This window comes from bacterium (genome assembly GCA_020444065.1).
Taxonomy (GTDB): Bacteria; Sumerlaeota; Sumerlaeia; order SLMS01; family JAHLLQ01; genus JAHLLQ01.
In genome coordinates this window covers 749730-807400 of the sequence record JAHLLQ010000001.1, presented here as the reverse complement: position 1 = coordinate 807400, position 57671 = coordinate 749730, and the positions used below count along the sequence as shown (strand labels likewise).

The 57671-nt window shown below is 57.7% G+C and carries 29 protein-coding genes and 1 tRNA gene (2 of these 30 cut by a window edge); 15 read left to right on the top strand and 15 right to left on the bottom strand.

The window, feature by feature from the left end:
- Positions 1-7092 carry the 5' portion of a hypothetical protein gene (locus KQI84_02900; GenBank protein MCB2153810.1) on the bottom strand. It extends 645 nt beyond the left edge of the window, so 7092 of the gene's 7737 nt are visible here — the first part of the coding sequence; its start codon is at positions 7090-7092; the stop codon falls past the left edge of the window.
- Between the two features lie 177 nt (positions 7093-7269).
- Between KQI84_02900 and KQI84_02895 the strand changes: the two genes are divergently transcribed.
- Positions 7270-7746, top strand: a complete 477-nt coding sequence (locus KQI84_02895) for a hypothetical protein (GenBank protein MCB2153809.1) — start codon at positions 7270-7272, stop codon at positions 7744-7746.
- Between the two features lie 5 nt (positions 7747-7751).
- Positions 7752-9788 (top strand): hypothetical protein, encoded by a 2037-nt coding sequence (locus KQI84_02890; protein MCB2153808.1) that lies wholly within the window; start codon positions 7752-7754, stop codon positions 9786-9788.
- Between the two features lie 29 nt (positions 9789-9817).
- Here the strand turns inward: KQI84_02890 and KQI84_02885 are convergent, their stop codons facing one another.
- Genes KQI84_02885 through KQI84_02875 form a run of 3 tightly spaced genes read right to left on the bottom strand, consistent with a single transcriptional unit; the run spans position 9818 to position 21675 of the window.
- Positions 9818-20260, bottom strand: a complete 10443-nt coding sequence (locus tag KQI84_02885; protein ID MCB2153807.1) for a VCBS repeat-containing protein — start codon at positions 20258-20260, stop codon at positions 9818-9820.
- Positions 20261-20293: 33 nt separating this feature from the next.
- Positions 20294-21046 carry a hypothetical protein gene (locus KQI84_02880; GenBank protein MCB2153806.1) on the bottom strand — a complete coding sequence of 251 codons (753 nt, stop codon included), beginning with the start codon at positions 21044-21046 and terminating at the stop codon, positions 20294-20296.
- Positions 21043-21675 carry a hypothetical protein gene (locus KQI84_02875; GenBank protein MCB2153805.1) on the bottom strand — a complete coding sequence of 211 codons (633 nt, stop codon included), beginning with the start codon at positions 21673-21675 and terminating at the stop codon, positions 21043-21045. Before KQI84_02875 ends, KQI84_02880 begins: the two co-directional genes overlap by 4 nt.
- Positions 21676-22874: 1199 nt before the next feature.
- Here KQI84_02875 and KQI84_02870 point away from each other — a divergent pair.
- The 10 genes from KQI84_02870 to KQI84_02825 all read left to right on the top strand — a co-directional run bounded on the left by KQI84_02870 (position 22875) and on the right by KQI84_02825 (position 36014).
- Complete coding sequence (locus tag KQI84_02870) at positions 22875-23483, top strand: prepilin-type N-terminal cleavage/methylation domain-containing protein (protein MCB2153804.1); 609 nt, start codon at positions 22875-22877, stop codon at positions 23481-23483.
- A gap of 94 nt (positions 23484-23577) precedes the next feature.
- On the top strand, positions 23578-25380 hold the full coding sequence (locus KQI84_02865) for a right-handed parallel beta-helix repeat-containing protein (GenBank protein MCB2153803.1): 1803 nt from the start codon (positions 23578-23580) through the stop codon (positions 25378-25380).
- A 116-nt stretch (positions 25381-25496) separates the two neighbouring features.
- A complete protein-coding gene (locus tag KQI84_02860; protein ID MCB2153802.1) occupies positions 25497-26396 on the top strand; it encodes a carbohydrate kinase in 900 nt (299 codons plus the stop codon).
- A gap of 13 nt (positions 26397-26409) precedes the next feature.
- A complete protein-coding gene (locus tag KQI84_02855) occupies positions 26410-27405 on the top strand; it encodes an ABC transporter ATP-binding protein (GenBank protein MCB2153801.1) in 996 nt (331 codons plus the stop codon).
- On the top strand, positions 27402-28427 hold the full coding sequence (locus tag KQI84_02850) for an ABC transporter ATP-binding protein (protein MCB2153800.1): 1026 nt from the start codon (positions 27402-27404) through the stop codon (positions 28425-28427). Before KQI84_02855 ends, KQI84_02850 begins: the two co-directional genes overlap by 4 nt.
- Entirely contained in the window at positions 28427-30394 is a 1968-nt protein-coding gene (locus tag KQI84_02845; protein ID MCB2153799.1) for an ABC transporter substrate-binding protein, read from the top strand. The genes KQI84_02850 and KQI84_02845 overlap by 1 nt, the downstream gene beginning before the upstream one ends.
- On the top strand, positions 30391-31380 hold the full coding sequence (locus KQI84_02840) for an ABC transporter permease (protein MCB2153798.1): 990 nt from the start codon (positions 30391-30393) through the stop codon (positions 31378-31380). Before KQI84_02845 ends, KQI84_02840 begins: the two co-directional genes overlap by 4 nt.
- The gene (locus tag KQI84_02835; GenBank protein MCB2153797.1) at positions 31373-32491 is read left to right on the top strand and encodes an ABC transporter permease; all 1119 of its coding nucleotides are present in this window, start codon (positions 31373-31375) and stop codon (positions 32489-32491) included. Before KQI84_02840 ends, KQI84_02835 begins: the two co-directional genes overlap by 8 nt.
- A 12-nt stretch (positions 32492-32503) precedes the next feature.
- Entirely contained in the window at positions 32504-33958 is a 1455-nt protein-coding gene (locus KQI84_02830; GenBank protein ID MCB2153796.1) for a glycoside hydrolase family 32 protein, read from the top strand.
- A gap of 58 nt (positions 33959-34016) precedes the next feature.
- Entirely contained in the window at positions 34017-36014 is a 1998-nt protein-coding gene (locus KQI84_02825) for a GH32 C-terminal domain-containing protein (GenBank protein MCB2153795.1), read from the top strand.
- Here KQI84_02825 and KQI84_02820 read toward each other — a convergent pair whose 3' ends face one another.
- The 11 genes from KQI84_02820 to KQI84_02770 all read right to left on the bottom strand — a co-directional run bounded on the left by KQI84_02820 (position 36015) and on the right by KQI84_02770 (position 46332).
- Entirely contained in the window at positions 36015-37031 is a 1017-nt protein-coding gene (locus KQI84_02820) for a LacI family transcriptional regulator (protein ID MCB2153794.1), read from the bottom strand.
- Between the two features lie 720 nt (positions 37032-37751).
- Entirely contained in the window at positions 37752-38285 is a 534-nt protein-coding gene (locus KQI84_02815; GenBank protein MCB2153793.1) for an NYN domain-containing protein, read from the bottom strand.
- Positions 38286-38287: 2 nt separating this feature from the next.
- A complete protein-coding gene (locus tag KQI84_02810; GenBank protein MCB2153792.1) occupies positions 38288-38857 on the bottom strand; it encodes an NYN domain-containing protein in 570 nt (189 codons plus the stop codon).
- Positions 38858-38890: 33 nt separating this feature from the next.
- Complete coding sequence (locus KQI84_02805; protein MCB2153791.1) at positions 38891-39739, bottom strand: nucleotide-binding protein; 849 nt, start codon at positions 39737-39739, stop codon at positions 38891-38893.
- A gap of 392 nt (positions 39740-40131) precedes the next feature.
- Positions 40132-40224: transfer RNA gene (locus KQI84_02800), tRNA-Ser, on the bottom strand.
- A gap of 49 nt (positions 40225-40273) precedes the next feature.
- Positions 40274-42127: an excinuclease ABC subunit UvrC gene (gene uvrC / locus KQI84_02795; GenBank protein MCB2153790.1), complete on the bottom strand. Its 1854-nt coding sequence runs from the start codon at positions 42125-42127 to the stop codon at positions 40274-40276.
- A gap of 1 nt (position 42128) precedes the next feature.
- A complete protein-coding gene (locus tag KQI84_02790) occupies positions 42129-43910 on the bottom strand; it encodes a hypothetical protein (protein ID MCB2153789.1) in 1782 nt (593 codons plus the stop codon).
- A gap of 9 nt (positions 43911-43919) precedes the next feature.
- Positions 43920-44393, bottom strand: coding sequence for a DUF111 family protein (locus KQI84_02785; GenBank protein MCB2153788.1), 474 nt, complete (start codon positions 44391-44393; stop codon positions 43920-43922).
- Positions 44390-45400: a thiamine-phosphate kinase gene (gene thiL, locus KQI84_02780; protein ID MCB2153787.1), complete on the bottom strand. Its 1011-nt coding sequence runs from the start codon at positions 45398-45400 to the stop codon at positions 44390-44392. Before thiL ends, KQI84_02785 begins: the two co-directional genes overlap by 4 nt.
- On the bottom strand, positions 45400-45717 hold the full coding sequence (locus KQI84_02775; protein ID MCB2153786.1) for a B-box zinc finger protein: 318 nt from the start codon (positions 45715-45717) through the stop codon (positions 45400-45402). Before KQI84_02775 ends, thiL begins: the two co-directional genes overlap by 1 nt.
- Positions 45718-45891: 174 nt before the next feature.
- The gene (locus tag KQI84_02770; protein ID MCB2153785.1) at positions 45892-46332 is read right to left on the bottom strand and encodes a four helix bundle protein; all 441 of its coding nucleotides are present in this window, start codon (positions 46330-46332) and stop codon (positions 45892-45894) included.
- A gap of 276 nt (positions 46333-46608) precedes the next feature.
- On the opposite strand from KQI84_02770, the gene KQI84_02765 reads away from it, so the two are divergent.
- From KQI84_02765 to KQI84_02755, 3 genes are all read left to right on the top strand, one after another.
- On the top strand, positions 46609-48357 hold the full coding sequence (locus KQI84_02765; protein MCB2153784.1) for an ABC transporter ATP-binding protein/permease: 1749 nt from the start codon (positions 46609-46611) through the stop codon (positions 48355-48357).
- An 88-nt stretch (positions 48358-48445) separates the two neighbouring features.
- Positions 48446-57088: a hypothetical protein gene (locus KQI84_02760; GenBank protein MCB2153783.1), complete on the top strand. Its 8643-nt coding sequence runs from the start codon at positions 48446-48448 to the stop codon at positions 57086-57088.
- A gap of 124 nt (positions 57089-57212) precedes the next feature.
- Positions 57213-57671, top strand: the start of a protein-coding gene (locus KQI84_02755) for an acyl-CoA thioesterase (protein MCB2153782.1). Its footprint extends 1455 nt past the window's final position; the window shows 459 of its 1914 coding nt (coding positions 1-459); its start codon is at positions 57213-57215; its stop codon lies beyond the right edge, outside the window.

The following is a 57671-nucleotide window of genomic DNA, read 5'->3' as shown; positions in this document are numbered from 1 at the left end:
GCTGGTCGGAATATCGACGGCGTATGGCTCGGGCCAGATCCAGGTTGGTTGCGAGGGATGACTGTTCTGGGTGCTGACGGAGAATTCATTGGAGCTCTCCGCCTCTTCATCGCCGAACACGCTGCGGAGCCGATACTCATAGATCGTATTGGGGTTGAGACCGGTGTCTTCAAATTGTTCATCGAGCGAATCGAGCGAGGCGATGTTCTGATAATTGGCCGCGCCTGCTAGTCGACGATCGAGGAAGGCCGTCGGACTGGATTCATTGTCGTCTTCCCATACCAATTGAATTGAGCCGGTACCTGCCGCCTCGCCATTCAACCAGCGAGGCGGAATCAACGATTGCGACACCGCGAAAGTCCATTCCGGACCGGTTGTCGTCGTGACTCCGTCGAATGCGGCGACTTGCCACGTGTAGGTTTCATTCCGGGGCAGGGGATCAAGCGCGAGGGTCTGTGTCGTGAGCCCCGAAGCAATAGTCGTCGGCGCTGGCGCTCCCAGGAAAACGGTGTAGGACAGGGTATCTAAGTCTGGGTCGGACGACCGCCATTGCAGCGTCGGGGCCGCGTTGTCGACCTTGGAGCCATCTGCTGGAATGGGTTCAAAGGGAGCGATCGGTGGTTGATTCTGGATGCGGACCGTGAAGGTCGTGTCACAACGATCCTCAGAGATGTTCGAAGAGGAATCCACCGCACGAAGACGGACAAGGCACGCCGAAGAGTTGGCCGTAGGAATCGTCCAGTCAAAGAAGCCTTTACCGGGGATGGGCGCCGCGATTTGCGCCCATGTCGAGCCATTGTTGAGGGAGTATTCAAGACTCTGACTTGTCACTGCCACGTTATCCGTAGCACTCCATTCAATGCGGGTGACATCGCCGGAAACAAAGGTCTCGCCACCAGAGGGACTGGAGAGAAGTACCTCGGGCGATGTGAAATCTCCGATTGTGAACCGCGAGGAACTGGCACTGCCGCGATTCAGCGAGTAGTCCTCGGCGGTCACGCGAATGATGCACTGATCGGACGCGAGCAACGGGATCGTCCAAGAGTAAGTGCCTGTGTTCTCAAGATCGAGAGCAATATCAGACCAACTCTGTCCGTCATCGATCGAGAGCTCCAGATCAAGCGAAGACACAGCCGTGTCGTCGTTCGCCACCCAGAGAATGTCGACCGTTTCCCCGATCGACAGGCCTCCCACTCCATCACCGACAGTGACACCGCTGACCAGTGGATCGACGACATCCATTGTATAGGACGCGCCGTTGTACGCGATCAGTTGATTGCTTGTTTCCCAGGCGACGTGCACATCAGTTCCCGAAAGCGCAAAGGAGAAGCTGGGAGTGCTGGCAGCCACGCTTTCCCCCCGATCAGAGATCAAGACACTTGGGGTCAGAACGCCCTCGATGGCGCGGCGGTGGCCGATGTATTGAACTTCACTGGTTTCGATGTACTCCCGCCTTGGGAAGATGAAATGGGGAATGTCGTCTCCATCCACTTGAACCATCTTGTCACCCAGCCACATCGAAAGGTCCCAACCCGTCTCGACGACACGGACATCGCTCAAAGCCGTTCCATCCATCGACCGATAATTGGCCTGGGACAGATCGAGATTCGACATATTCGGCACGGTCCACAGGAAGTGGGGATCATCGTTTGAATCGAGTGCCAGGGAGACGTTGGATGAGCAGCCCGTGCCATCGGGATCGTACGTCATCACTGCGACTGGCGGTCCCCAAGTACCCGCAGATTGGCTGTAGTAGTGCAACTCGCAGTTTCCGGAGACGTCAGTGCCCATGATGAGGGCATGCAACTCGCCCGCCGAATCGATTGCGAAATCCGCCCTTCTGACCTCCTCCGGATGCGGAATCAACGATCCCCAACTGCCCCCGGAGAAACGCTTCTCGTACAGGACCTCCGAAGCGTATAGAGTGCTGTAATCGTAGCGCCAGCATTGCCCTTCGATGGGAATGTATTCTCTGACTTCTTCCTCCCAAAGGACACAAACCTCCCCATTCGAGGAGACTAACAGCTTTGCCCCATTAGTTCGTGACGTGTTTGTGCCCGCGTCGGATTCGTAGGAGATATTGACAGGAGAGGTCCACGTTCCATTTGTCCGCTTCATGTAGTAGACATCGTCATGATATTGCGCACTGCAATAGATCTGTCCCGCGCAAGGACCACCCGGGACCATATAACTGTCGCGATACCCCCAAATGTAGATCACATGCAGGTTCCCATCGGAATCGATTTGGATCTGCGCATCGGAGAGCGAATACTTCCTGTCGTCGTGGGTTGGGCAGTCGTTCCTGTCTGTCCACTCGGCGAAGTTTGTGATCTGCTCTGCCGGTTGCCATCCTGTGGAAGTCTTCTCCTGAACGAACAGTTGGGTTTCATAGTGCAGTGTACTGTCTCCGGATTGGGAATCACGGATGTCCTGGTGCTCGTATTCGTACAGGAGGAAGAGGTTTCCAGCCTGGTCGGTTGCTGTGGAGGGATTCTTTAGCGAATTGCTTGTCGCATAGTAATCCGGACGACTCGGCGGTGCCGTGACGACTACCGGCGTACCCCAAGGCGCGGGCGGAGGATTGTCCGGATTGTAGATGCTGAAGAAGCCATCGGATTCGTCGGCCGCCTCGTTGCCTTCTGAATCGGTGGCCGTAATTACGATCTTGAGTTCGTCGGAAGCGCCGGAATTGGGGACCTGGATCTCGATGGAGCCTTGCGTCGGTGCATCGTAGACATTCTCCCAGACGAATCCTGCACCACTATCCCGAATATCGAGATCGACTGGTGGATTGCCCGACTCGAATTCCCAGCTGATCGTCTGAGTCGATCCCAACGGCCATCTCTCGCCCCCATTTGGAGTCAGGACGTGAACGATTGGCAACGAGCCATCACGGACATCCTTGATTTGCACAAATGACGAGATGTTGCCATCCGTATCCTCGACGCGGATACGGAGCTGCAACGCGCCGTCGCCGGTGGGTGCATTGGAAGGAACGGTCCAGATGTAATCAATCGTGTCGAACCAACCGCTCAACTGTCGATCCATCTCCCCCGGCAGCCAGGTGAAGCCATCATAGGAGTATTCGAAGTCGGCGCTTGCCAGTCCAATGTCATCCTCAACTGCCGCTTGCATAGCATATGAAATGCCCGTTTTGACCGGAGCGGAGCTGCATCCCCTGATGCAGAAATAGTGAATGTCAGGTGCTTGTGTATTCGCGTAATCGATTGGATAGAAGTGGAGGTTGTTCTCAAGGCTGCTTTCCGGTGTCGACCCATTCATTCGGACGTCGGCGAGAATGTAGGAGCGCCCCGATTGGAGACTGGAAAGAGTGACGTCGCGGTTTACCCAGACGTGCTCGTTAGGCCCTAACGCGGGTGCGCCAACGAGAGTACCGAGGAGCAGTTGTTTCTCGGATGGACTCGTCGAGTAGTAGAAGTCCACAATGTAAGAAGAGGACTCGAGAATGCCGAGGTTATACACCTCGACGGAAACGGTCACGGGATTGGTGAGAGAGATCTCTCCGGTGACGTTGATGTGGAGGGGGGCCAGGTCGGGATAGACTTCCTCTGTGCGGAACGAAACAAGCGGCCCCTCCGTGATGAGGCCTCTCGGATCACGGGAATCCACCCACCAGTAGTACGTCGTTCCAGGTTGCAGATCATAATCTGAAAGGCTCCAGGCCGGCTGGTCCATCCATCCCGTACGCCATGGGCGATACCCATTTTCAAGGCGCAGTGGATCAGCGTCTATGCCAAATCCAAGGATGTATTCGAGGTTGTCCCCGTCCGGATCGCCTCCTCTCCAGGACAGCCATTCCAAATCGAGAGAGACTCGACTCGTCTCATCGGCTGGTGCAAAATTGGAGGCGGCAAACGGCGCACGGTTCTTGCGGACTTCAACGGCGATCGTATTCGACCATGCGCTTTCTCCGCAGTCGCTGTGGGCCTTTGCCCGATAGTAGTAGATGTCATTAGCGCGACCAGCGATTCGGTATTGCGCAACATCGGATGTGAGCACGCGCACACTATTGAAATCAGAGGAAGCGCTCTCCTGAATCGAATAGGAGGATGCCCCTTGCACACTCTGCCAGTACAGGAAGAAGGAATCGCCATCGATCGGGCGGCCGAAATCTCTCAGGACAGGGCGCTCCAGACCATCGCAGTCGGGGAGGATCTCAAACCACTCGCCACGAATCGTCGTTGTATTTCCCGCTGCATCGCTCGCCGTCACAACCAGTCGAGCATCGCCGGACGGCAATGAGACCAGCCAGTTATAGTACAGCGGATTTCGATCGGAGAATCCTGTAGTATCGACGAGTTCCTCCAGGCTGTTGTCGGATCGCTCCAGTTGCACGACGACGTGGTCGATCCCGGCGGAGGCGACAAGCGAACCGCTCAGGCGTGATTCGTCATAGGCGGCCCAGCGAATCTGTTTGATCTGCCCCGCGGGGAGTTGCTCGCCGCCGGCGGGTCGCAGATACCCGACGAAGGGCGGCGTGTTGTCCAGCGTCGGTGCGGACACCTGGCCCGCTGGAACATCGATCGTGTACTTCACGATTCCGCCAACGGGGTAGGATGCGTCGCGATTCTCCGTCACGTAGAGCCGGAAGTAGCAGTCATGTCGACCGGGGGAAAGAGTGCTCGGAATCTGGACTTCGAACTCAAATGTTCCGATGTTTCCCGGAGCCGTTCCCTCGCCGGGAAGCGACACGACGCGATTCCGGTTGATCCACAGCGGGGCATCGCCGTCACCGGGATAGAGAGGGCTTTCGAAGGGCGACGTGTCCGGGCCGACAACTCCGTTCGCATCGCACGCTCTCAACTCGCAATGTCCCTCCGAAGCGACCCCGGCGATACCTTCCATCCACAAACTGTATCCGGTGTTCTCGAATTCGGCTCGGAACGTGGCGCGCTGGCCGGGCAGCAGTGTCTTGGGTCCAGCCGGGTACTGGCCAGCCAATCGTGCCTCGTTTGCGTCGCCCGAAAGAATCGTCACCCAGATCGGGTCGCCGAAGAGGCGCCCCTGAGGGTCCTGCATTCTCCAGCGGCTTGTATACACGCCGCGCGTTGATGGGACGCGCATGGGGACAGTGATGTCCACCTCCTGGCCGGGGCCACACATCGGTACTGAGACCGACGTAGGTGTGCCCAGCAAGTCCCCACCGATGTGCGTCAGGTGGTATGAACTGTTCCACGTGGACGTGCCACTGTTCTGAAGGCGCCAGGTCTTGTTGAAGGTGGCGCCGGGGGAGTTACGGGCAGACTTGACAAACGCACTGAGATCGTCTTTGAAGTGAGCATCGCTATCGGGATGAACGTTATCAAATTCGACAGGGATGATGAGGGGAGTTGCATCGGATGTGTAGACCAGGATGCGATCCGAGGAGTGCCCTTCGGGCATCGTATTTCGATCGATTCGGAGTTCGACATCCAGCCTTCCATTGCCTTCTTTGGCCGACGGGATCATCCAATGTGGATAGCTCTTGATAGAAATGAACTCATCGAGGTCATTCGGGTCCATGTCTATCCCGATGATCGGAGGTGTGGAATCGGCATTCATGTAGATGGTTTGGCCGGTCAACGGATACGTCCTCGGCGTTGGCACTATGAGTTCCGAGAGCTGGATGCTTCGATCAGAAGGCTCGACAGCAAAATCTCTATGGACCTTTGTTCCACTTGTAGATTCTGCCTCAAGGCGCATCAGGATCGGCTGAGACGGAGTCGATGAGACGCTGATGTAATAGGAACCTACATCGTGGGAGGTGTTCTCGTAGAGCACAGTTCCTCGATCGGACATGTTGATGAGTCGGTATCTTGCCCCTCCAAGCGGCTCTCCCGATGCCTCGTCAATCAGGATACCGCTCACCGAGAATCCTGTTTCCGAGATGTACTTCCAGACGGCCAATTGGACCAGTTCACTGTTCGACTCCTGAATATGAAGGACGCTAAAGTCCAACGGAAGGAATGTGTGCCCCGGAATCCATTCCACGGCAAACTTTGTTATATCTTCTTTGAGCGCGTTTCTTAGGATCTGGCTGCTGACCGGGACCACGTCATCAGACCCATAGCGGAAGAACTCCCTACCTGTTTGAGAGAGAGACCCAAAAAGCGACCAGCCTCCGAGCCCATGATCGGAGTTCCCGGCCTTCTCGTAGACATCGTCCACGACGAGATTAACATACTCCACATCAGTGTTCGCTGAACATTCCCTGAGGGCTCTCATTGCGTCTGAGTCGAACGCGAATTGGTTGTAGTTCTCCATGGGCAGTTTGCCGCCGGGCCATAACCAGAAACTTCGCCAGATTTCATTGAGAAGTCTGCGGAAGAGCCCGGAAGGATCGATTTGCCGGATCGGCCCGAGGAATGGGGCTCCGAAAGTAATGACTTCCTTGACATCATTCTGATAGAGGATCTCGCCAGGGAAGTCCTCCACATATACGGGATCGCCAGACTTCCTTCTCAGTGTATAATACGTAGTGACCAACCCTCCCTTGCTGTGTCCTACAAGGATGACCTTCGAAGCTCCCGTCAGTTCTCTCACGCACTGGATATATGCCCTTAGCTCAGTCGCTTCATCGCGGTAGTCCTTGCCCCATGTGCGCGATTCCTCACTGGTTGTGACCGTGAAGACATGCCGAGTTGACTGGTCTCGGAGGTACATCGGGTAGTACGTTCTGAATTGCTGAAATGTCCCTTTCTTCTTCCGACCGTTCCAATCGTACGGAAGCAGGACACCGACATCCGAGGGCGTCGGGATCCTCGAGTTGTAATCTCCATCGATGTACAAACTTCCGCCGAATGTAACGCCTCGACCTCCCAGAAAGTCCAAGAAAGACCCTGATTCCCAAGCCCCGTTGCTCTTATCCCACTCTCCCCACATCCTGTAGTCGCTGTACACACCATGCACCAGGATAATCGGCGTTTCCTCTGCTCTTCCCAATGTCGGGACGAGCACGAAAACGAGTGCCAGAATGCCGATGAGGGAGGCGCGGAGTGACCGACTTGCGTGCCCCGACCTTCTGGATGACTTGCATTCGATCAGGCTCGGGATGCGGGCCTCGCTGGTCCAGGGAGCACTTCTCCGACGCATGGCAACTGCCTCCTGCAAGATATGTCTGCAATCAGGATGGTGCATCCATTGCAAATCTCTTCTTGCGCGTCAAGCCTCAAATTGAGGTGAATGCCAAAATGGAAGGCTTTGCTTGACTTCTGTGGCCACCGGGGCACACTTGCCTCAACAATTCACCAGGGAAACCCTCCACCGCCGATGCCCAAGTCCTCAAAATCACTGAATGATCCTATACCCCCGCGTGCACCGAGGCTCCAGCCGAGTTTCACGGGCGAGGATTACGATCGTCTCCTACGCATTTGGCAGGGATATCTCCCAACGCGCTATTTGAAGCGTGAGGCCGACGTTCTCAATGTCGCAATCCTCGAGTGGATGCAGATCCATCGGGAGTTGGGGGCGATCATGATCACGGATGTTCTGCGGATCCTGGGCGAGGAGCCGAAGACGGTCCGCCCGGGCACGACGGAGAAGCGCATTCAGGTAACGCTTTCCGAGGAGAACTACGAGGAGTTGATCTTTCTTGCGAACCAGTACACGTTCCGCGGTGTGCCCGATGCGATGCTGGCGCGGCTGATTATTAACGAGTGGTTGGACATTCGCGAGCTCTCGTTGGAGCCTGTTGAGGACTTGATTGAGAAAATCGGCGACGGTCTTCGGAAGCGGCGCAAGAGCTAGTCGACATGGAAACGCGAAAGCTTGTCCAGGCCACTCACGTTGCATTGCGACGGTGCTTCGCGATCAAGACCGTCTCCAAGACCAGAGCGTCTGCAAAACAGGAAGCCCTGATCCAGGCCGGCTTGGCGCATCCGTGCGTGTTGCCGGTTTATGATCTCGTGCCGCGAAGTGGGCGAGATGGATTGCTTCTGACGCAGTGGCTGGATGATAATGGCAAGTGGTGGAGCGAGTTGCTTGCCGAACGATCAAGCGATCTCTGCGCCGGCGACAGCCTTGCCCCGCACATCGCGACACTCCTGACCATCGCGCAGACGGTCGAGTACGCTCATACTCGCGGAATCGTTCACGCGGACCTCAAGCCTGAGAACATCTACGTTGGCCCCCACGGCCGCGTATACTTGTGCGATTGGGGACACGCCGTCTTCAATGGCTCGCGAGATGAGCTGATCCGCGCGAGTTGGGGGCCGGCGCTGCTTGTGCTGGGGGACGATGCACTCTTCGCGCGGCAGATCCCCATTGGGTCGACCCTCTGCTACGGCACGCCGTACTACGTCGCGCCGGAAGCAATGCCGAGCAATGAAGCTGAACTTGCAGATTCTCACGTGGTGATTTCAACGGCAACCGATGTCTGGTTGTTGGGTGGGATCCTCTTCGAAATCCTGACCGGATATCCACCGCATCATCCGGGGGAAGATCGGGAAGTCCATTCCTACGAAGCCATCGCCATTGCTTGCCGCGGTGATCTGAATTCGCAGGCTCTTGAGCAAGCGCCGGAAGAGTTGCGTCAACTCGCGATCGCAAGTCTTTCCGCGGCGCAGCAGTTGCGTCCGACGACAGGAGAGTTCATTGCGGCTCTCGAGGCATACCTGTCCGGCGCCTATCTGGCTCTCGGGAGGGGTGACTTCAAGACCGCAAAACAACTTGCCGAGAGAATTCCTGAACCCGAGAAGCGGGCGGACCTGTTTCGAGCAGTTCACCGCGGCCGGCAGCGCCAGCGGATTCGGAATGCCATCATCCTCATTCTGCTATTCGCGGCGATCGGAGGGATCGGATATACGATTCACGTGAAATCCAGGAACGCACGTATGGTTGGTGTCATCGAGGAGACCTCCGATCTCTTGAGCACATACTCCGGGCTGTATCGTGACATCGACCGATCGGAAATGACACCGGAAACGCGCGAGGAGTTCATGCAGGCCCTTCGCAAGACAAAGCACCGATACGATGAAGCCGTTGCCGTCGTGCCCCAGGTGGTCCTTGTAACGACCGAGCGAGCAGGCGCGCATTACCTGCACCTGACGAAACTCTCCTACGATTTGGGCGAGTTGGACTTTGCAAGAGAATGCATCGAAGCCGAGGTGGAGTTGCGCACGAATGTTCTGGAAAAGCACCCGAACGATCTCTGTGCGCTGAGTGACTATGCCTTTGCGCTTCGCTGGAAGATCAGAACACTGGATGACGAGACGCCAGTTGTGTACTACCTGCACCTGGCGGAGGAACAAGTCGATGTGTGCGAGCGCCTGGAGGAACTTGATCCGACAAACCCAGGACGGAAATACGACACGGCCCAAGCCTATAACCTTCTCGGCTCTGCATGTCGCAGCAACGACGATCCGGAGCAAGCGCTGGACCACTTCAGGAAGGCCGCTGACATTCAACAGGGCCTTGTCGATCAGTATCCTCGGCGGACATACACCGGCGGACTGTTCAATCAGTGGAACAAGATCGCCGGGCTGCTGCTCTCACTCGACAGGAGGGAGGAGGCGCGCGAGCTACTGGAGCGAAGTCTTCTTGCGCAAGAAGAGTATCTGTCTACCGCGGACGATCCTCATGTATCGCACTACCACTACCTGGCTCTCACGCACTACTACCTCTACGAGTACTGGCGTTCTGTTGATTCCGAAAAGGCACAATCGTACCTGACCGCCGCCGCCGAGCAGATCGCGAAACCCCTCGCGGCCTACCCGGAGAATCCGGACTACAACGCGCTGGCAGAGAGCATCGCAGCAGCCAAGAACCTGGCGATTCATTCAGCTCAATGAGTTCGACCCAGCACCTCAATTAGACGGCGTCAGTCACGATCATATTCTCTCCAATCGATGATTGTGGAAAGCTCTCCTCCGTTATCGATGACTGTGATTTCGATCCCCTCGGACTGCAGGGTCCCGAGCGAGGCGCTTGCGGTTGTCGTCCCGGCTGCTAGTGCAGTCACCGTTCCATCCGCCGCAATGGAGGCCACGAACGGATCAGATAGCGTCCATTGCACATTTGCGGTCACGTTCTCATCTGGGGTGGCGTCGGCATAGTGACGATAGGCTTCCACTTGGCCTGTGACCGGATTGATCGTGATGTCGAGTTCCTGCCATGTCGGCTCGGCAAGCAGAGAAACGTCGGCCGCGTTCAGAATGTTGAGAGAGACTTCGTCGAAGACGCCCTGATATGTGGCCCGGACTGCGACGCTGCCGGGCTGAGCGGCAACTGCTCGGCCGCCCGGGAGCATTCGCGCGACTTCTTCGTCACTCGTAGACCATTCGCACAGCCAGGAAACATCTCCGCTGCTGCCGTCAGTGTAGGTTGCGGTTGCCATGAATAGCTTCTGCTCGCCGGCGGCGATCCGATCGGGCGCTGCTGGGGTGATGTCGATCTGTTGCGCAACGAGTGATGCCACGATGACGGTGGCGGAGTTGCTGGCGATGCCCTGGTGATTGGCAGAGACTTGCGTCTCGCCTTCTCGAAGGGCATACATCGTCCCCACTGCATCGAAGGCTGCGACACTCGGCAGAGCGGCTTCCCAGTAGAGCGCCTCGCTTTCGAGACTCTCCGTCGTGCCATCAGCATAGTGAGCGACGGTGGCGAAGCTGAACGTCTCGCCGGGGAAGAGAATCGCGAGGTCGGGAGAGATCACGATCGTGTCGATCGTATTCTCCTCCACGATCTCGATGCGTTGGTTTGGTGCGATTCCGTGACGTCGCGTCACTACGCCAGAGGGCCACGTCACTCGCAACTCGTCGAGGTACTGCTCTTCGCCAAGGCCGAAGTGAATAGTGGGGGACTGCTGGCTGCGCCACCCAATCCCGGCACTCACGTCTCGGGACTGGAGCAGCGCATCTGCCTGCCACAATTCTACTCGCGCACCGATTCCTTCCGCGTTCGATAAAGTGCCCGCCAAATCGACTTGCAACCAATTGCATCCGTCGATTCCGTGCGGGTCGTCTTGCGGCACGATTAGATTGTTGCGAAAGAGTGTGGCTGCGGGAAGAGTGGCCTGCGCCTGAACGAGGTCAAGATCTCCGTCTTCATCCAGATCGGCCACAGCGGCGGCCGTTCCGGGTCCGTTCAGGGTGCCATCCACGCCACCTGCGTCCGTCGAATCGCTGAATCCCAGACCGGCATCGTTGTGGAGAAGAATGTTCTCGGTCCCGTCAATCGATACGAACGCGTCAACGAATCCATCGTGGTCGTAATCGAATGCCACGACGCCGCGGGAGGCGGCGATCGTCGCCGGGAGCATTGCACTTGTCGAGTCGTTGAAAGTCCCATCGCCTCGGTTAATGAAGAGCGAATCACGACCATCGTTGGCCGCGAAGATGTCAGGCCAGCCATCGTTGTCGAAATCGGCCACGGCCACGCCATAGCTGTCGCGCGGATCCTCCGTGCCGGTCGCGCCAAGCAGGGTGAAGTGCCCCGCACCGTCGTTTGCGTAGAGCGCATTGGCCGCATCACGCACCGCGAGATACAGATCCGCATCGCCGTCTCGATCGAAGTCGGCGAAGCGCGCCATCTCCGTCGCATCGGTCAGGCCCAGGCCGGCCGTTGAGGTATCATCGACGAAAGACACCACTCCTGATTCGGTCAGCATGTTTCGGAGGAACGCATCGGCGCCGTCGCCAGCAATGTAGAGATCCAGATCGCCATCGGTATCGGTATCCGCCCAAGCCATCTGGTTCGCGTTCGAGCAGGGGATTGTCGCTGTGGTGACGACATCGAATTGCCCGCTCGCACCGCGGCGATAAGCGCGGACGAGATTCGGATAGAGAAGGAAGAGCAATGGATCGCCCGAATTCTCCACGTCGATCATCGCTGCGTGTTGAGTTCCGCTTGCCGCGACAACGCCTGGAGAGACATCGGCAAACATCAGATTGCCGTCGCCCTCCATCAGGTGGGGGCGCAGCCCGGCGGGCAACAACATCAGGTCTACTGCGCCATTGTCCGTAACATCCGTCAGAATAACACACGTGGAGGGGGCATCTGCTGATGTGACGCCGGAGTCCCCTGTGATGTCTGTGAATAGCGTCTCCGGCGGTGGCACAACGTTGACGACCACTGTGCCGGTGTCCTTCATCCCGCCACCGTCGCTCACTTCCACGGACAGCGTCTCAGTTCCCTCGAACCCAAGTGGCGCGGAGGCGACCAGGCGGTGAGATGAGTCGACACGGGCGCTGACCATGGAGCCCTGCGAAGTCCAGAATGCGAGTTCCGAATCTTCCGTGTGATCATCATCTGCATAGTCGTCCAAATCGAGCGAGGCATCGCTGGAGCCGGCGAGAACGGTCACGTCCGGCAGGGGGGCCAGTGTGGGCGAGTGATTCGGAACGGTGAGAGCGGCAGAGAAGAAGTTGGCGGAATCCCCACTGGAATAGTCCGATACGGTGACCGAGAAGCTCCCTGAATTGTCGGACCAGTTGCTGCCATCGTGATTGCCGAGATAGAGTCTCGTGGCTCCATCCGGCACAACCAACGTGCCTGAGGAACCAATAAAGAACGGCTCGGTCTGGTTGTCGAACAGTCCGACAAGGGAACCTGTGGGAGCTGTGATCGCGCTGATTCCGTACAACTCATAGGCAGCGTTGCTTTGGACATCCCAAAGCCCGTCCGGGTCTGAGGTCTGTCCAACGTTGTTATCAACTGTTCCCGTTGCAGTGATCTCCAACGGTTCGCCAGCGGTCACGCTGATGAAGGATGGGATATGATCGCCGACGCGATCCGAACCATAGGCGATCGTGTCGTCCGACGTGGATTGCCCCGCGAAGTAGATGCAATCTCCGCCGTTGACTGTCGCCGTGTCTCTCACTTGAAGAGACGGCATGTTTCCCAGTCCTGCCGTGATGCTCCCCGTCGAGAAACTATCCGTCCAATTTGCCAATTCTACGCCATCCTGCATAAGTTTGAATTCCTCGCCGCCGGAGTGGCGCAGTGTGAGTGAGGTGATGGAGTCGTTGCTCAGGGTTACACTCGCTCTGTTCGAACCAGAGCCACTGGAGATGCGATCGACTGTGGCTTCGCTCCCATCCACATTCAATCGCATGTAGTCGTCCGGAGCGAATGCCACGTAGCTTGTGTGATTTGCTGGGGCAATTCCTGAGACTGCGAGTTTGATGCCGTCGCCATCCGTGAATGCGATGTAGTGGCGGCCGGATGGAGAGATTCGGTAGTACTGGCGATTTGCCCAGGCCCAGGTCATTGTGGCCGTTGCGCCAAAGTCAATCTCTTCCCAGGTGTAGGGTGCAGCTGGTCCGACTCGGCGGTAGAGCTTGTTTCGCACTGCGGCATAGGGCGTGCCGTCAGGTGCGATCTCAATGTTGCTGTAGCGTCCTTCAGCGGGGTAGATATCGCTGCTCTCCCATCCAGAGGATGTCTTGTGCAAATACCCTTCAACCACTCGAGTTGAATCGTGATAGACAATGTGCGGGTCACCTTCGGAATCCAAAGCCAGGCCAGCGTGTCTGTGCGATGCTGAATTCACTGCAGGCAAGGGCCACGAGGCATCCCACGACGACCCATTCCAGGTGGCGAAGTATGTTCCCACGGTCGACCACTTGGTATAGGCGATCTGCGGAGCCGACCCATCGAATCGAATCGTTGAGTAGCGGCCTGGCGTATCCGTTCCATCCACAAGTCCCACGGCTGCACTGAGGTCCGGTCGATCAGTCCAGTAGTATAGTCCACTGTTGCGGTAGCTGATGTGACGGTATCCCTGAGCATCGGTGTCCAAAGAGAGATTGTACTCGGAAAGACCCACTCCGAAACTGTTGAATGTCTCCCAACCGGCCATGCTGACCTTTGCCAGTCCTTCCGCACAGGCGACATCGAGTTTTCCATCCACAGGATTCCAGTCAATCATCCGCGCGCCTGCTGCGATAATTGGGGAATCCACAGGTTCAGAAAGCGAACCATCCCACTTGCGAAGGCGCAGTTGGTTCGCCTCAGGCTCCTTGTAGGACAGAATATAAACAGCTCCTGAGTTTTCGTCGACGGCAAGGGCAGGATTGCTCCACGCCGCATTTTCCACCTCAAGAACCAACCAATCCGTCAGCGACGTCGAGGCGCGAGCCATCCCTCGCTTCGTGCTGCTGGCTCCCAGAACCCCCAGACTCCACGTATCGCCGAAGATAGTGCTCGTTTCGGGAGATGAGCCGCCGAAGAGGATGAGATTCCCATCGCTATCGGGGCAGAGAGAAAGATTGACCCGGGCATCGGGAGAGAGGTTGAGCGACAACTGCTGCCAGTCGGCCCCATCCCAAAGCCACGTGTCGTCGAAGCTATTGCCAACGCCCCAGTCGATACTCTGATATCCTCCGAACAACACAACGCCGCCAAAGGTTGCAGAGAAGGCTAGTCCCGAACCGGTTCGTTTAGAAGGAGATACGGTCGGTGTTGATTGCGACCAATCTGACCCGTTCCATTCCCACGTCTGGTCGACATCCTGCAAGTCTGCTTCATTTCCACCGAACAGCACCGTGACGCCTCGGGATGTATCATAGGCAATCGAAGTTCCCTTAAGCACCGGAGGGCTCGTGGCGAGGCCAGTTTTCTGGATCCAATCCACTCCATCGTACACCCATGTTTCGTTGCGGCGGTACTCAGTTGCACCCACTTTCTCGATGCCGCCGAAGAAGACACACTCGCTTCGCAACTGGTCATACACCATCGCCCCGCTGTGCGCTGCATTCGGATGATCGGCAAGGCTCCGCATTGTCCAGTTGGAACCATTCCATTCCCACGTCTCGAAGGATGGAGTGTTGGACCCCTTCTCTGTGGCACCTCCGTAAAGCACGACGACGCCGCGTGAGCTGTCGAATGCCATGGCGTGTGCGGCTCGAGGGGAGGGACTCGTAGCGGGGAACTTCTGTGTCCATTCGCCGTTCTTGAAGATCCAAGTGTCGTCGAAAATCTGGCTATCATCCCATCCGCCGAAGAGGACTACTTCTCCGCGGGCGGAATCGTAGCACATCGCCGTGCCTTGACGCACAGCCGGGGATGCGGACGGCGCGAGAAGAGTCCAGTCGTGCTCGCTCACCATTGGCACCTGATACGTCAGATCCCAGGCCCCATCGTACAGGTCGAAAGTCTTGGAAAGGGCGATCGCTTTGCCGGCCGTAGCCGTACTGAGAGATAGGCCGGAGGCGCCGGCGGCCATAGTGAAGTCGCTCGCCACGGGCTCCTCGATCTCGGAAGCCGTCGCCTTGTGCCAACCCGGCCACGTGCCATTCGAGCGCGGCCAGGTGATCGTTTCGAGCGCCCCTTCAGGAGGTTGCAGGGTGATGCGTCGCGTCACGGTCGTTGAGCCGCTCGGGCCGATGGCCGTTTGCGTGACGTTGAAGCTCTCGCCGAACTGGTCGGTCGTTGAGAATGTATGCTGGGGATTTGCCAGCGTCGTTGTGGTTGAACCGTCGCCAAAGTCGTACACGACGGTGGTCGTCCACTGAGACGCGTCGGTGAACTGCACGGTGAGGGGGCTCTGGCCGACAACCACATCGGCGGTGAATCCTGCGACCGGCCTCGGAGGCTCGACTGTGACGGGCTCTGTGACGCTGTCCTGTTGCGTGCCTGTGCGGCTTGGTCCGGTCAGGGTGAGCGTTACATTGAACGTCTTGTTGTTAGGAAAGTCGCCGGTGGAATAGTCTCGGAACGTGTGTGAGACCGTGGGCTTGTCGGGGCCACTGATTGTGACGCCGTCGCCAAAGTCCCACTCGTAGTTCGTGACGTACTCGGAGTTCGGCAATGCGCGGAAACGGCGTTCGGTGGGCGAAGGCTCGGCAGCATCCGGCGCGATCGAGAAGTCCGCAACCAGTGCCGGATAATCGACTTCAAGTGTAAACGTCTGCGTCGTTACCCCGCCGCGCCCATCATACGCGACAAGGTCCACGGGATAATCGCCGACGTCGCTCTCTGTCACGAGCCACTGCAATCGGCCCTCGGCGCGATCGAGCGCCATTCCCGCCGGTGCGCGACCCAGAGCAAACAACACGGCATCCTCATCTGGGTCCGTAGCATCTGCATCGTACACATACTCCTCATTGATCACAGCAGTTGTATCGGCCGCTGTGTCGAAGAGGGGTGCGCCATTCCGCGCCATCCAGTTGTCGACCAGCAGGTAGAAGGTCTGCACGTCGCTGCCGCCGTTGCCATCGGTCACCAGAATGCCGACCCGATTTGCGCCCAAATGTCCATCGACCGGCGTGAACGCAATTCGCCCCGTACCTGCATCGATGAATACCCCGGGGGGCGACTCGGTCAGTTCGTAATTGAGCGCATCGCCATCGTCGTCGACAGCTTGCACGATATACTCGTATGGGAGACCAACGCGGCCTCGTTCCAGCGGAACAGACACAATTCGCGGCGCATTGTTCCCGGTCGTAGAGTGCAGCCGCACCTCGACAGGATCTGTAGGCAGACTGCGTGCCAGGGTCTCCACATCCATCGCGCAGACGGCTACCCGATACGTGCGGCCGTTCGTCAGGTTACTGATCTCCCACTCGGTCAGATCTTCCGCGTTAATCTGATTTTGGAATCGCTCAGTTGAACCGATGGGCAGCGTATCGTACATCAACACGTACTGCACGCTAGTCGTCGGAACCGTGTCGCTGGCCGTCCAAGCGCACGCAATTGCGGACTCGCGAGCTGTTGCTGCAAAATCCGCTGGCGGGCTCGGCGCACTGGGGTGTGTAATACTGATGCTTGCACTGGAGTAATTCGAGTAGACTGGCATATTCCTGCCGTCATTTATCATGCCGTAGATGTAGTAAGTGCCGGATGCCACATCAACAATGTTCCAAGTGTAGCTGCCACTGCTCGAATCTTCCTTGATTGGATTGGTTCCAAGACCAACAGTAAGCGTGCCGGTGGTGAGGTAGTCACGCGTGATTTCCTGGCCATCATATCCTTCAGAGTCGTCGTCGTAAAAGAGGCGAATATCCGCGTTGTCATCCGGATCGTCGGCCGAGAAGGTGATGTTAACCTGTGCCGGATTGGACAGATCGCTTTGTGGCTCGATGATCTCTAGGGACGGCGCGACGTTGGGGACAAGCAACTGCACATCGTAATCGCCCAGGCCCGAGACCTCCGCGACACTCAGTGTGTAATCGCCTTCCTTCACCGCGTCCCATCCTTCCGGTGGCGAAATCAGGAAGGCGACTTCACGCTTGTCCGTACCCGGAGAGTCGATGCGCCAAGGCGCGGTGTTGTCTTCATGATAGACGACTGGCCCCATGTGATCTGGTGCAAAGACATCGGAGGAGTCAGTGACCATGCCATCGGGGTCGGTTAAGGTGACCCCTGCATTGCCGGAGGAGTAGACAAACCGGATCACGGCATAGGGCGTGTCCGAAGCAATATGAACGGTCTCGTTCAATGGACCGGCACGACGACTGGAGAAGGACCCGTCGGTGCCGCGCAAGTCGCGCCACAGCGAGACGGGCATCTCTAATTCAATGCCCGGCGGCTCCAATGTTCCATCGCTGTTGAAGCGACAGTGAACGTGGATCCCACCAAAGTTTGCACGACAGAAGATATAGCCCTCTTCTGGATTCTGTACGACTTCGCCGTAGGTGTAGCCAAGTACCTCGCCTCCCACCAACCACCAATCGTCCGGAGCAACCAGCCGGCCCTCGGACGTCATCTTGAAGGAGTTCGCCTTCGTGTCGTAGTGCAGTTTGCCCTCGGCGATGTAGATATCCAGCAGGTTCAACTCGCTCTGCCCGTCAAGAACACGGCACGTATTGTCGTACTGTATGGCTGCCTTGAAGAGATCGAATCCTTCGAACAACACTTCAGTCTCTCCTCCGAAGGAGACTTCAGAGTAGAATAGCCGCAGCGCGCCGTGAAGCTCGAAATTGCCTGTTCCAAGCCAGATCGTGCCACCTGTATCCGGGTACTTAGCCTCCAGGATATTCGTATGCCCGATCGGGGCCTGTATGAAGCCGATCGTCATCCCGATATCACCGCTGACGGCGATGTTATCAGGATTGCTGGCGAGGCCTTGAACGCCAAGTCCGAGGCCCTTGAAAGCAACCACATAAACTCCTGGAATGCTGGTCGGAAGAACTGGAATCGGGTGTTCCACTTCGCCCGAAATCTTTACGCCATCCAGGGTCGTGTAGTGGATGAGGAACACATCCGCTGTGATGGTAACGCCATGCAGTTTCGGGAACTTCGCGCTGCCGCCAAAGTGGACCTTCTGGTCGTCGAAGGTGCTTAGTCCTCCGTAGAGACTTCTCATCTCGAGCAGGTTGGGGATTTCAGGCAGGTTGTTATCAACTGCAAACGTACCCTCGAATCCATCTCCGTTGAAGTACGACTCGAGTTCCAGGTAGGTCCAATGACCTAATCTGGGATCGAAGAGGTCGCTTTGTCCGCTGATAGCCTTATTCAATTCGGAACTGGCCTCCAATGCTGCGCGCTTTGAAAGGGGGAAGGCTACCTGAACTCCTGCATGAATCATCCCCGCATGACCAGGGTCGTCGTGAGCGAGGATCTCGAGACTTGTCAGGTCGAGGATAAGCGTCGGATAGAGGACAAACACCGTTTCCGAGAGATCCGCAAACTGGTCGACAGTTCCCGAGCCCGCATCGATTGTGAGCAAGTCATCCAAGTCGAGGATATCCCACGCATCTTCGTCGAATCCAGGCAGCCCGTTCGGTTGGAGGAGGAGATTGGCGGCATCAGCCGGATCGATTGAAATCTTCTCCGTACCAGTCACAACCTCGGTGCCCGCGGGCATGACCAGATATCCATGAATAGAGCCGTCTTGAACAAACTCGTAGCTTGGTGCTGTTGCGATATCAGAAAATCGGCCTTGGAGTTTGAGTTGTCCTACGATTCGCTCTTCTTCCGGTGGCAGCAGCGAATCCATCTGGAAGGTCGTGGAAGAAACCACAATGTTGTTGTCTTCAAGATCGCCAGACCACTCTGAGTTCGCGTCGATCTTGAGCTTCAGGTACTTGTCAATGCCCTCCGGAAGGCCGGAGGAGGAGACGTCCCTGGATTCAGAAACGCTGCCATTCGCTGGCACTCCGTTGGTTAGACGGAATGAACCAAGGAAGTTGTCTCCAGCAATAGCAGTGTTGGAATTGTCCGAGGCATAGACATGTATGTCCAGTTCCCCTTCATTCTCCATGCCCTTGTTATCGACTCGATACTGAAAGCCAATGGGATCGCCGGCTGGGAAGACTTCCCGGGTGAGCTCCAATTTCGAAGGAGCCAGATCATTGGTGACCTGTGCCGGCTGCAGACTGATGTGGATCCTGTATTCGGACAATCCACTCTTCATGTCAGTAACTCGAAGGTAGTACCGACTGGTGTCTGCATAGTCTGCTTCAGAGACGTTGCAGGAGAATTCGGAGTCCCAATTGGGAGCCTCGAAGTCCAGACGGCATTTCTCCGGAGACCACTTCGACGAATGCACACTGATTGAAAGCGGGCCGTCATCTGAATCCAGCTTCACGACGAGCAGGCCATACGTTGGAACTGAGAAGGACCACCAATCGACAGTGTTCCGTTCCAGTTCCACGTTATCTCCATCCCACCGATCCAGCGAGAGACTGAAGTACTCGGTTTCATCGGGGGGAGGCGGCGGAACGTCTGCCTCCATTGAGATATCCACAATGTTGCTCGTATTTGGGGAGACCTCCGGCCAGACCAGTTCCGTCTTGTAGCCGTTCTTCGAGGCCACAATCATGTAGGTCCGGTCCTTCTGGAGCCCGAAGTCGTACGCGCCAGACGCGTTCGTCGATACGGTCTTCAGCGGATTCCAGCCGCCGAGATAGTACTTCAGGGCAACCTTCACATTACCGATAGGGGCTCCGGTTCCTTCCTCTGTGACCCGGCCTCCGATCGTCAAATCGCCCGCGCCAGCAACCTCTATTGGCAACGAAACAGAGACATAGGCGTGTGTGTCGGAGGGCGACACGGAGTCCGAGTAGGCTCCCCGTTCGACATTGTCGTATCGCGCACGGACTTTCAGCACACGGGGCGAGCTCGTCTTGTCGACGTAGACGGAGTAGTAGCCGTTGGCCTCGGTGGTGGTCCATTTGGTGTACGTGGAATCGTATCGATCGGCGTAGACCTCCACGCGGGCACCGGCGATGCCCTGTTGGCCACTATCGCGTACGTACCCGTAGACTTTGAGCTGAGCGCCGGCAGCCAGAAGCGGCGCTGGTAACAGCGGCGCAATCAAGCACAAGAAAGTCAGTATTCGTAAAGTCTCACCACTTCGTTTCGCTCCGCACGCTCTCATCGTCCTGCCTCCGTTGTGTTGAGTAGGCGCCGGCTAACGAGTCTTTTTCAGCCTCGCCGCCTCCACCGGCCATCCGCCACGTTCATTCACGGCATGATCGATGGCCCGTTCCTTTGTCGCTGCTGCCACTTTCACCAAGTAGAGCGTATACTCGCCCTGCTCCCGGTTCTTGAAGGACAAGTGGGCGATTCCCGCACCTGTCTCTCCCGGGCGATACCCCGGGATACCGTGATAAAACAAATCGCTGGCCACGACCGCATTGCTCTTCTCGTGCACCAGCATCGCAATCAACTGGTCGATCTCTCGCGGATTAACGACATTGTAGATGTGATAGTCGACGGTCAGATTAACCGCCGACTCCTCTACAGAGATGGATAAGTTCTCGTATGAAGCGAAGGTCCCCGTATCTTCGCCCGCAATAGTCCCTTCCGTAGCGATGCTAACCACAGACACGTCCGGCAAGTACTTCTGGGGGACCATGATCAGGAGGCACAAGAACACCGATGCAGCCGCGACGCCGATCAACATCGTCAGATCGATTTTCCGATCCAGGAATTGCCGTGTCTCCGGGGAATTGGCGACGATGGCTGCCTGCTGTCCATCCTCCTCGAGGGGTTCTGTCGCGACCTGCGCGATCCGTTCCGGTTCCTCGTCGGTAAGAAGGTTCGCTTCCAGCGCCTCGAAATCAGCCATAGCATTCTGCCAGGATGGGCAATTCAGACCCAACTCCTCGCGCAGTGCCGGAGAAACTTCCTCCCAGAGCTCTCTGTATTCCTCGCCGGTCACGCTTCCATCTCCTCATTTTCCGACCAACGTTCTTCTAGTCGTCTTCGGATGCGCCGATGCGCTTTGTGTCGTGAGACACGGATGTTCTCCGGCGACTTGCCAAGAAGCTTCGCCAACTTCACCGCAGACGCCTTGCCGCCGGCCGCGAGATCGGCCCTAATGATCGCTCTTTGCAGTGGAGCGAGAGCCTCGATTTCCTCGCGCAAGAGACGCACTCGACGTTTGGACCCCTCCGAGGATTCGCTTGTCTTCTTCATAAGTCCGCGTACGTAGAGTCCTTTGTCCTCATCATCAGCCACTTGGAGGAATCTATCAGTATCACTCCGTAACCAGTCGACTGCCACATGGAAGCAAATCCTCCAGTACCACCCTCTCAAGTCGCCCCTGGCGGGATCGAATTGATGAACCGATATGGCTGCCTTCCAGGCACCATAGCTGAGGAAGTAGCCGATCTGTTCCGGCGTGAACTTCACCTCCAGGCGTCGCTCCAGCGTCGTCTTGAGCACCGGTGCCATCTCCCGTCCGTGGATCGTAACAAGCAACTGAATCCCTTGCGGGCGAGTCTCCTCACCCCGCAAGAGACGAATGAGCTCCTCATCCGTCGTGCCTGGTGGTCGGATGTTGGACATGTGCTCTGAGTCTACCACACCACTCTACAAGAACTACGTAAGAGCGTTAACCATCCAAATGGCCTTAGTGATTACTCCCATTTATCCGAAAACGCAGGGTTCTAGTGATAAGGCTGAGCAGAGTTGGCTCAGATGCTCAAGACAAATGAATGTTTCACCATCCATCTTACCAGGTGCGCCTGTGTTTTTGTTCATTGTCTAGCCTTGGCATACGCTCGCCCATGACCAGCTGGGGGGTGCTCCTCGAAAAGGCCCAACACGTCCGAGTACTTGTTCAGTTTCCATGGCTGCTCCTTCCGGCTGTACCGGTCCTGCTCACCGTGGTATCCTTCAACATGCTCGGCGACGCCTTGCACGACGCAATCGATCCGAGTGCATAGAGCAGAGCACCGGGACAACCCTTCGTCTCCATCTTCGGAGATACATCTGGAATCCTGGCTTTGTGCCGCATTGAATTCGTAGGACGGATCCGGAACCAGGACAATGAACTGGCAGCGTGATCCGGGTCAGGAAACGCGATGAAGTATGGCGACGGGGATCGCCTCTCTTGGGAATCCAGGGTCTACCTTGTTGCCGCAGTCCGAATGGGACCAGGGTGTATTCATACACGTGTCAGAAGAAGGTGGCCAGCAGACCAACTCTCAGTTCTACTTATCGAGCTGTTCTGATACTATGCCGAAGATCCGTAGTACGACAGCAGATCCCATCCATCGGACTTGCTTCAGTCAGGCAGCGATTCACCTATAGCGGCTGCAAATAAAGCGCAAAGATCTACTCAAATCATTCACGGCAAGCCCCGAGCATGGCGTCTGAGGACCGGGAAGCACCAGCCGGGCCCAGGGGCTTCTTCTTCGCGATCTCCTCCTCCAGAGATCGGCCTACACGAGATCACTTGGCAGTCGAAGTGGAACGATTCGATATACGCTACGGCATGCTTCCAACCGACTTCGCGGCACATAGACCAGCAGGAATAATCGAGCTTAAATCACTGATGAATATCAAGTTACAGGAATCTCTCGGCCGATTGTCTGGGAGATGACGGCTTAGAATTGATGGAAGGATTCGAAGCGGATCGAATTCGCTCTTGACACGTGCAAAGTAGATGCGCACGATCCACCCATTCGACGGGGGAAGGGGAACTCCATCCCAGAGTCGGAACTCATGTCCCCGCAGCGGGCAGGTTGAAAGGAAAACAGATTATGATTCGACGTCGCGGCTTCACGTTGATCGAGTTGCTGATCGTCGTGGCGATCATTGCGATTCTTGCCGCCATCGCGGTGCCCAACTTCCTTGAGGCGCAAACGCGCTCTAAGGTCTCTCGTGCGAAGGCGGATATGCGTTCGCTCCGTACGGGGCTCGAGGCCTACGCGGTAGATTACAACTCCTACATTCTGGATATCAACGGGATGCCGAGCCATCCGTTGCACAACCCAGTGGACGAAGTGGCCACATGGACTCAACTGACAACTCCGATTGCCTACATGACGAGCGTGATCTTCTCGCCATTCCAGAACAATTCGCCATCGTACGACAATAATCCGAATGGCGATAAGAACACCTTTGAGTATTGGGGACCAGGCTTCTTTGAAGTTTACCCCGCCCTGCAGAATGTCCGAAGCACGCTCGGATTCCAATATATTATCGGGGCCTTGGGGCCGGATCTGGATCGCGACTTCATCGGGGTCTCCCCGGTCGATTACGTCGACCTGGATGACGGCTCGACAACATCGATCTATGATCCAACGAATGGAACCGTATCGAGCGGGGATATTCTATCCAGCAACAAGATTTCGTTCTACGGAGACTAAGCCGCACCAGCGGGTGAGCCGAGACGCTGCGAGTGGCGTCACAACACTTCCTTGAATGGCAGTTCCACCTATGAAGTCGAAAGGACTTGAGATCATGAAGAGAACATTTTCAACGATCGCCGGTGTCGGGTTCGGTCTGGCTCTGTGCCTGCCTCTCTGTGCATCGACGATCAACGTGTCGCCCGGTGCGGGGACGCTGCAGACTGCGATCAATGGTGCAACGGCTGGCGACACGCTTGTGCTTGCCGACGGTTCGTACACACAGGATACGGTTGATGTAGACAAGGCGCTGACTATTCAGGCCCAGAATCTCAGCCAGGCGGTCATTACGAGCACCGGCGGCCTCAGCGGCCTTGGAGGCGTACAGATCAATGCAGATGGTGTGGTTCTGGAGGGTTTGACCGTTCAGAACTGCGATTTTGCAGGCGTTGCATTGTACGCGGCGGGGACGACGACGCTGACGAGCATGACCATCACGGGCAATGGCGCCGTTAGTGACGGCCATGGAATTCAAGTGTACCAGGTCTTTGGAACACTGAATCTGAATACATCGGACTGCGATGTGGATAGCAACGGTGGGCGCGGGGCTTCCTGCGGCGGCTGGGGTGACACAATTCTGAACTGGACGGACGTCGGATCATCGTTCGACAATAACTTGCAGGGCGTCTTCTGCGACAGCGCTGTCACGTTCGATTGGACGGGCAGCAGCGTGAGCGGAAATACGAATGAGGGTGTGCAATCATTCTGGCCGCTGAGCGGCACCTTCGCCAGCGTCAGCTTCGATTCGAATGGCCTGGGCGCCGCGAACGATTGGGAAGCTCAGGGCGTCGATCTGTTGCCGGGCACCGGGTCCTCCATGAACCTGGCGTTCACAAACTGCACATTCAACGGCAACCAAAACCGGGCGATCCTGCTGGAGGCCGCTGGCGGTACGGACAGCCAGCCGGTTTCGACGATTTCGCTGACCAACTGCGAAGTCGACAATACGGTGGCGGGGGGCGAGGCTCTTGGCATGTTCCTGCCGGTGGATTTCACGATGACCGGTGGCCAGATCATGAACAATGACATTGCCGCCTTCAAGCGCGCCGTAACATCGCCAACATCTGCAGGTCTTTCGTCCTCTTTGATATTCGACGGCGTTACAATCTCTGGCAATCTGGGAACCGGCATCGAGGTCGATGGTGGTGGCGAGGAAATCTCGACAACGATCCAGAATTGTACAATCAGCAACAACGCCGGCGTTGGGGCGATCCGCATTTTCGGACGCTGGGGCTCTTCGCCGACGGCTTCGTCTGCGACTTTGACGGACAACTGGATCGATATTGGCGCTGCCGGTGCCTTCGACGCGGCGGTCCACTTCCTGCACGAGATTGCAGTAACGATGGATGGCAACATCATCGAGGGCGAGGATCGCAAGGGCATCCTTGCAGTGTCGACGGATGGCGGTGGCCCAGACATGGTGCTGAATTATAATACCATCGTGGGAGACTTCGCGTCGACGTCGTTTGATTGCGCTGGAATGTTCATGCGCCTCGAAAATTCGGTTCAGGACGTCACGGCAGAGGTCAACAACACGATCTTCGCCGGCAGCAACTCCGGCATCGTCGCGCAGGACTTCGGTTCCCCTGGCTCGGGCGACATTATCAAGTCGGGCGATTACTCGCTCTATTACACGAACGGCGGTTGGCCGATGGATAATACCGGCGTTTACTCTATGGGTGCCGCCGCGAATGACATCGAAGGCCAGGATCCGCTCTTCGTGGATGCGGCCGGCGGCGATTATACGCCTGGCAGTGGCTCGCCCGCGGTTGGAGCTTCATCCGATGGAACTACGATCGGTGCGATTCAGCCTCCTTGGGCCGGTATCGCCGATTGGGAACTGTACGAGGTCTATTGATCTGCTCAGGCAATAGTGCCTTCTTTATCCGCCCGGGGGCTCCTGCGGATGGTCACGCAGGAGCCTCCTCTTAGTTTCTCCAAGACGGTTTTATCTGAATCGGAAGGTTGATCGAAGTGGCTTGCGATGTTCTCTGCGTAGGGGAAGTGCTTTGGGATGCCCTGCCGGAGGGGCTTTTCCTCGGCGGCGCGCCGTTGAATGTCGCGATCCATCTGCGCCAGCTCGGTGTCGAGAGTTCGATGGTGACAGCCGTGGGGAACGACGAGTTGGGCCGGGAAGTCTTGAGGCGACTCGAACGCGTCGGGTTTCCCTGTGGGCTTGTGCAGATTTCGTCGGAGCACGAGACCGGATTTGTGGTTGTGGCGGTCGGCAAAGGGGGCGAACCAACGTACGAAATCCTTTGGCCGAGCGCATGGGATATGATTGAAGCGACGGAACGCCTTCTTGAAGAGACACGGAGCGCGCGTGCACTCGTGTTTGGAACGCTTGGGCAGCGCGAGGAGATTTCGCGCGCCACTATTCAGCAGGCAGTTCGGGCTGCCCGCTATCGCATCTTCGATGTAAACCTAAGGCCGCCCTTTACTGATCGGGAGGTTGTGGAGTTTGGACTGCAGCATTCGCACTTCGTGAAGATGAATGTCGCCGAGTTGAATGAGCTCGCGGCGTGGTTTGAAATCGCAGGCGCGCCTCGCCTTGTGGCAGAGCGCTTGGCAGAGATGTGGAAGATCGAGACGCTCGTTGTGACACGCGGGGGCGATGGGGCGTTTATGGTTCACGCGGGCGAGTACTTCGAGGCCGATGGAATCGAGGTCACGGTTGCCGATGCGGTTGGTGCGGGAGATTCGTTCCTGGCATCCATGATTCACTCGCTCTTGAGCGAAGGGGGCATGGCCGATCCGAAGGAGGCTCTGCGTCTTGCGAATCGAACGGGAGCCTTCGTGGCATCGCAGCGCGGTGCGACTCCGAAGTTGAGCGCTGAACTGCTTGAGCAATCCAAGGGGGACTGTCGTGTCTAAGAAGGATGGATGCATCCTGCGTGTCGAGAATCTGGAAGTCGGTTTCGACCTCCGGACCGGCTTTGTGAAAGCCGTGCGCGGGATCGATCTGTCCATTCCCGAGGGAAAGACAGTAGCACTACTGGGCGAAAGCGGATGTGGCAAAAGCCTGACCGGCATGGCGATTCTGCGCATTTTGGAAGAACCCGGGCGGATTTCAGGAGGGGCAATTCGGTTTTGCCACTCAGACGGGTCGACGGAAGATCTGGCTGCACTCGATGAAGATTCGAAGCAACTAATGAAACTACGTGGCGGGGAGATCGCGCTGATTTCGCAGGATGCGCGCAGTGCCCTGACGCCTGTATACACGATAGGCGAGCAGATCGTGGAGATGATTCTCGCTCACGAATCCACGAGCAAAGCAGACGCATGGAATCGCGCAGTGAGTTTGCTGGCCGAAGTTGGAATCCCTGCCCCCGAGCGTCGCGTTCGCGAGTATCCGTATCAGATGTCCGGCGGTATGTGTCAGCGCGCATTGATCGCGATGGCGTTGTCCTGCGGACCACGCCTGCTCATCGCAGATGAGCCGACGACTGCACTTGATGTCACGATTCAAGCGCAAGTGCTGAACCTGCTCCGCGCGCTGCAACGTGACAAGAGAATGTCCATTCTAATCATCACGCACGATATGGGCGTCGTCGCAGAGATGGCCGATGAAGTACACGTGATGTACCTTGGCAAAATTGTTGAATCGGGCGATTCGAATACGATCTTCCGCAATCCACAGCATCCCTATACGATGGGCTTGTTCACGAGCATCCCACTGCCTGACTCGGATCCGGATGCGCCGCTCTCGCACATTCGCGGAGTCGTCCCGGACATCAGCCATACGCCTGAAGGCTGCCCCTTCCGTGGTCGCTGCCCTCTTGAGATGGAGCAGTGCACGACGATGCCGCCCAAGTTTGAAATGGGCGACGGCCACAGCGTTGCCTGTTGGCTGAGCGACCCTGCCCACGGAGGCGACTCATGAGCGAAGGCGAGCGGCCCCCGATTCTTGAAACGCAGAATCTGCGGATGTGGTTCCCTGTTACAAAGGGTATCTTTCGGCGCACGATCGGGCATGTTCGCGCCGTGGATGACGTGTCGTTGCAGATTCGCGAGGGTGAAACGCTTGGCCTGGTGGGGGAGAGTGGCTGTGGGAAGTCGACACTCGTCCAGACGCTGCTTCGAATTCTTGCGCCGACGGATGGAAAAGTCATCGCACGATTCAACGGCAGCGAAGTGCTCTACTCGCACGCGACGCGACGTGAATTGAAGCCGTACCGCCGCTTCATCCAGATGGTCTTTCAGGATCCGACGAGTTCAATGAACCCGCTGCTGACGATTCGAGACATCGTTGGCGAGCCGCTGAAACTGCAGGGGGGAATGACGAAGGAGGAGATCGATAAGCGCGTCGAGGAGTTGATTGAGGCAGTGGGGCTGCGGGCGTCTTATGCAAATCGCTATCCGCATGCCTTCTCCGGCGGCCAGCGTCAACGCATCGGCATTGCCCGCGCGATCGCTCTGAATCCGAAGCTTTTGATTCTCGACGAGCCGGTATCGGCTCTCGATGTTTCCGTGCAGTCCCAGATTCTAAATCTTCTGAAAGACCTGAAGAGCAAGTGGGGACTGACGTACCTGTTCATTGCCCACAACCTGGATGTTGTGCGCTACATGAGCGATCGCATTGCAGTAATGTACCTGGGACGCATCGTTGAGGAAGGTCCCCGCGACCATGTCTACAGCAACCCGAAGCACCCGTACACGGAGATGCTGCTGAAGTCGATTCCGGTGGCCACACCCGCGCAGCGCACAGACCCACAGAAGAAGGAGACGCTGTTCTCCGATCCGGCGAGGTCAGACAGTGGATGTGATTTCCGCCAGCGCTGTCCTTACGCGACGAAGGAGTGCGAAGCACGCGTGCCCGACCTGCGCGAGATCGCGATGGGCCGAAAGGCTGCTTGTTTCCATGCAGAGGAACTGAATCTCGCGGGACGGGGAGGCCAATCGTGATGGCCGCGAGATTCAGCATCCTGCTTGTGACGATTGCGCTGGCAGTCATGCTCGGCGGCTGCCAGCCGAAGAGCGAAGGCGATTCGAGCTACGCCGATATCAGTCGGGAAGAGAACCTGCAACTGAAGGAATCGCCCCTCTTGGCAAAGGAGGTGGCCGCGGGCGAACTTCCGCCGCTTGAAGACCGCCTCCCGGAAGATCCCCGCATCGTAGAGCCCGTCGAAACGCCGGGGCTGTATGGGGGCACCTGGCGGCGGTTCCACCTGTATCCTGACTTCCCGACGTTTCGGTTGATCAATAACTACTGGGGATTGACGCGCTGGAATCCGGAGACAACGGATATCATCCCCGGAATCGCGACCTCCTGGGAATTCAACGATGCCGGTAATGAAATCACGTTTCATCTGCGCAAGGGCGTTCGATGGAGCGACGGCGAACCGTTCGACAGTTCAGACATTGCATTCTGGTGGGATGTCGCCACGGATGATCGGACCTCTGAAATGCCACAGGAGTGGGCATATTCGGGTGGCGAGTTGATGGAGTTGGAAACGCCGGATTTGTACACAGTGGTCTTCAAATACAAGGAGCCCTTCTATACGCTTCCAGTGATGATGGCGACAGGCTTCTGGGTTCCGGAAACGGTGATTCGGCCGGCGCATTATCTGAAGCAGTTTCATCCGGACTACACGGACGAGTATGAGGACTTCACGGAATTCGATCGCAAGTTCGGAGACATCACGGATGTGAATCGACCGACGCTGGGGCCGTGGATGTTGACATACATCAGCGGAACGAGCGATCGGGTCATCTTCGAACGCAATCCGTACTATTGGACCGTGGACAAGCTGGGGCGGCAGTTGCCCTACATCGACCGGGTCGTGAGCACGCGAGTGCAATCGTCCGAGACCGGCGTACTAATGATCATGAGCGGGAATATCGACGCACAATTCCGCTACGTCTCGCGCCAGGACTATGGGCTGCTCAAGCAATTTGCGGATGAGGGTAACTACCAGATTCGCCGTTGGGAAGAAGGCACCGGGGCCCTGTTCGCAATCGTCGTGAACATGGAAAACAAGGATCCGGAACGGGCAAAGTTGCTGACGAACAAGTGCCTCCGCGAGGGCATTGCCTACGCCATCGATCGCGAACTGATCAACCAGGTGATTTGGGGCGGTCTGTCGGAGCCTCGCGGCGCGACGATCACGGATGAATCGTGGCACTTCCAGAGTCCGCGCGGACAGGAAGTACTGGAGCGCTGGAAAAAGGCCTGGAGCGAGTTCAATGTCGACAAGGCAAATGCGAAGTTGGACGAAGCGGGCCTCACAATGAGGGACAAGAATGGCTATCGAATGTACGACGGCAAGCCGCTGACCCTGATCGTCGACGTGCAGGATTGGCCGCTGGCGATGGACGAGGCGATCCTCGTGCAAGGGATGCTGCGGAACGTCGGCCTCAACGTCTTGCTGCAGCGCGACATTGGTGGACGCCGCGATCGTCGCGTGCGCGAGGCGGAGTTCGATCTCTACATGCAACACATGAGCGAAATGGATTTGTTCACGTTCCCGGGATACGTCTTTCCAGTGGTCGCGTACTACTGGCATCCCCAGACGGGGCGGTGGTACATCACCGGCGGCGACAAGGGGAAGGCGCCGACGGGTTGGACGAAGGAACTCGTCGACATCTTCGACGAGATCAAGCGCACAAAGGATCAGGAGAAGCGTCACGATCTGGTTCTGGATGCGATCGAGATACAACTTCGCGAAGGCCCAGTGATTATCGGCACCACGGGTCGCCAGTTCGCGCCCGTCGTGACGAAGCGCAATCTTCGGAACATTCCGAAGTCCGGCGTGATTGGTCCCTGGGCTATTGTGCAGCCGGCGAACCGTAACCCCGAGCAGTTCTTCTTCGACCCGGACTACAAGGGAGATGGTGAGAGCGATGGCTTCCGAGCGGAGGCGACACGATGATTACGTACATCCTCCGGCGGATTCTAGTCTTCATTCCGATGCTGTTCGCGATCTCGCTGATCAGCTTCATCATCATTCAGCTCCCCGAAGGCACCTTTATCGATCAGAAGATCGCTGAACTGGAAGCGCAAGGCGCAACGGGTTCGGCCATTCTGCAGAAGCAGCAATTGGAACGCCGCTATGGTTTGGACCAGCCGATGCCGGTGCAGTACTTCAAGTGGGTCTCGGGCATCGTTCTACACGGTGACTTCGGTGAGAGTTTCATCTACGACGAGCCGGTAACAGACATCATCTGGAGTTACATCGGCTTTACGCTGTTGCTGTCAGGAACGAGTTTCATCTTCGTGTACTTGTTGGCGATCCCTCTGGGGACTCTGGCGGCGATGAAGAAGTTCAAGCGCGAGGATGTCGCAATCAGCATTGTCAGCTTCATCGGCATGAGCCTGCCGGAGTTCCTCGTGGCATTGGCCCTGTTGGTGTTTGGCATCTTCGTCATGAACACCAGCTTCCTCGGCCTCTTCTCGCCCGAGTACGAGTTTGCGCCTTGGTCGATTCACAAGGTTCTCGATCTACTGAAGCACCTGTGGGTGCCTGCGGCGATTGTCGCGATCAATGGAACCGCCGGCATCATGCGCATCATGCGTGGATCGGTGATCGATACTCTGTCGCAGCCGTATATCCGAATGGCGCGAGCAAAGGGGCTCTCGCGGCGCAAGATCGTCGGCAAGCACGCGCTGCGCATGGCGATCAATCCAATCGTCTCGATCATGGGGATGAGCCTGCCGTCACTACTCTCCGGCTCGGCGATTATCTCGATCGTCCTCAACCTGCCAACGGCTGGCCTGCTTCTCTTTGAGTCGCTGCAGGTGCAGGATATGTACCTGGCAGGATCGCTGATTCTGATGATGAGCGCGATGCTGCTCGTTGGGAATCTCCTCGCGGACATCGCGCTGGCACTTCTGGATCCGAGGATTCGATATGACTGATCGAATGCACAAAGATCCCGAAGCCTTTGCGGTCGAAGCCGAAGGCTTGATCAGCCGACGGAAACGCGTTTGGCGGGAGCTTCGTCACAATCGCCTGGCACGTATCTCCGCCGTGATCATCGTGCTGCTCTACGTCTCGGCCGCCGTGGCCGGATTCATGTCGCCCGTCGCGCCGAACACGGTTGTGAAGGATCGGATCTACGCGCCGCCGATGATGCCACATTTCTCCCACAATGGTAAGCTCACTCGCCCATTCGTGTACGACTTGAAGATGGGGCTTTCCGAGGACGGGATGGAACGCGTCTACACAATCGATCAGTCTGCGACTCACCCCATCCGTCTGTTCGCAAAGGGCGAACCATACAAGCTCATTGGCCTGATCCCGACGGAGCGACACCTCGTCAGCGTGCCTGATATCGATTGGCGACCAATCGGGGCGGATCGACTCGGGCGCGACTTGCTGAGTCGCATATTCCACGGTGCGCGTGTATCGCTGACGATCGGTCTCATAGGTGTCGCGATCACCACGATCATTGGGACGCTGATCGGTGCGGTATCCGGCTACTTTGGCGGATGGCTGGACAACGTGATGCAGCGTTCGATCGAGTTGTTGATGAGTTTCCCGTCGATTCCATTGTGGATTGCCCTGGCAGCCGCATTGCCCGCCACCTGGGGGCCGACACAAACATACCTTGGAATTGTGATCATACTATCGCTCATCGGATGGGGCGGACTGGCGCGTCAGATCCGCGGCTTGGTGCTTTCGTATCGCGGACAGGATTACGTGAAAGCGGCGGAGACATTCGGCGGTTCGCATGCCTACATCATCGTTCGCCATCTCGTGCCGAATTGCGTAGGCTACCTCGTAGTCGTCGCGACGCTCGCGATTCCAGGAACGATCCTGGGTGAAACGGCGCTGTCGTTCCTTGGGCTGGGAGTTCGTCCCCCGATGATCAGTTGGGGAACATTGCTGGAGGACGCGCAGAAAGTCCGAGTGCTGGTGCAGTACCCATGGCTGCTGCTCCCGGCAATTCCCGTACTGATTACTGTTGTCAGTTTCAATATGCTGGGCGATGGGCTGAGAGATGCTCTCGATCCCAAAAACCACTAGGGTAGGTGCACTATGTCTGCGGAGATGACCGGTCTCGAATCTCGGAATCCACTGGAGAGCGTTCTTGCTGCACTGCCAAATGCAGAGAGCAAGTTGGCTCGTCCCGTGTACCATGTGCACTCGCCCGCGAACTGGATGAACGACCCGAATGGTCCTGTCTACTACAAGGGGTGGTACCATATCTTCTACCAGTTCAATCCATTCGGCGACGTGTGGGGGAACATGCACTGGGGCCACGCGCGCAGCCGGGACCTGGTCTCGTGGGAACATCTGCCTATCGCCTTGGGACCGGATGAGAACTACAGTGAAGAAGGAGTGTGGTCGGGCAGTATCGTCTTCGATCCGGATGGTCGTCCGATGTTGTTCTATACATCGATCAAGAACGATCGGACTCCACGTGAATACGCCGAGCAAATGGTGGCGGTGCCATTGGACGATGATCTCATCCGCTGGAAACGCCACTCGGCAAACCCGATCATGACACCGGAAATCCACAATGGCCTTCAGGTCTACGAGTGGCGCGACCCGGCGTTCTTTTCGGTCGCTGGGCGGCAGTTCTGCGTGCTGGCGGGCAATATTCAGAAGCCCGATGGCAAGCACAGAGGCGTTGTGACCTTGTACGAGGCCACTACGCCCGATTTGCTGAATTGGAAGTACTGTGGCATTCTCTTTGAGCATCCCGACCCGAACGTGCATAACATCGAAGTGCCGTGCTTCTTTCAGGTGGGCGGGAAGTTCATCCTGACAATTACTCCGCCTGCGGTGAATGAGTACTACGTGGGCGATTTCAATCTGGAGTCCTTGACCTTCAAGGTGGAAACATCCAGCGCGCTGGATGTGAGTCGCAACTTCTTCGCACCAAACGTGTTTCTGGATTCTCAGGGGCGTCGCATCATGTGGGCCTGGGTTCGTGGCTTCGACGAGGGCGAAGGATGGAACGGTGTCCTGGCGCTGCCGCGTGAACTCAGACTGTGCGCTGACGGCAAACTCTCCATGGCGCCCGTCGCGGAACTGAGTGCACTACGCCGCAACTCTCGGTCATTTGGACGGATGGTAGTGGATGGCGCAGAGACTTTCAGAGGAATCGCCTCGGCAAACCAGGAACTCCTTCTGGAATACGATGCACCCGACGATGCGCGAATTGAGTTGGCTACTCGGGATCTCTCTATCGTTGTCGATCATCCCCGCAAGGAATTGCTGGTCGGTGGAACCATCTACAAGTTCGGTGCGGAAGAGCGTTCCTCAGCCATGCGGCTGCATGTCTTCGTGGACAGATCGGTTGTCGAAGTGTACCTGAATTATAGAACGATCGCGACTCGGATCATCAATCCGGTATCGCCCGGTGGAATGATCGACTTGCGAATTTCAAGCCCGTACGGGCCGATTGCCTTGGATCGGCTGGATGTCTGGGAGTTGGACGCGATCTTCCACGGGGATGTTCGTCAGCAACTGATGCCCAAGGAGTAAATCACATTTACAGCGTCAGGCACATAAGAGAGTATGGTGATCGATGAGAGGGTTGAAGATGAAGAGAGTTCTCTGGATGGTCATGCTGCTGTCGATGGCGGGCAGTATGGCTTGTGCGAGGCGCGGCATGTACGAAGAGAAGTACCGTCCCCAATTCCATTTCTCGGCACAGTCCGGTTGGCTCGGCGATCCGGACGGCCCATTACTCTATGATGGGAAGTACCACGTCTTCTGGTGGGGCCACGCGACATCGCCGGATCTCCTGCACTGGGACGACATGGGCTGGGCGATGCTGGGCGACGATGGGTCGTTCGGATATTACTCCGGCTGTGTTGTCGTTGATAAGGATAATACGAGCGGATTCGGCGTGAATGGAATTCCGCCCATGGTTGCGATCTACACGATGCACGAATACTCCACCGGCATCCAGCGCCAGGGCCTCTCTTACAGCCAGAACTACCGCAACTTCCGATTCTGGGACGGCAATCCCGTTATCGATTCAACCAGCAAGGACTTCCGCGATCCACAGATTTTCTGGGATGAAGTTCGCGGGCGTTGGGTGATGGTAATCGCTCGACCGCCGGAGAAGAAGCTCGAGTTCTACTACTCCCCCAATCTGAAAGACTGGACGTACATGGGCGAGTTCGGCAATGTCGGCGCGCAGCAGAATGCGTGGGAAGTACCGGACTTGCTGCAGATGCCGCTGGATGGCGACCCGAAGAACCTCAAGTGGGTCTTGATCTGCGGCGTTGGCCCCAACAAGACCCAATACTTCGTCGGCGAGTTCACTGGGACCACGTTCGTTCTGGATCCGACGATGAAGAAATTCCTGGACGAGGGTGCCGGCGTGCCTGGCGAGGTCTTCGAGGATTTCGAGAAAGGGTACGGCGACTGGAAGACGACGGGAGAGGCTTTCGGCGATGCGCCGGCCCGGGGAGCGCTTCCAACAGAGAACCCTGTGACCGGCTACTTCGACGACCACCTGGCAAACAGCTTCCACGGTGGCGACGACACAAAGGGCACGATGACCTCGCGAGAGTTCACAATCGAAAAACCCTTCGTCAATTTCCTGATAGGCGGCGGCGCGTTTGCCAACAAGACGGAACTGCAGCTTCTGATCGATGGAGAGATCGTGCGCTCGATCCCCGGACCGGAGTCGGAATCGCTGCGTTGGAGAGGATGGGACGTTCGAGACCTGATTGGCAAAACGGCCTGCATTCGTGCGATCGATGATGCGGAAGGCGGCTGGGGGCACATTCTGCTGGACGAGATTCGATTCAGCGACACAAAGCTGCAGACGGATCGCGAGCAAACGTACTGGGCCGATTGGGGAAACGACTTCTATGCAACGAAGACGTTCCGAGATTTCGACGGAACGGAAGACCGAACGATCTGGATCGCGTGGATGAATTGCTGGGACTACGCAAACAGCATCCCGACAACGTGGGGCGGGAGCACGGCGCACTCGATTCCCCGTGAATTGCGCTTGGTCACGTCGGAGACTCAGGGATTCCAGATCCTGCAGCAACCGATCGAGGAGTTGAAGACACTGCGCAAAGATCGCGTGCACATCGAGAACATATTGCTGAACGGAACGAGTCCCATCTCGGGATTCTCACCGTCTCGGAATACCTATGAGATCGACGCGACTTTCCGCCTGACAACTACCCGAACTGGCCACTACGGACTCAACTTGTGCATCGGTGATGGAAAGCAACTAGTCGTTGGCTTCGACGAAGCTTCCTCGGAGATCTACGTAAATCGCGCCAACGCGAACGGTGTTGAGATCCCGAACTTCAACATCGTCTCGCGTGGCCCCGTAGAAACCTCCGGCAACTCCATTCGAATCCATATCTTTGTGGATCAACTCTCAGTCGAGGTCTTCGTAGACGACGGCGCAACGGTGTTGACCTCGCTGATCTTCCCGTCGCCCGAGGCACTGGGCGTCGAGGTGTTCTCAAGCAATGGCGCCGTGCGTCTGGAAGAACTCAATGCCTGGGAGTTAAAATCGATCTGGAACGATGAGTATGGATTGATCGGCTGGCTGATGAAGTAGTCAGCTCTTAATGCGCTTTACCGACTCGCGCACGATGAACTCTGGACGGAATTTCTGTGTCGAGTATACAGTCGGCGGCGTTTCAACACCGACCTGCGACAGCAACATGGAAGCGGCGGTCTCGCCCATTTCGATGATCGGAATGCGAACCGTACTGAGCGGTGGACCCAGAAGCGGGGCGAGCTGAATATCGTCGCAGCCGGTGACACTGACATCCCTCGGTATCTTGAGCTGCAGGGCCGCGGCGGCTTCGTAAACGCCAAGAGCAACCATATCGTTGAAGCAGGCGATCGCCGTGGGGCGTGAACTCGAACTCTGGTTCAGCAGTTCCATCGCTGCGCGCCTTCCATCATCGGAAGTATCTCCGCACGCAACGACGTTAACTTCGGCAACCGTGTGCCCCGCCTTCCTGAGCGTCGTTACGAATCCCAGAGTGCGTTCCTGAGTAGAAATGACAGTCATTGGTCCCTCGAGGTACGCGATCCTCTGATGCCCCATGTCGATCAGGTGCTGGGCCGCCTGTGCGCCGACCTCGAAAGGTTCGGCCTCTACGTGGTGTGTGCCGAGTCCGCTGACCGGACCGATCGACACTAGCGGGATTCCGCGCTTCTGCACTGCCTCGAGATGTCCGGTCCGTGAAGGGTCCTGGAAGGGCGAGCAGATGATGCCGGTCACCTGGTAGGCGAGCAGAGTCTCGATAGCTTCTTCCTCTTCATCCTTCGTGCTGACCTCGAAAACCATCAGGTGGTAGTCACTGCTCTTCAGGACCCGATTGATGCCTTGGATCAGATCCGCGAAGAACGGGTTGCGGATATTCAGGATCGTCACACCCACAAGTCGCATGGACTTCGTGTTCAATGCAGCCGCTAGTTTGTTCGGGCGATAATTGTGCTCCTTCACAACGCGCAAAATCTTCTGGCGCGTCTTCTCGGAGACGCCGGGCTTGTTATTGATCACGGCGTGGACAGTCTGCCGGGAAACACCGCAGAGCTTTGCCACGTCACTCATCGTGAGCATGAAACGTTTCTCCCACACCAAGTCACCGAGGCTTTCTCCACCAACAGCACATCAGAGATGCGCCTAAGTCATGTATTCACAGAGTTCTGGTCCCCACTCCTCGCTTTCAAAGCAGGTCAGTCGCTCTCGCCAATTCCCATGGCGCTGGAGTATCCATCCGTTACTTCACTCGTGTCAAAAGATTTGATGTGATGAGCTTCTACGAATTCCGTACCGACCGCCAGTCATCTGGGATATTGGCAACACCTGAGGGGGAAGTCCTTGAACATCCACTGATTCTTATCGCTGGCAGATGCGCGGGGGAAGGTGGAAGCCCGATGCAAGGACTACAACGAAGTGTGGTCGCGCGGTACCCTCGGGAACCATGTTCCGGCGGAAGTCGGCCGACTCGGGCACATCCCTGGTCGGCCCCAAACCGCGAAAAGCTAACATCCCCGTTAGCACAGAAAAGGGGAGAGCATCATAGCTAAGATGCGCGAATTTATTACCAAGGTGCCTGTGCTGGCGAAGGCAGACCTGTCAGACGAAGACCTTCTTCGTAAATCAAAGCAGAAGGGTTGATAGCAGTCCTACTGCACCGGGCAAACGCCCTCTTGGGGCTCCCAAGCTAAACGCCCTCCGGCTTGGGAGCCTTCTCTGCTGTCAGAATCGCTTTTGACTGAGTTCCTCACCCTCCGAGGTGGCTACTGCCAGAAGTGCGCCCAATTACGTCCTGCGTCCCTACTTTTGGGGCAGTGGACTTCCGCTGAAGAGAATCCGCTCCAGCGGAGTGAATGTATCGGGAATGGAGTGAAAGCGTGGGTCAATCGTCCCGCAATCGAAGAACCGAGCGTGAACGCGCATCCCCAAGCGTTTGAGTTCTTCCATCAACGGCAGGTAATCGGGGTCTCCCGATACAAGCACTATGTCGGTGCAGATGTTTTCGAGAGCATAGCGAAGCGCATTTACACAGAAATCAATCGCAGTGCTCTTGATCGGAGAGCAAGTCACTATGGGTGTTGCCGTGGATGTCGCGTTTTTTCCGTAGATGCATCTCTCTGCGATGCAGTCCCGCATCACCTCACACTTCCCCTTTCCCGTATGTACGTAATACTCCACGCGCAAGCGATTGGCAATGCTAGACAGCTCCCTGTGCCACACAACTTCGCCGGGGTGATGTACGGTCTCGCTGGCACGGATCCAACCGTCATTCTTCATTTTCTCGTAGTTTGACAGAAGGTAGTCACCGTCGATAAGTACAACGCCTCGACTCATAATCAACGTACCCCCTTGTTCTCGGCATTCTGGAAGAGGGCGGAATCAAGGTATTCGAAGCTGTCAGAAACGAACTTCAATTCCTCTTTGCAGCCGCTGGAAAGAGCGCGGCAGTGGACGCGGATTCCGTTTCGCATCAGCTCCTTGATTAGGGGGATGTAGTCACCATCTCCTGAAACCAAGACAATGTCTTCACAGCGTTGCGTTTTGATGTAGTGCATCGCTTCAATGCAGATGGCGATGTCGATCGCTTTCGTCTTCTTGTCCTGTTGGTTCTTGATGAAGACTCGTGGGACCACGCAGCCGTCCCACCCCGGGGAGCATTGATGACGTTCTGCTATCGTCTGATTCAATTCCGAAACCTTGTGCTGCTTTGTGGACGTGAAATAGGAAACCCGAAGGAAGGGGTCTCTTGACACACGCATTGGCGGAATCAGTCCATTGCACCAAACGTAGGAGTCCCGAATGTGATGAACGTATGGAAATGGTGTATACTGCACGTCCCCGTCCTCAGCCTCAAGCATCGCCTGATAACGAAAGGTGAGGTTCTCGCCGTCGATCAATGCAACCATTGGCATAGCTTACTCCAGTTCAGGCGAATCAGACTAGGATTCCCTCACGCCCAATGCTCTATCGGAGTTGAATGGAACCCCTGCGGCAGCAATCTCCCTTGCAAGGAGTCTTCTCCAACCACTCGTAAGCGAGACGTATCCGACGCCGTCAATGTCGGATGGCTTCTCGACTCCATCGACGAGCAAGGGGCAAACGCGGCTCCTGCCCAGCTTCCCGACGAAGTAGCCGAACTCGAAGACGACATTCTGCCTGGCACGTGAATTCATCGCTGGGTTGTTCTTATCGGGCTTGGCATCGTACTCCTTCTTGGACAGACCAACGTCATCGGGGGTAAGCAGTATTACAGCGAAGCAGGCTGTTTCCGTGTTGGACTCGAACTTTTCGATTATGGTCTTACCTTCGTTCGGTTTTTCGTGAAGGATGATAGCGTTGAGTCCACCTTTTTCAAGAAAGCGGGCGACTTCCTCCTTCGGAGCGTTGTCGTGACCGTGGACAATGAAGACATCGCTAGTAAGTGCAGTGGCAGTTTCCGGAAAGGATGCCCTTTCAGGGGTACTCGGAGCAAACAGCCGAATCTTGTATTCCTGTACGTTGACGAGCTCCTGAATGTAGGTTCTTGCTTTTGCCAAGTCCTCTTCATAGTACATTGAGTCCTCGGTGGACCTTGGAGGACAGTAACAAGGCAGTTCCATCGTCTTCAGATCATCAAGTTCCGTCGAACGAGGACCGAAGATATACTCAACCATCGCGAACAACGATCTGTGCCACAATTTGAACTGCGCGGGCTCCCCAGATTCCGGGAACTCGTTGAGCAATCTCTTCAAGGTGTCCAAGCCCTTGGTGGCTAGATCGTATTCAGCCCTGTCGGATTCGCTTTGCACTACTCTTCTCCTGCTTTGGGTTAGGCATACGAAACTAATGCTGACCGGGGTCACTATTGGGATCGACTGTCAGTTAGGTCAGTCTATCGCGTGGCATCGTATCTGATAGACTCGTCTCGGCAATTTTCAGCGCTGCCCTCCTCTATCACTTGCCCCATCAAAAGGTGTCTTGGCAAATATGCAAGCCACAGAATCACCGAATGTCAAGGTTGGTATGCCCCCGGTTCCTTACGCGACGGTGAAAGCGGCGTAAGGCGAAGACGGCGGCAAATAATCACGAGCTAAAACGAGAAAAGCCCCTGTTCCCAGGGGCTTCTTCCATTGTATGGTCCCACTTGGTCCCAAAACCGTTTTTTTGAAGGCTGTAAGTGCAACGGTTTCAGTATTGTATATGGCGGAGAGGGCGGGATTCGAACCCGCGGTAGAGGTAATCCCCCTACGACGGTTTAGCAAACCGTTGCCTTCAGCCGCTCGGCCACCTCTCCGTTGCGGCAGGGGCAGCAATTTGGGGAGGGACTGCGGGCAAGTCAAGGCCTAATCCCCGGAATCTTCCGGGTGCAGGAACAGGTACACCGCTTCGGCAATCGGTGGTGGAATTCCGTCCACGCCAGCCAGTTCTTCTACGCTCGCGGCGCGGATCTTCGCCAGGCTGCCGAAGCGCTTCAGCAGCAACCCGCGACGTTTCGGACCGACCCCGGGGATGTCCTCCAGACCCGTCCGCAGAGCCCGCCGCGACCGCAGCAGGCGGTGGTACGTTACGGCGAACCGGTGCGTCTCGTCCCGGATTCGTTCGATCAGATGGAGCGCCGGGTCCGCGCGCCGGAATGTGACGGGATTCTTGCGGCCGGGCAGGAAGATTCGCTCTTCGGTCCGCACCTGTTCTCCGTCGCGAGATTTCAGCCGTGCCTTCGCCAGCCCCACCACCGGGACGTCCTTTGTCAGCCCAAGGTCGGCGAACACCTCCCGCGCCACGTTCAATTGCCCGATACCGCCGTCGATGATGACGAGGTCGGGAAATTCCCCCTCCTCGCGTTTCAATCGCCCGTACTGGCGGCGCAGGACTTCGTCCATCATCGCGAAGTCATTCTGCCCCTCGACGGTCTTGATGCGGAACCGCTTATAGCGACTCTTCTCCGGCTCCGTATCGCGGAAGGTCACCATCGACCCGACAGGGAAGCTGCCTTGCAGATTGGAAATATCGAAGCATTGGATCAGCCGCGGTGACTTCTCGAGATGCAGTGCCGATTGCAGGTTCGCGAGCGTCTCCTCCATCGTCTTCTGACCAGTCAGCGCGCGTTCGAGTGCCGCCTCGGCATTCTGTGCCGCCATCTCCATCATGCGCCGCTTCTCGCCGCGCTGGGGTTGTCGGATTTCGACAGGACCCTCTCGCTGTTCCTCAAGCATCGGCCTCAGCAAGTCCTCGTTCATCGGCATCGCCGAGACTAGTATGGCCGACGGCACAACACGCGGGGGCTCGTAGAATCGAGACAGGAAGTCCTCCATGACCTCCGCGTCTTCCAGATCGTGATCCGGGAAGTGATACGTGCGCACATCTACGAGTTTCCCGCGCCGGAAGTGCAACACCGCCGCGGCGATCTTTCCGCCGCGCCGACACATTGCGATGACGTCCTGCTCGAACGTTCTGTGGCTGTGGACCTTCTCTTCCTCGGCCGTCAGCTCCAGAGCACGCAGCTTGTCGCGCACCATCGCAGCCTTTTCGAAAAGCAACTCCTCGCTGTACTCGGCCATCTTCTCGTTCAGCAGATCGACGACTTCCTTCTTCTGCCCGCGCAGAAAGAGCAGTGTCTTCTCGACGTATTTCTCGTACTGCTCCGGTGTGACCAACCCCACGCACGGAGCACTGCAACGATCGATCTGGTGCAGGATGCACGGCCGAACGCGGCCTTCCAACTCTCGATCCGAACACGACCGAATCGGGAACAGGCGCTGCAGAAAGCGTATCGTCTCGTTCACCGATTTGCTGCTCGAATAAGGACCGAAGTACAATGCCTTGTCACCGCGCTTGCGCTTTCGTGCTCGATGCAAGCGCGGCCATTTGTGTGCGACATCCAGCCGGAGTGAGATGTAAGTCTTATCGTCGCGCAGCTTCACATTGTAGCGCGGCTTGTGGCGCTTGATCAGTGTGTTCTCCAGCAGCAGCGCTTCTTTTTCGGAGTCCGTCAGGATCGTCTCGATGGAAGCGACGCGCCGTCGGATGAACGGCACCGTGAATCGCTCATCGCCGGCCTCGCGGAAATACGATCGCACGCGAGAGCGCAGATTCAGTGCCTTGCCAACATAGATGATCTTGTCGGCCTTGTCCTTCATCAGGTACACGCCGGGGCTGGTCGGCAGCGTTGCCAGGAACTCGTCGGTGATCTCAATCATCTCACTGCGGAACCCGTTGAGGCTTTGCCGGATCGATCGTCTGCAGAATCACATCCGCGCCATCGATCACGCCATCTTCATTGCGATCCGCGTTCACGACCTCCAGCGGAATCAGCTCACGTTGTCCGAGAGTTGCGTCTTCCAACGCCGCAATCGTCAGGCCGCTCCGAACAGGTTCGGTGTCCGTGATCCATAGTCGAAACGGCGTTTCCTCCGGCACATTGCCGGGATCATAGCTCGAGACGCCGATCAACAACTCGCCCGGGATGTTCCAGAGGAACGTGACCTCGCGACTGCCGGTGGTTGCACTCCAGCGTGCCAGTGCACCGGAATCTGGACGGAAGAGATACAGGTCCAAATCTGTAAGCGCGCCGCCCGATTGGCCCTCCAGGATGAACCGCGCACGCCGATTTTCCGGGATCACAATGTGATAGTAGTCTTCGATGTCATCCACGGCCCCCGCCGGCGTTGTGATGATGATCTCGCCCTGGTCCGACGTGAAGACGCTGCCTTCGATCAGGACCGGATACGGCACAGACTGCGCCGTCGGCGTAGTATGAATATCAGCCAGCTTCGCGACCGTTTGCGTGATTTGCCGCTCCCGCGCGACGTTATTCATCAATAACTCGATGGGGCCGACCATCTCGCCCGGCTGCCCGACGAGAAAGATCGGCAGAGCTCCCGTGTCCAATTCCGTTTCCGGATCGCTCAAATATTCGTCGGGACCAGGATAGAGTCCCAACACCGGCGTGCCGACCACATTCAGGTAATCCGTATACACGAATTGCGGGAAACTCCCCGCCTTGATTTGCGTCACGCCCAGCGAATACCCATGTCCTGGTGTCAGACCTGCCAGAACGAACTCGCCAGCACCTGCGCTGCCGATCACCGGCGTCGTTCGTGCCCCCGTGATCGTTCCGACGGCGCCGAAGAATGGATCGGACTCACTGCGGGCAGAGATGTGAATTCCCGGCACGCCGGCTCCGTCGATGTTCGTCACGTTGCCGAACAGCGTCGCCGATGTCGGGGCATCCGCCGGATAGAGTTGGGCAAGATACGCAAGGTCGTCCAATTCCGGAGTCGCCCCGTAGGCCGTCAGGTAGGAGTACATTGTCTCGATCGATTCTCTTGGCGGAACGCCGTAACCGGGGATCTCCATATCGAATCCGGCGGCAGTGCCGTTCAGATCGGAATGTCCGAGTCCCAGCAGGTGTCCCAACTCGTGGACGATGATCGACAGAAACTCCTCGCGCGAGACCTCGATGTTGCCGGCTTCACTGATACCATCCATCGCAGTGCCGTTGAGAATCACGTAGGATTCCGTGATGCGGCCAGCGGCGTCGGCATTTTCAATACCAGACAATCCGACGACTCCGGACGAATACCCTAGTGCCTGGAGGATCGAACCATCATCGTCGAAGATCACTGAGTTGTAGCCTTGCAGCACGCCCGGTCCATACTCCGCTAAGTCATCCACCGTCACGTCGCGTCCGAGCTTCTTGCCGATTTCAAACTGAATGTTCAACTCCGCGTGCTCCGACCATGCAGCGGTCGCATCACGCACGAGTTGCTCTGCCTCTTCATTGGTCATGAGTCCAAGCGTCCCTTGATCCAGGCGCAGGACGATTGGACTCCCCGGCGCCCATCGCAAGGGCTGGCCATCATCCGCAAGTCCGATTGGATTCGCCGCGAACGCGATCGCGGAGATCAGGAACGTAAGGACTGTCAGGAGAAACAGGCGATAAACGTCAGCGACAATTTGAGACAGGTGCCTCTGGTTCATCCGGGCACCTCACGATCCATCCAGAAGACCGGCACGGCGAATGGCTTCCTGGGCAGCCGCCAGGACTGTGCGTACCGGCTGGCCTGTGGCTCCTGCGATTCGGCGGCAATCGTCAAATTCCGGTTTGGCCTTCAGTGGTTTCCCATCCAACAACGCGACTTTCACGCGGACCGATTCGCCGAACACTTCAACTTCCGCGAATCGGCGCGCCATGGCGGTGCGCTCCACGGGCAGACGACGCACTCCGAGTGTTGACGTCTCCGTCAGCATCATTCGAATCAAGCGAGCGGAATCCTGCGGTTGTGCGAGTACCTCCAGCCGCGTTCCAAGGCGACCTTTCTTCATGGTCATCGGCAGACAGACGACATCCAGCGCACCCGCCGCCAGCAACGCCTCGCACGCCGCCGCCAGAACCTCCGGCGACTCGTCATCCAGGTCTGCCTGCAGCAGATCCAGCGTCTCGATGGTCAGGTCGTCGCTCATGCGAAATGCTCAAATCCTCTTTGCTCAATGGGGTGTTCGCGGCCGTTCTTGTCGCATAGTATCAGGCCGCTGCCTGCTTCGACCCGGCCGATTCGATGAACCGGAGTGCCGCCGCAAGCCGCGCGGACAGACGATTCATCCGCTGCCGTCATGAATAGCAATTCGTAGTCCTCGCCGCCATGCAGAAAAAGCCCTAGCGCATCGTTTTCGGCCTCAGTGGCGAATTCCTGCAATTTAGCCGAGATAGGAAGGCGCTCCAGTTCCAGCGCCAGGCGCACGCCGCTGGCGCGGACGATTCGGGCCGAATCCGTCACGATCCCATCGCTGACATCCAGCATCGCCAGATCATCGAATTGCGCCACCAGTGCCTGACCCTCGCCGACGCGCGGGGTGGGGGAGAGATGACGCCCGACAAGGTCCGCGAAACGTTCCCGCCACCCCTGCTGGTCGCTCTCCAGCACCAGGAATCCGGCGCCCGACTCCCCGGGACATCCGGTGACGTAGATGTTTTGCCCCGGTGTTGCGCGATCCCGACTGGCCACCGTCGCGTCTGTATTCAGATCGCCAACCAAGGTCAACGTCAGCGCCCACGAGTCTGCCCGAACCGTATCCCCCCCGATCAGCCGGGCTCCGAAGCGGAGGAGCATTTCATCCAGGCCATCGTAGAATCTCTCCAGATCAGAAACACGCGTCGCCGACGGCACACCCAGCGAAAGCAGCGCGTATAACGGCCGCGCGCCTTTGCTGGCCAGGTCGCTCAGATTGCTGGCGGCCAGTTTCGCCGCAATGACTCGGGGAGAGACATCGTCCCAGAAACGGAAATGCGTGTTCTCCACCATCGTATCGACGGTCCACACAAAGCGCCGTCCCGACTCCGGCTCCGGTGTGATCGCCACATCGTCACCCGTCCCCAGCACCAGTCCGCTTGTGTGCTCCGCAAATCGGTCGCGAAACAGGTCAAGAAAGCCCTGTTCGCCCAATTCGCCGATGGTGGTGTTTTCCTGCATCAGAACATATCGTAGAATGGAAGCGGAATCAGCTTCGGAATCCACCCCATCACGTGGAGGATCGCCGCGATCACGACCAGTGCGATGATCATAGAGAGGATGCGCTTCACCAGGCTTCTTCCTGGCAGCTTCGGGATATTCCCGCGGCCGGATTCCTCGAAGGAGATGAACTGCTGCATGTGTTCCTTCGAGCAGAAAACCTGCTTCGGCGCCGCCGGCGATTTCACCGCGCACTCCTGGCAGATTGGAACATGGCACGTTGCACAAATCCCAACCGCCTTGCGGCCGGGGTGGTTCTTGCAGACTTCAAGTCCCATCGAATCTCTCCGGGCAAAGATGATCTATCCGTCCCTGCGATAACCGATTCCCAGTGACTCCAACAATCTATGACGCCTCTTCCCGCAGCGACAACGCAAATCAGAGGGGGCGAGTACGAGTGCACCGCCACCGGGATCCCTCGCACTCGTACACGTACTCGAACTCGTACTCGCTCAGTATCCTAATTCTACCGGATCATCCTCGACTAGTCCGTATCCTGACTCCTGGTGCTCTCGTACACGGATCCCGCATTGCGAAGTCATCTTGGTCAGCATCGCGACTATTCGGGACAGCATTATCTTCCCCTCCGTTGCCCGGGTCTCTTGGATACTGCCGCAGACCTTGAGCACATCCAGGATCGCCGCGCACTCCAGTGCCGATCCTAGCGCGATTCGCTGAAATCGAATCCGATCCGGAGAGGGGAGTTTGCCATTACCCTCTGCAATATTCAGAGGAATTGACTGAGAAGCGCGCAGCAATTGATCCCGCGCGTGCCGATCCTGGCCAGTCAGTCCGCCACACAACTTCCAGGCCCAGCCTGTGAATTCCAGGGACACTCGATAGACATCCAGTCGCTCGTGATCGAATGCCGGTGTTCTTCCAACGCTTCCCATGCCGGTTCCCCTTCGACATGATTGGCTGAGAGATCCCGCTCCAGCAACGTATCCCTCATTGAAGTGGTCAATTGCAATATGTCGAGTACGAGTTCGAGTACGAGTTCGAGCACGCTATCCGAGCCCCCCGAGCCCCCCGAGCCCCCCGAGCCCCCATCCCTTCCTCCAATGACAAGAACGGACGCCCTTTTGGACCATGCACTCCGGGAAACTTCTTGCACGCAACTCCTCTCAGGGCATCACATCGGGACCATCCTCTTTCTCGGTGGATGCCTGATGAGCGCAGCAACCGCTTACCGCAAACGTTTCCCCGTTCTGGTCTATCTTGACGAATTCCGTCACGCGAAGTGGCGCGTCCTGCTGGCGCTTGGTCTTGCGATCGTTAAGCACTCGCCGGTTGTTCTCATCCCCGTCTATACACGCTACATCATCGATACCGTGATCCCCGCCCGGGACCTTGTGGGTGTCGGGCTTTGCCTGCTTGGAATGGCGGCCATGCTGCTCATGAATGTGGCGGTTCATCCGCTCTTTGCGCGGCTTTATTGCGCCGTGCGCCGGGACGTTGCCTTACGATTGCGCGCTCGGCTCTGCACACGAATCCAGCAATTGGCCTTCTCGTATCACGATCGCGAATCGCCCGGACGCCTTCACAGCAAGGTCATGCAGGACGTCGAGCGCCTCGACAACTTCGGCAAATTGCTGATCGATCCGCTCGCATTGGCGGTTTTGACGGTCGTTGCGGCGCTCGTCATCATCGTGGTGACGGAGCCCTACTTCCTCTTCGTCGTACTGGCGTTTCTGCCTGTGGTTTATGTGCAAAACCGCATCTTGCGCCGCCGGATTGCGCAGGAATTCGAGTCCCTCCGCAAGGAACAGGAGAAGCTGAACGCCGAAGTCAGCGAGATGCTCTCGATGCTGCCCGTCACACGCGCCCACGCCACAGAGGCCCACGATCTCGATCGCATCAACCGGCGACTGGAGTCACTCCGCAACCGTGGCATCGGAGCCGACTGGCTGACGAACATCCTTCAATCTCAAATCTGGGCCTCCTCTCAACTCATCACCATCGCAGTTGTGGGCGTTGGTGCCATCCTGGTCATCACCAACCGCATGAGCATCGGCGAAGTGGTCATGTTCCTTTCGCTCGTCGGCATGACGATCGGCGGTCTCTCGGGAATCATGGCCCAGATGATTGCCGTCTACGAATCGAACGAAGCGGTGAAATCCATCAACGAAATCCTCTCCGTCCCCGATCTGGAAGAAAACGATGGAAAGCCCGAGATCGGACCGCTTGTCGGCGAGATCGAGTTCCAGGATGTCTGGTTTACCTATCCGGGTACCGATCGTCCCGTTCTGAAGAACCTCGACCTCAAGGTGGACCCGCAGCAGACCATCGCTCTAGTCGGCGCGAGCGGCGGCGGGAAGACGACACTGGTGAAGCTCATCCTCGGCCTCTACCAGCCCATCCAGGGACGCATTCTCGTCGACGGCCGGCCACTGACAGAGATCGACATTCGCAGTTTCCGCAGGCAGATCGGCATCGTGACCCAGGACACGTTCCTCTTCAACGGCACGGTCCGGGAGAATCTCTCTCACGGACTCGAGCACGTCAGTGAGGACGACCTTCGCGCGGCAGCCCGCGACGCCAATGCGCTCGACTTCATCGAAGCGATGCCGGACGGCTTTGACTCATCCATTGGTTCTAGTGGAGTTAGGCTGTCTGGAGGCCAGAAGCAACGCCTGTCTATTGCGCGGGCAATTCTCCGCAAACCCCGTCTGCTTCTGCTCGACGAGGCCACCAGCGCGCTGGACAGCGAATCCGAGCGCCAGATTCAAAGCGCCCTTGAGACCCTTCTTCAAGGACGCACAGCTTTCGTGATCGCCCACCGCCTCAGCACCATTAGCAACGCGGACCGGATTCTGGTTTTCGACGAAGGTCAAATCGTCGAAGACGGGCGCCACGAAATCCTGGTCGAGCAAGGCGGGCTCTACGCTCGGCTCGTCCAAATGCAGTCCATCGCCTGATTTCTTCGAAGACCCGATACTCCTTGCCGCCTGCACGTAAAGCGTGCAGAATCCTGCCCATAGTCCTCAATTGTTCAGGAGGCCCATCATGGGTGCTGTCCGGGAGTGTCTGGCGCTTTGTCGCGATTTCATGCGGAGGCGCCCGTTTCCGGCGCTCCTCGCCTTCAGTTTTCTAACCGTCTATTCTGTTCAGGCCCAGGATACGGTCATCTCGACCAACACAAACTGGACCGAGAACACTTACAACATGAACAGCCTGACCGTGCAGAGCGGCGCAGTGCTGACGATCGACGGTGGCTCGACAGTCAATGTCACGAGCGGCATCTCGGTTACCGGCAACTCGTTCATTGTCTGCAAGACCAAGGACAACACGGCCCAGGTCGGAGGGCTCTGGGCGGGAATAGGCGTGACCTTCACAGCCGGATCGCTATCCGTTGATTCGGGCTCGACGATTTCCGCTGACGGTACGGGCTACATCAACGAGAAAGGCCCGGGGGCGGGTGGCTACGATTTCTACCGCCCATCTGGCGCTGGATTCGGTGGACGCGGCAGCAACGGCAACGACGATACTGCCGGCCTGACCTACGGATCAATCCACGAGCCAACGTCTCCAGGCAGCGGCGGTGGCCATTGCTACTACCGTGACGGCGAGCCTGGCGGTGGCGCGATGCGTTTCACGGTCTCGGGCACTGCCACGATCAACGGATCGCTTTCCGCAGATGGACTAAGCAGCAATCAAAGCTCTAATACTGTCTCCGGCGCAGGTTCTGGCGGCAGTATCTGGGTTGATTGCGGAACGCTGGCAGGCTCCGGAACGATTTCGGCAGACGGTGGCAGCGCGGCCATTCCGGATTACAACGCCGGCGCGGGCGGCGGCGGACGCGTCGCTCTTTACATGGCCACCAACAACTTCAGCGGCACCGCTTCCGCTTACGGCGGACAAGGCTTGCAGAACGGCGGCGCCGGTACGGTGTACACAAAACTCGACGCGGCTTCTTACGGTGTCGTGGCGATCAACAACAATGGCCTCGCCCAGCAATGGGTCACGCCGCTCGGCAGCACTCCCCAGTTTGAACTCGACGTTGCGAATGCAGGAATGGCTTTCCCGGAGCCTGGTGTCGCTCTGATCAGTCTTGACGTTCAAAGCGGAGGGCTCATCTCCCATGATCCGAACGCCACGGCGCTCGACTTCAGCGTTGTCAACGACGCGATGATTGGCGTAGGCGGCATGATCGATCTCGATGGACGAGGCTATCCGAATGAAACCGGCACAGGTGCCGGCGGATATGATTTTTATTATCCTTCCGGCGGCGGCTACGGCGGCAGAGGCAGCGATGGAAATGACTCAGGAGGAATGACTTACGGCTCTATTCATGAACCCACCGATTTCGGCAGCGGTGGTGGCCACGGTTACTACCTTGATGGCGAGCCCGGCGGCGGCGCCGTCAAACTGCAGGTTGGCGGCACCCTTACCGTTGATGGGGCGATTTCTGTCGATGGTTTGGATTCTCAGAACGCTTCGAATACCGTCTCAGGTGCGGGATCGGGAGGTAGTGTCTGGATCATCTGTTCGACCCTCGAAGGCCTTGGTGAAATCGGCGCGAACGGTGGAGCTTCCACGGTTCCCAGCTACTTCGCCGGAGCCGGCGGCGGAGGTCGTATCGCCATCTACGCCGCCACGGATAATTTCGGTGGTCAGGTCCTTTCCCTCGGCGGCGAAGGCAAACAAGGCGGCGGTGCCGGCACAATCTATCGCAAGCTCGACTCTGCGACCTACGGCACGGTCGATATCGACAACAACGACCTTCCGCAGCAGTGGGTGACTCCGCTTGGCGACACACCGACATACCATCTGCGCGTTGCAAACGCCGGTATGGCTTTCCCTGAACCCGGCATTTCACTCGCGAGCCTTGAAGTCCTCCAGGACGGCATCATCTCTCACGATCCGAACGCAACAGCCCTCGAATTTAGCGTCATGAACGATGCCACCATCTACCCTGGGGGAACGGTCGATCTTGATGGGCGCGGACACATCTCCGAAGAGGGTCTTGGCGCCGGCGCCTATGACTTCTACTTCCCCTCCGGCGGTGGGCATGGGGGGCGAGGCAGCAGCGGCAATCTGGAAGCCGGCGGTCTGACCTATGGCTCATTCTCGGAACCTACGGCCTTCGGAAGTGGGGGTGGTCGTCCTTACACCGAGGCCGGCGAGCCCGGTGGGGGCGCAATGAAGCTGACGGTCGGCGGCACACTGACCGTGAACGGCATCATCACATCCGATGGCGATGACTCGACGCAATACTCCAACACGGCCTCCGGCGCCGGTGCTGGCGGTAGCCTCTGGCTGATCTGTTCCACTCTTGCCGGCGATGGCGAGATCGCAGCCAATGGCGGCCAAGCCAATATCGCCACTGTCTTCAGCGGCGCCGGTGGCGGTGGCCGTGTGGCCGCCTACATGGATACGGACAATTTCACCGGCGTCATCACGGCATACGGCGGTGAAGGCCTGCAAAACGGCGGCGCAGGAACCGTTTACAGAAAACTCACCTCCGAGACCTACGGCGAAGTAGTCGTCGACAACAACGGACTCTTCCAGGAGTGGGTGACGCTCATCACGACACCGACACTCACGAATCTCACTCTCGCTGATGCCGGAATGGCATTCCCACAACCGGGGATGTCTCTGGTGAACCTGACGATCAACAGCGGCGGCATTTTGTCCCACGATCCGAATGCCGATCCCCTTGAGTTTTCTGTTTTGAATGACATGACGGTGAACTCCGGCGGCAGCGTCGATCTCGATGGACGCGGTTATCCGAACGAAACCGGCGCGGGAGCCGGCGGATATGATTTCTACTACGGATCCGGCGGCGGCTACGGCGGGCGCGGAAGCAATGGCTACGACGACACCGCTGGCCTGACATACGGTTCCATCACACAGCCTGTCGACTACGGCAGCGGTGGCGGGCACTCTTACTATAAGAACGGCTCCCCCGGCGGCGGCGCGATGAAGGTCAACGTCGGCGGTACGCTCACGATCGATGGCATTGTTTCTGCCAATGGAAGTGAAGGCATCGTCGCGAGTAACACACGCTCCGGCGCAGGATCCGGCGGTAGCCTTTGGTTGAATTGCGCAACCCTGGCCGGTTCCGGTCAGATCAACGCGAACGGCGCCGATGGAGATGTCAGCGCGCACCTCGGCGGTGCCGGCGGCGGCGGACGCATCGCAGTCTACGCAAACACAAATAACTACATCGGCGAAGTCACTGCCTTCGGTGGTGACGGCCAGCAAGGTGCCGGAGCCGGTACGATCTACACAAAACTGACCGGCGACGCCTACGGCACGATCCTCGTCGCCAATAATGGCCTGGCACAGCAGTGGGTGACGCCTCTTGAACAGGAAGACATCTCCCACCTTGTGCTCGCCGATGACGGCCGCGCGTATCCCGTGCATGGTCTTCAGGTGCAGAGCCTCGATATTCAGACCAGCGGCATTATTTCGCACGATCCGGGAGAGACGTTGGACTTCACCGTCCTGACCGATGCGACCATTCAGGAAGATGGTTTGATCGACATCGATGGTATGGGACACATCGGGGATGCCGGCCCTGGCAAGGGCTCGTACGATTTCTACAACGGATCCGGTGGTGGTTACGGCGGCCAGGGCGGCCAGGGTGGGAGCGGAGCTCCAGGAGGCGATCGCTACGGATCCTGGAGCCAGCCGACCGACATCGGCAGTGGAGGCGGACGCAGCTACTACGAGCCCGGCGCTGCTGGTGGTGGTGCTGTGAAGCTCGAAGTCTATGGGACTCTCACCAATAACGGCTCGATCACTGCCAAGGGACTTGGTGGCATCCAGGCGTCCAACACATTGAGCGGCGGCGGTTCTGGCGGCAGCGTCTTTCTTGGAATCGGCGGCTTCGCCGGTTCCGGCGTCATCGACGTCACCGGTGGCGATGGTGGCGGTGGCGGCGGTGGCGGTCGCGTGGCCATCTACTGCGGCGGGACAAACAGCTTCCCGATGTCGAACATCGATGTCTCCGGCGGGACTGGAAACGTCGACGATGGCGATCCTGGAACAATTGAAGTTGGAACAGCACTATTCGAGTGGATTCGTCCATCCCGCTATCTCATTCACGACGTTGAAACAATCGAGTGGAGCGCTTTCGGCGTCGATCGTCCCAACACCGAAGTGGAAGTCACAGCGAAGCAAAGCGGAGTCGAGAATTCCCTCGGTTCCGGCTTCGCCGCGGCAGGAACCTCCACTCTGGATACGACCTCCTATGCAGACGGGCCCATTGAATTGCGCGCGTATTGGAGTCTCCTTGATGGCACGCCTATCGGCGACCTCGGCCTTGCTGCGTCCATCAATAATTCTTCGGATATCTTCTACGCTGGTGGAGAGATCACAGGCGCGGTTACCTGGCCATCCGACAAGATCATCGTCGTTGAGGAAGACCTGCACATTGCGGATACCGGAATGCTGACGATCCCTGCCGGGGTGATCGTGAAGTTCGTTTACGGCGTTGGAGTCACCGTCGAAGGTACGCTTGATGCCCCTGCAACTGCAGGATCGCCCATCCTGATGACCTCGTTGCGCGACGATGCGGCAGGTGGCGATACGAACCTCGACGGCACGGCTACGCATCCCTTGCCGGGCGACTGGCACGGAATCCAGGCGCTTGGTGCGGGCACCGTGAATGTCAACGAATACGTCGAGATGCGTTACCTGCAGATGAATCACGAAGGGACATTGCTGGCCAGCGAAACCTGGCTCGGTAACTCGGTGCATCACGTCACTGGCTTCGTCACTGTGCCAAGCGGTACATCGCTGGTCATCGAACCGGGCGCCGTCATCAAATTCGACCCGGCCGCAGATCTCGGCATCGAGGTGCAGGCCAGCGCCACCTTGAACGCATTGGGCACCATCGCACAGCCGATCACCTTCACGTCCTCACGTGACGATTCCGTCGGTGGAGACACTAATGGGGACGGCGATGAGTCCGTCCCCGGTGTCGGCGATTGGCGCTGGCTCCATGCCAGTGGCGGAAGCATCAACCTGCAGCATGTGAACGTCCTCTACGGCGGCGGAACCTCGGATGGGAATTGGAACAACACGGCCGTCATTCGCACATCGAACGGCGGAGAGTTTGGGATGCGTGAATGCGTGGTCCGCCACACCTTCTTCGACGCGGTCTATCTCTATGGCTCGGGTTCTTATGCCCTTCTGGTTAACTGCATCCTGGATGATGCCGACCGCGGCGTGATGAACGAATCCGGCAGCGACGTGGAGATTATTGGCTGCCTCATCAACAACATGCGATGGGGCGTGTTCCCGCACGGCGGCACGTTGAGCATCACCAACTCCATTGTCAGCAACTGCTCCGATCGTGGGTTCGGAATCTGCTGCGGTTCGCCGCAGCCGGATATCCTGTACTGCAACATCTGGAACCCCGATGGAGATAACTTCAACGGCGTGACCGACGTGATTGGAACGAATGGGAACATCTCCGCGAATCCGCGGTTCAAGGATCCCACGCGTTACGATTATCGCCTCAACTACATCAGTCCCTGCATCGATGCGGCCGACACGACAGCGGGCATGGACAATGACTTCGCAGGGGCGCCTCGTTACGACGATCCGCGCACGCCGAACACCGGCGTGGAGTCCCTTGGCGTCGTCGCCGACATCGGTCCCTACGAATTCGTCGAGACGGCGGATTCAGATATCGACGTTTCGGTCTCTGACGTTCTTGGACCCTCGAGCGCCATCGCAGGCGAAAGCGTCCCGGTCACCTGGACTGTCAATAACGTTGGCATGGGCACCGTCTTTGGCCCGTGGCGCGACCGCGTGTGGGTCGTCCCCGATGGTGGAGGCGATCCCGTGATGGCCGGCGATCAACTCGTTGGCTCCGGCGTGACCCTTGGTCCGGGACAGAGCTATACCGCCGAGTCTCTCGTCCGCGTTCCGGGCGCCCTTCCGGGTGACTACAACTGGCGCGTGGAACTGAACGCCCGAAAGGACATCTTCGAGGGACAAAACTACGGCAACAACACGGCGGATTCCACATCGCTCGTGGCACTGGACATTCCAGTCCTGCCGGTGGATGGCGATTCCGACACGCGACTGATTGGCGCTGAAGGCGATTCGCTCTGGTATCAGTTCGACGCCGCACCGGGACAGGACGTGCTCGTCACACTCGACAGCGCACTCGACACCGGCGTGATGGAACTCTATCTCGGCGATGGTCGCGTGCCGACACGCAATGATTTCGATGCGCGTCAGGTCGAAACCTCTTCCGCCGACGTCAGTACAGTCGCCCCGGCCGTCGATCCGGGAACCTGGTATGTATTCGCCTACGCAAATAAAGTCACCGGTGGGCCGAGGGCAGTGACCCTGCAAGCCAGCGAACTCGGCTTTGAACTCACTGGCATGTCGCCTCCCCAGGCCGGCAATACCGGGCACGTGGTCTTCAACGTCCGCGGTGGCGGGCTGACATCCGCCGCGACCTTCAATCTGATCGGGCCGGACGCGACCGTGTACGACTCCACGCTCGTCGAGATCCTCAACCCGGCCGTCGCTCGCGTCGGCTTCGATCTGTACGATCTGCCAACCGGCTCCTACGATCTGCGCGTGTTGTATGGTGATACCTTCACTCTTCCCGATGCGCTCACCATCGTGGAAGGCCAACGTCCCGATCTCTGGGTCGACATCGTTGGCCGTAACCAGGTGCGTTATCGTGCCGAAGAGACCTACACCGTCCACTACGGTAATCGTGCAAACGTGGATTCTCCTCCGGCCGTGATTGGATTTGAGGCCCCCGGAAACTGGACCGTCACGAATCTCTCCGACATTCCGATGGCCACGTTCCAGACCGACGATCGCAGTGTTGCCGAGTTCGTCTTCTCCCTGTCTCGCATTCCCGCGAACTCCAGCGGCTCCTTCCAGATCGCCGTTGCATCCCAGGACTTCGGCAACTTCACGCTCGACGCCTGGATTCGAACCATCGGAGTCGCTCCACCATCCTACGCCCTGCCGGACCCCGATCCGGAGATCACACTCTCCGCCGTCATCGACGAAAATGTCCCGGGCGAGTACGTTATCGGCCGCATCCTGATCGATGACGGCACCGAGGTGTCATCCACCGTATATGAACTCCACATCACGGAAGTCACAGAGCCGGTTCCCATCTCCATGACCGAGACGGATCTCGGAGGCGGCTTCACACTGACGGAGATGACCCTCACTGTCCCGAAGACGAGTTCCTCCCGTATCGACGGCACTCTCTACGACAAGATCTCATGGCTGTGGACGTGGGGCAGTGACGCAAAGAGCAAATACGACAATGCAAAGAAGGCCTACGACTACGGCAATGCGGCCTACAACAAGGTCACCCAGGATGCACTGACCGAGTGCCTCAAAAAGAAGGGGTGTCTCCAGGATACGACCTATGGAAATCTGAAGCGATTCGCGAATAACGTGATCTACTTCAAGATCGCCACGGATGTCATCTCTGCGCCGGACCAGACCGGCTGGGTGGGTGCAGCGATCGAGCCGGTCGCCGGACTGATCGATTCCGGATGGCTCGGCATTCTGTGGCGCCAGCGCTTCGAGCTGGAGGGCTGCGGCCTGTATCTGTTGGAGTCCAAGTCCGTCTCCAAGGACGTCATCGCCTTCTGCAAAGACCACTCCGAACCGCCCAATCCGCCATGTTGTGACAATGACGGTGGGGGAGACTACGGGGACGACAGCAGCCTCGATACAGAAAGCGGCGGCGGCAAGGATCCGAACGAGAAGCACGGGCCCAACGGGGACTACATCCTCTCCCGCGATCCGATCCTCTACACCGTCATGTTCGAGAACATGGCCGAGGCTCCATGGCCTGCCCAGGTCGTCACCGTCACCGATCAGCTCGACGTGAATGCATTCGATCTCGATACCCTTGAACTCGGAGACATGAGCTTCGGCTCGCACAAGCTGACGCCTCCTGCCGGTCGCAGTGATTACGTCGGCGACGTCGATTTGCGACCCGACAAGGACATGGTTGTCCGCATTGAGGGCGCACTCGATAAGGAAACCGGTGTTCTCTCCTGGATCTTCAGCTCGCTAGATCCCGAGACGCTGAATGTCATCGACGATCCGGTCGACGGCTTCCTGCCTCCGAACGTCAATCCGCCGGAGGGCGATGGGATCATGTACTTCACGATCACTCCGAAGGCGGATCTGCCTTCCGGCACCGTGATCAAGAACAAGGCGACCATCGTGTTCGACCTGAACGACTCGATCATCACCAACGAGACGGTCCACACGCTGGACGTCATCGCCCCAACCAGCGAGATCGATGCGCTGCCCGAAATGTCGACCCAGACACCGGTTACTCTCTCCATCACAGGCAGCGACGATTCCGGCGGCTCGGGCATCGACCATTACGAAATCTTCATGTCCACCGATTACGGGCCTTTCAGCCTGTATGCCACCACAACCGAAGCCACATACGACTTCAATGAGCCATCTGGACACTTGTACTCGTTCTACTCCGTGGCCCGAGACGTGGCCGGAAACCGCGAAACGTCGCCCAGCACCGCCGATGCCCATACAATCGTCATGACCGCGTCCGGCGTCTTGGATCACCTCCTGGGCACGGCCGAGTTCGAGCCTACGGGCATCGTCTACGCTGATCGGAACGATGATCACGTTGTCGATGTGGCGGATATGTGGTTGCTGATAGAGTAGTTAGAATGACGCGAGGTCCCGAAAACCGTTGCCGGGGTTCGGGATGCGTGGTCCAATTGTCTCAGCCTGAGCTCGGAGGGGCTCCCCTCCGAGCTTCTAGGCGTGCCTGTGCGAGGTGACCATCTTGCGTCTGAAAGCAATCAACCCCTTCTTCTGGGGCTTCTCGATCGCCCTTTCCTGGACATGGGGACTGGGGCTCTTCTTCTCCGTCCAGGTTGCGATCCAGTTTGGTCTGGCGGGCCTGCTCGGTTTCGCGATTCCGAACGCACTCGGCCTGATCGCGTTTGGCTGGTTCACTCAGCACATCGCCAAGAAGGCCGCCAGCAGCCTGGAATTCGAGAAACACTTCCTGGCCACGGTCGGCAATCTGCGGTGGGTTTTCCTGTTCTACCAGGTCGTCGCCATCGCGCTGACGTTCTTCGCGCTCTTCAAGTATGTCTTCTTCCCGCTCGGAATCTCCCTGCCGATGATCGGCCTGCTGGTGCTCGGCGCCAGCCTTCTGCTCGGCGAGCAATTCAACATCGGTAAGTTGAAGTGGTCCCACCTCGGCATGAGCGCCGTCATTCTGCTTTCCGTCCTGCTC

Bases quoted from the DNA above. Each gene is read 5' to 3' on its own strand.
- KQI84_02895 (MCB2153809.1), top strand. From the start codon at position 7,270: ATGCCCAAGTCCTCAAAATCACTGAATGATCCTATACCCCCGCGTGCA.
- KQI84_02890 (MCB2153808.1), top strand. From the start codon at position 7,752: ATGGAAACGCGAAAGCTTGTCCAGGCCACTCACGTTGCATTGCGACGG.
- KQI84_02885 (MCB2153807.1), bottom strand. From the start codon at position 20,260: ATGAGAGCGTGCGGAGCGAAACGAAGTGGTGAGACTTTACGAATACTG.
- KQI84_02875 (MCB2153805.1), bottom strand. From the start codon at position 21,675: ATGTCCAACATCCGACCACCAGGCACGACGGATGAGGAGCTCATTCGT.
- KQI84_02870 (MCB2153804.1), top strand. From the start codon at position 22,875: ATGATTCGACGTCGCGGCTTCACGTTGATCGAGTTGCTGATCGTCGTG.
- KQI84_02865 (MCB2153803.1), top strand. From the start codon at position 23,578: ATGAAGAGAACATTTTCAACGATCGCCGGTGTCGGGTTCGGTCTGGCT.
- KQI84_02850 (MCB2153800.1), top strand. From the start codon at position 27,402: ATGAGCGAAGGCGAGCGGCCCCCGATTCTTGAAACGCAGAATCTGCGG.
- KQI84_02845 (MCB2153799.1), top strand. From the start codon at position 28,427: ATGGCCGCGAGATTCAGCATCCTGCTTGTGACGATTGCGCTGGCAGTC.
- KQI84_02840 (MCB2153798.1), top strand. From the start codon at position 30,391: ATGATTACGTACATCCTCCGGCGGATTCTAGTCTTCATTCCGATGCTG.
- KQI84_02835 (MCB2153797.1), top strand. From the start codon at position 31,373: ATGACTGATCGAATGCACAAAGATCCCGAAGCCTTTGCGGTCGAAGCC.
- KQI84_02830 (MCB2153796.1), top strand. From the start codon at position 32,504: ATGTCTGCGGAGATGACCGGTCTCGAATCTCGGAATCCACTGGAGAGC.
- KQI84_02825 (MCB2153795.1), top strand. From the start codon at position 34,017: ATGAAGAGAGTTCTCTGGATGGTCATGCTGCTGTCGATGGCGGGCAGT.
- KQI84_02820 (MCB2153794.1), bottom strand. From the start codon at position 37,031: ATGCTCACGATGAGTGACGTGGCAAAGCTCTGCGGTGTTTCCCGGCAG.
- KQI84_02815 (MCB2153793.1), bottom strand. From the start codon at position 38,285: ATGAGTCGAGGCGTTGTACTTATCGACGGTGACTACCTTCTGTCAAAC.
- KQI84_02810 (MCB2153792.1), bottom strand. From the start codon at position 38,857: ATGGTTGCATTGATCGACGGCGAGAACCTCACCTTTCGTTATCAGGCG.
- uvrC (MCB2153790.1), bottom strand. From the start codon at position 42,127: ATGATTGAGATCACCGACGAGTTCCTGGCAACGCTGCCGACCAGCCCC.
- KQI84_02790 (MCB2153789.1), bottom strand. From the start codon at position 43,910: ATGAACCAGAGGCACCTGTCTCAAATTGTCGCTGACGTTTATCGCCTG.
- KQI84_02785 (MCB2153788.1), bottom strand. From the start codon at position 44,393: ATGAGCGACGACCTGACCATCGAGACGCTGGATCTGCTGCAGGCAGAC.
- thiL (MCB2153787.1), bottom strand. From the start codon at position 45,400: ATGCAGGAAAACACCACCATCGGCGAATTGGGCGAACAGGGCTTTCTT.
- KQI84_02775 (MCB2153786.1), bottom strand. From the start codon at position 45,717: ATGGGACTTGAAGTCTGCAAGAACCACCCCGGCCGCAAGGCGGTTGGG.
- KQI84_02770 (MCB2153785.1), bottom strand. From the start codon at position 46,332: ATGGGAAGCGTTGGAAGAACACCGGCATTCGATCACGAGCGACTGGAT.
- KQI84_02765 (MCB2153784.1), top strand. From the start codon at position 46,609: ATGAGCGCAGCAACCGCTTACCGCAAACGTTTCCCCGTTCTGGTCTAT.
- KQI84_02760 (MCB2153783.1), top strand. From the start codon at position 48,446: ATGGGTGCTGTCCGGGAGTGTCTGGCGCTTTGTCGCGATTTCATGCGG.